Origin of the sequence: Microlunatus parietis (assembly GCF_013407955.1) — a bacterium.
GTDB lineage: Bacteria > Actinomycetota > Actinomycetes > Propionibacteriales > Propionibacteriaceae > Microlunatus > Microlunatus parietis.
Genome location: NZ_JACCBU010000001.1, coordinates 7,060,314 through 7,117,984, shown reverse-complemented (window position 1 = coordinate 7,117,984; position 57,671 = coordinate 7,060,314). Strand labels below are relative to the sequence as shown.

Sequence of the window (57,671 nt, the reverse complement as noted above, 5' to 3'; positions counted from 1 at the left end):
CCACCGAAGCGGATCGCCGCGGAGTGGCCTGCGCCGAGCTGCTGGACCGGGACCCGGCGACCGGCCTCGGCCGGAGGTGGCGGCTGCACCTGCTCGACCCGCGAACCGGCGAGCCGCGGATCAGCCGGGAGGTGGCCGGCTGGTTCAGCGCCCTGCACCGCTCCGGCGACACCCTGGTGGTGCTGGAGCAACGCGAGCCGGCCCCGCACGCCGTGCTGCACGGCTTCGATCTCGCGACCCTCAAGCCGCGCTGGGAGCTGGACCTCAACAAGCAGCCCGGTCACGGGCAGCTGTTCAGCGAGAACCGCATCATCGCGCGCAAGGACCCGGACCGGGAAGGCGTGGTGATGGACCGGCCGCGCTTCCGCGACGTCGGGTACGGCCCGAAGGCGGAGCAGACCGGAGACGGCGGCCTGGTGGCGTTGTGGGCCGGCCAGCGGACCGCGTTCGTCCAGCCGCGCACCGGGAAGTTGATCATGATGCCGCGGTGCTCCCGGCTGGTCGACGACGGCAGCCGGCTCTGGTGCAACGAGCCGGACGGTGCGAGGGCGTATTCGTACGCCGGCCAGGAATTGCTCAAGGTCACCGGGCCGCGGCTCGCCTTCCCGGGCGACGACGGCGTCGGGGTCGACCGGAACCGGCCGATCTTCATCAACGAGGTCGGCGCGCCGGTCGCCGTCGATCCCGAGACCGGCAAGGTCGGCCGGCCGTACAGCGTCCCGGGCTCGGGATCGGCGTTCGGCCAGACCACGATGCCGGGCGCCGAGACCGTCGGCGAGCACACCCTGCTAGTCGGCGAGGGCGGGGCGATGCTGGTCGACCCGAAGCAGGACAAGATCACCTGGATCAACGAGCACATCACCCACACCGACACCCCGATCCTGATCAAGGACGAACTGCTCCTCGGCGCCTACCGGGCCGATGTCGTCGACCTGGCCACCGGGGAGCGGCGGGCCACGGCCAAGCTCGAGGGGCTCTACACGGTCAACGTCGGAGAGCGGATCGCCGGAGTCGGGCCCGACCTGCTCTGCGTGCAGCAGTTCGGTTGAGTCGTGCTCTACCTTCGGACGGGGGCCGCAGAATCTTCGCCGGGTGAAAGGTAGGACATGGGCGAGCCAGGTACCGCCGAGCGTGTCGTGGGATCCGAGACCGGTCTGACGGCCGCCGAGGTGGCCGAACGGGTCGCTGCCGGGGCCGTCAACCACGCGCGGCGCCGCACCTCGCGCCCGTTCTCGCAGATCCTGCGGGCGAACTTGATCACTCCGCTGAACGGGGTGATCGGCGTGCTGGCGGTGATCGCCGTGTCGTTCGGCGGGTGGAAGCAAGGTCTGTTCGCGCTGGTGATCGTGGCCAACATCCTGATCGGCACCCTGCAGGAGGTACGAGCGAAGCGGACCCTGGACAAGCTGTCGCTGCTGAACGCCGCCCCGGCCAAGGTGCGCCGCGACGGGCAGGTCGCCGAGGTCGCACCGGACCAGCTGGTCCGTGATGATCTTGTGCTGGTTGAACCCGGTGATCGCGTCATGGTGGACGGGCCGGTGATCGAGTCCCGCAACCTGGAGATCGACGAATCGCTGCTGACCGGCGAGGCGGACCCGGTGCCGAAGGCCGTCGGCGACGGTGTCCGGTCCGGGTCGTTCGTGGTCGCCGGTTCCGGCGTGTTCCGGGCCGAGCAGATCGGTGCCGAGGCGTACGCCGCCAAGCTGGTCGAGGAGGCGAGCCGGTTCGCGCTGGCCCGCTCCGACCTCCGCGAGGGCATCAACCGGTTCATCAAGTTGATCACCTGGCTGATCGTCCCGATCGCCGTCCTGCTCGTGATCAGTCAGCTCGCGTACACGGCCGACTGGCGCGCGATCATCGTGTCGACCGTCGCCGGGATCGTGCCGATGATTCCGGAAGGGCTGGTGCTGCTGACCTCCGTCGCGTTCGCGGTCGGCGTGGTCCGGCTCGGCGCCCGCCGCTGCCTGGTCCAGGAACTGCCCGCGATCGAAGGGCTGGCCCGGACCGACGTGTTGTGCCTGGACAAGACCGGCACCCTCACCGAGGGCGGCATGGACGTCGACGAGCTACGGCCGGTCGGCGACACGGACGAGCGCACCATCGGCGAGGCGTTGGCCGCGCTGGTGGCCGCGGACGACACCCCCAACCCGACCGTGCGGGCGGTCGCCACGCACCTGACCACCTCCGGCGTCGCGGCTCCCGGGTGGCCGGCCGACGAGGTGCTGCCGTTCTCGTCGGCGCGCAAGTGGAGCGGCGCAACGTTCGCCGGTCAGGGCACCTGGCTGCTCGGCGCTCCGGAGGTGCTGCTGGACCCCGACGATCCGGCCGGCGTCGAGGCGGACCGGGTGGCGTCCCAGGGATTGCGGGTGCTGGTGCTGGTGACCGCCGAGTCGGCGACCACCGCCGGCGGGGCGATCGGCGTCGTCCCGCGGGCGCTGGTGATCTTGCGGCAACGGCTGCGCTCGACCGCCGCCGAGACGCTGGCGTACTTCAAGGAACAGGGCGTCGCGGTCAAGATCATCTCCGGCGACGCCGCGGTCTCGGTCGGTGCGGTGGCCCGTCGGCTCGGCGTCGACGGTGCCGCCGAACCGGTGGATGCCCGGCAGCTGCCGACCGACCCCGACGAGTTGGCCGACCTGCTGGAGCGGGCCACCGTCTTCGGCCGGGTCCAGCCGCATCAGAAGCAGGCCTTCGTCAAGGCGCTGCAGTCCCGCCGCCACACGGTGGCGATGACCGGCGACGGGGTGAACGACGTGCTGGCCCTCAAGGACGCCGACCTCGGCATCGCGATGGGCTCCGGTTCGGCGGCGTCCCGTTCGGTGGCCCAGGTGGTGCTGCTCGACGACGAGTTCGCCACCCTGCCGCACGTGGTCGGCGAGGGCCGCCGGGTGATCGGCAACATCGGCCGGGTCGCGGACCTGTTCCTCACCAAGACGACGTACGCGATCGGGTTGGCCCTGTTCATCGCGCTCGGCGCGACGTTCGCCTGGATCACCGGCCGGCCGCCGCTGCCGTACCCGTTCCTGCCGATCCACCAGTCCTTGATCAACGCGTTCACGATCGGGATCCCGGCGTTCCTGCTGGCGCTGGCGCCGACCTTCGAGCGGGCCGAGCCGGACTTCGTCAAGCACGTGCTCCGGTTCGCCGTGCCGGCCGGGATCTGCTGCGCGGTGCCGACCGGGATCGTCTATCTGGTCGCGCTGAACCACCACGGGCCGGGCACCGTGCTGCCCCAGGTGACCGCCACGATCACGTTGTTCGGCCTCGCCGTCGGCGCGCTGGCGTTGGCGGCGAGGCCGTACGTGTGGTGGAAGATGATCTTGGTCGGGGCCTGCGCGACCGCGCTCGCGGTGGTGCTGGCGACACCGCCGCTGGCGGACTTCTTCGATCTCGAGGGCCCGACCCCGTGGAACCTCGCCGCCGCCGCGATCGCGATCGGGGCCGGCGTTGCCGGTTACGCGGGCTACCGGTGGGTGAAGCGCCTCCGGGAGTGAATTTCCGCCGGTTGTTCGCGGCGGAAATCCACCGAAGTACCTCGTCCGGCCTCAGCCGGCGATCTTCCTGGTGAGCTCGGCCACGGTGAGGACCTCGGCGAACAGGAAGCCGAGCGTGGCCAGGGTCGCCTTCTGCAGTTCGGCCGCCGTCGCACCGGGCATGTCCGCGGTCGCGGTGCCGTCGCTGAGGAAGAGGACCCGGAAGTCCCGCGCCACCGCTTCCCGTGCCGTGGTCTCGCAGCAGACGCTGGTCGCGAAGCCACTGATGATCACCGTGTCGACCCCGCGCGCGTGCAGGATCAGATCGAGGTCGGTGCTCTGGAACGCGCCGTGCCTCGGCTTCTCCAGCAGGACGTCGCGGTCGTCGATGACGAGGTCGGGGTGCAGCGCGGCCGACTCGCTTCCCTCGGTCAGCATGCCCAGGACCAGAGGATTGATCTCGCCGAGCACCCCGACGTTGGACCCGTCCCGCCGCAGCACGTGGCTGGTGTGGACGACGAGGATGCCGGCGGCGCGGCAGACCTCGGCCAGGCCGTTGACCCGGGCCAGCGTCGCCGGGCCGTCGGGCGCGGAGCTCGGGTAGCCCTCGACGAAACAGTTCTGCATGTCCACGTTGATCAACGCGGTGCGATCCGGGACCACCGTGAAATCGGCCATCGACCGATCCTCGCGCGTCCGCCGCCGCCTGACCAGTGTCGAATGACACCGGTCAGGCGGCGGCCGAGCTTCGCTCAGCCGCGCAGCGAGCGGAGGACGTACTGCATGATGCCGCCGTTGCGGTAGTAGTCCGCCTCGCCCGGGGTGTCGATCCGGACCACCGCGTCAAAGCTGACCGGGTCGCCGGAGCCGGTCGCGGTGACCTTGACCGTCTTCGGCGTGCGGCCCTCGTTGAGCTCGGTGATGCCGGTGATCTCGAACGTCTCCTCGCCGGTCAGCCCGAGCGATTCCGCGTTCTGGCCCTCCGGGAACTGCAGCGGCAGCACGCCCATGCCGATCAGGTTGGACCGGTGGATCCGCTCGTACGACTCCGCGATCACGGCCCGGGCGCCGAGCAGGGCGGTGCCCTTCGCGGCCCAGTCCCGGGAGGAGCCGGAGCCGTACTCCTTGCCGGCCAGGATCACCAGCGGCGTCCCGGCGGCCAGGTAGTGCTGCGACGCCTCGTAGACCGTGGTCACCGGGCCGTCGGCGACGGTGAAGTCGCGGGTGAAGCCGCCCTCGGTGCCCGGCGCCAGCTGGTTGCGCAGCCGGATGTTGGCGAACGTGCCCCGGATCATCACCTCATGGTTGCCGCGCCGGGAACCGTAGGAGTTGAAGTCCCGCCGCTCGATGCCGTTCTCGGTCAAGTAAGCACCCGCGGGGCTGTCCGCCTTGATCGAACCGGCCGGCGAGATGTGGTCGGTGGTGATCGAATCGCCCAGCTTGAGCAGCACCCGGGCGCCGGCGATGTCGGTCACCGGCTCCGGCTCGGCCGGCATCCCGTCGAAGTACGGCGGCTTCCGGACGTAGGTGGATTCGGCGTCCCACTCGAAGGTCTGGCCCTCCGGCGTCGGCAGCGACTGCCACTGTTGATCACCGGCGAACACGTCCGAGTACGACTCGGTGAACATCTCGGCGCCGATCGAGCTCGCGACGATCTCGTCGATCTCCGCCTCGGTGGGCCAGATGTCCTTCAGGTACACGGGATTCCCGGCCTCGTCGGTGCCGAGCGCGTCGTTCTGCAGGTCGAGGTCCATCGTGCCGGCGAGGGCGTACGCGACGACCAGCGGCGGCGAGGCGAGGTAGTTCATCTTGACGTCCGGGTTGATCCGGCCCTCGAAGTTCCGGTTGCCCGACAGCACCGACACCACGGCAAGATCATTCTCGTTCACCGCGTCGCTGACCTCGGGGATCAGCGGGCCGGAGTTGCCGATGCAGGTGGTGCAGCCGTAGCCGACCAGGTTGAAGCCCAGCTTGTCCAGGTACGGGGTGAGTCCGGACCGGTCGTAGTAGTCGCTGACCACCTTCGACCCCGGTGCCAGCGTCGTCTTCACCCACGGCTTGCGGGTCAGGCCCTTCTCGACCGCCTTCTTGGCCACCAGCGCGGCGCCGATCATGACGCTCGGGTTGGACGTGTTGGTGCAGGACGTGATCGCGGCGATCACCACGGCACCATGATCAAGTTCGAAGCTCGACCCGTCGGCCAGGGTGACCGGCACCTTCTTGCTCGGCCGCCCGCCGTCACCGTGCTCGCCGTACTCCTTCGGAGCGGCGGCGCCGTTGCCGGTGCCGCGGGACGGGGTGTCGGAGGCCGGGAAGGACTCGGCGACGGCCTCGTCGTAACCCTGCTCGTCCTCGCTCACGTACTCCCGCAGCGCCTCCCGGAAGCCCTGCTTGGCATGGGAGAGCGAGACCCGGTCCTGCGGCCGCTTCGGCCCGGCGATGCTCGGCACCACGCTGCCGAGATCGAGTTCCAGGTACTCGGAGTAGGCAGCCTCGCGCTCGTCGTCGTGCCAGATGCCCTGCTCCTTGGCGTACGCCTCGACCAGCGCGAGTTGATCTTGGTCGCGGCCGGTCAGCTTCAGGTATTCGATCGTCTTGTCGTCGATCGGGAAGACCGCGATCGTCGAGCCGTACTCTGGGCTCATGTTGCCGATCGTGGCCCGGTTGGCCAGCGGCACCTCGGAGACGCCCGGCCCGTAGAACTCGACGAACTTGCCGACCACGCCGTGCTTGCGCAGCATCTCGGTGATCGTCAGCACCAGGTCGGTCGCGGTGGCGCCCTCGGGCAGCTTGCCGGCCAGCTTGAAGCCGACCACCCGCGGGATCAGCATCGACACCGGCTGGCCCAGCATGGCCGCCTCGGCCTCGATGCCGCCGACGCCCCAGCCCACGACGCCCAGGCCGTTGACCATCGTGGTGTGCGAATCCGTACCCACACAGGTGTCCGGGTAGGCATACGTTGTGCCGTCGATCTCGCGGGGGAAGATCACCCGGGCCAGGTGCTCGATATTGACCTGGTGCACGATGCCGGTGCCGGGCGGCACGACCTTGAAGTCGTCGAACGCGGTCTGGCCCCAGCGCAGGAACTGGTAGCGCTCCTTGTTGCGGCCGTACTCGATCTCGACGTTGCGCGCGAACGCGTCCGCGGTGCCGAACACGTCGGCGATCACCGAGTGGTCGATCACCAACTCGGCCGGTGCCAGCGGATTGATCTTGGTCGGGTCGCCGCCGAGGTCGGCCATGGCCTCCCGCATGGTGGCCAGGTCGACGATCGCCGGGACGCCGGTGAAGTCCTGCATCACGACGCGGGCCGGGGAGAACTGGATCTCCTTGCTCGGCTCCGCGTTCGGGTCCCAGCCGGCCAGCGCCCGGATGTCGTCGGCGGTGATGTTCGCGCCGTCCTCGGTCCGCAGCAGGTTCTCCAGCAGGATCTTCAGGCTGTACGGCAGCTTGTCGGCACCGTCGACGGCGGACAACCGGAAGATCTGGTACGAGCGGTCGCCGACCTCGAGGTCGCCGAGGGCCCCGAAACTGTCGACGGGACGGAAACTGTTGACGCTCATGAATTCTCCGTGGGGGTCTCGTTGTCTTGACGTCAAGATATCACTCTTGTCGGGGTCTCACCCGGAGGGGTGAGGGCGGTCCCGCTCCGGAGGGGATCCGCTCGGTCGTCGGCCGGGCGAGGCTGGGGTCATGACAGCATTGCATGCCGAATCGCGCGACGGCAGCCGTACCCGGCTGGCCCTGATCGTGACCGGAGTCTGGGCCATCGCCTCGATCGCGGTGGCCTCGACCTGGCTGGTGGGCATGACCTACACGTTCCCACTCCTCGCCGACGACGGCACGCCCAGGTTCGGGCCGGCCGCCACCCAACTCCTCGCCGCCGTGATCATCGCCACCTCGGCCGCCGGAGCCGGAGCCGTCTTCTCCGGTTTCGGGCTGCGGTCCCGGCTCCGGCCCCGGCCGCTCGCCCTGACCGGGCTGATCCTCGGCGCCACGGCCGCGCTGCTGCAGGCCGCACCGCTGCCGCTGAGTGTGCTCGGTCTGATCATCACCGGCCGGGTCGCGGCGCCGTTCGGCCTGCTCTGGCAGGCGGCGACCGCGGTCGCCCTGATCGGCTTCGTCCGGCTGACCATGATCGAATGGCGCCGGTTCCGGGGCAGTTGCCTGCACTGCGGTGGGCACCACCGGTCGGCGGCCCGGCCCGAGCTCGAACGTCCGGCACCGACGATGGCTCCGGCGGCCGTCTGTGTCGCCTCGGCGATCTCCCTGATCGCGGTGTTCCCGTGGGCCGTCGTCAAGCTCGGCTGGGGACTCGGCGAGACACTGCTCGGCGTCACCGGCGACGAGTGGCGGAGTTCGGCGGACGGGACGGCGATGTCACCGCTGGCCCGGACGCTGGCCGACCTCGGCGTCGACGTCACCGTGCTGGCGGCCGGGGTCGGGATGATCCTGGCCGTGCTGCTGCTCGCCCGGCTGCCGCGCTGGCTGCCGGCTCCGCTGCTACTGGTCCCGGCGGGCCTGGCCGCGGTTCCGTTGATCGCGTACGGCTACCCGCTGCTGATCGGCGGGCTGCTGGGGTTGACCGGCCTGATGCCCCTGCCGCCGCCGCCGGCCGTGCCGGGCCTCGACCTGCCGCTGATCCTGATCTTCGGCGGGTTGGCGTTCGGCGGGATCGGCACCGCCCTCGGCGTCGGCGCGGTGTCGCTGTTGCGGCGCAGCCGGGCGGTCTGCCGCCCGGGCACGTACGATCCGCCGACCCGGGTCGCGGTGATCGGTGGTGGATTCGCCGGTCTGGCCGCGGTCAAGGAGCTGGCGAAGTCCGGCACCGACGTGACCCTGATCGACCAGCGCACGTACGCGACGTTCCAGCCGTTGCTCTACCAGGTGGCGACCGGCGGGCTGAACGCCGGTGACATCACCTACCCGATCCGCAACGCGCTGGCCGGCCGTCCCGGCCTCCGGTTCGTCTGCGACCGGGTCACCGAGATCGATCACGACGCGACCATGATCACGACCGCCGGCGGCGAGCGGATCGGCTACGACTACCTGGTCGTCGCCGGTGGCGCGGTGGCCAACGACTTCGGGATCCCGGGGGTCGCCGAGCACGCGATCGGGATCTACACCCGGCCGGACGCACTGACCGTCCGGGACCGGCTGTTCGGGATCCTGGAGGACGCCGCCCGGGCCGGCGACGGGATCGCCCGGTCGGTGGTCATCGTCGGCGGCGGGGCGACCGGGATCGAGCTGGCCGGCAACCTGGCCGAGCTGCGTGATCATGGTCTGGCGCGCAGCTATCCCGAGCTGGACGCCGACCAGGTCAAGATCATCCTGCTCGAGGCGGGACCGCGGCTGCTCGGGCCGTTCGCGCCCGGGCTGCAGGACTACACGCTGGTCCAGCTGCGCCGGCGCGGCGTCGACGTCCGGCTGAACACGCCGATCGTCGAGGTCGGGCCGGACGCCGTGCGGCTCGCCGACGGCGGCGAACTGGAGGCCTCCCTGGTGGTCTGGACGGCCGGGGTGCGCGGCGCCGCCGAGCCGACCTGGGGCCTGGACCGGAACCGGGCCGGGCGGGTGCTGCTGGACCGGAACCTCCGGGTGCCCGGGCGGCCGGAGGTGTTCGGCGCCGGCGACGCGGCCGTGATCCAGTCCTATCCCCTGCCGCAGCTGGCCCAGCCGGCGCTGCAGACCGGCAAGCACGCAGCCCGGCAGATCCTCCGGCTGGAACGCGATCAGCCGCTGCGCCCGTTCCGCTACTTCGACAAGGGCATCATGGCGACGATCGGCGAGGGGTCGGCGGTGGTGGAGCTGCCGATCGGGCCCAAGATCACCGGGCCGCTGGCCTGGCTGACCTGGCTGGCGATCCACATCGTGTACCTGCTCGGCGGCCGGAACCGGCTGGTCACGGCCGCGAACCTCGCGGTCCGCTACCTGCGGCCGGGCTCGTTCGGGGTGATCGTGGGCGATCCGGTCCGAGCCACGCCGGCAGCCGCCGCTCCGCGACAGCGGTCAGCAGTCCGGTGACGATCATGGCGACCGCGACGCCGGCGATGGCGATCGCGACCGGTCCGGCACCCCGGCTGCCGACATCGAGGAACGGGTACGGATACCAGCCGCTCACCGCGCCCTGGACCATGATCAGCACCACCCAGGCGACCGGCCAGATCAGCGCCAGCAGGCCGGTCCGCAGGTCGATCCGCGGCCGCGGGCCGAACGCGATCCAGCAGGCCAGTACGAGGATCGGCGCGACGACGTGGAGCAGTTTGTCCGTCGCGTACGACCAGCCCTCCAGGTCGAGCAGCGGCCGGAGGAAGAACCAGTGCACCAGCCCGGTGATGATCATCCCGATCACGGCGGCCAGCCGGAGCACCCGCCAGAACGCGCCGTCCCGGTCGGGCTTGATCACCAACGAGACCGCGGCAACAGCGGCGAGCAGATTGCTCTGGATCGTGAAATAGAGGACGAACCGGCGCAACCGTTCCGGCAGCGACGGCGGGTCGTCGGTGATCAACACCGAGGCGCCCTGGATCACCAGCACCAGCTGGGCGACCAGGGCGAAGATCCCGACGGCAGCGGTGATGCCGTGTCCGATCCGGGCGATCAGCACGCTCACTTCGTGATCACGGCCATCACGCCGGCCCGGCGCTGGAACCGGAAGCCGACCTCGCGCTGCTGCCAGGTGTGGCCCGCTGCGCGTACCGCCTCGGCAAGATCATCGAGGTACGGCACCGGGTCGCCGGCGCCGCGCCGGACCAGCGGGTAGAGCCGCACCTCGCCGCGGCTGACCCGGATCAGCTCGGCGATCGCGGCGGCGTGCCAGTCCTGATCGAGCGGTCCGTCCCAGGTGAACAGCAGATGTGAGCAGAGCACCAGATCGAAGCTGTCGTCGGGGAACGGGAGGTCGGGCAGCGACGCCGCGCGGTAGCGGTCCGGCCGGGCCGCCCGGTCGGACAGGAACCGTTCCGTGGCAGCGATCCGCATCCGGTCCCGCCGCTCCGGCGAGCCGTACCAGTCCCAGACGAACTCGTCCCCGTGGTCGGCGGCCATCTGGAAGCACTGCTCGCGGTCCGCGGACAGCACCGCGGCGAGTTCGCCCTGGGTCTGCGCGTACGCGGGATCGGTCGCGACCGCCTGCGCCGCCTCTCCCAGCTCGGCGACGAAGCTCGACCCGCCGGCGGCGCAGTCGAGGATCGTGCCCTTGAGGTCGTCGTCGGCGAGGTCGAACATCGCCCGGTACTCCGCCAGCGAACGGGTGGAGATCAACATGGACGAGACGCTATACCCCGGCGACCGTCAACGGTAGGAACGCGCCCGCGGTCAGACGCTCGGCGTGGCGGACGCCGAGTTCGATCACGGTGTCGTGATCACCGATCGCGTCTTCGCCGACTCCCCGGTCCGTGCCGCGGCGATCAGGGTGAGCACGCCGACGACGAGCGGGATCCAGCCGCCGTCCAACGGGCGGAGCAGGACGATCACCAGACCGATCGCGATCAGGCCCCAGCCGGCCTCGGCCGGGACCCGGCCGGTCAGCCGGACCATCCGCCGGGTGACCAGGCCGAGACTGAGGAACGCCAGGCCGGCCACCATGAACCAGAGCGACGCCACCCGATCGATGCTCTGCACCGAGTTGATCACGCCGTCGGCCAGCACGCCGGGCCAGGGCGGGTCGAGCAGTCCGAGACCGATGTGCACGATCGAGCAGCCGATCATCACCCAGGGGATCCAACGATGCATGGGTTCTCACCTTCCGTACAGTTGTGTATGGACACCATACGCTAGTGTACGGAAGGTGGCGGAACGTGACGGCAAACCCCTGCTCAGCCGAGACGACTGGACCGGAGCCGCGCTGCAGGCGCTGGCCGACGGCGGCCCGAACGGAATCGCGGTGGACCGGCTGGCCAAGCAGCTCGGCGTCACCCGAGGCAGCTTCTACTGGCACTTCTCCGACCGGCAGGACCTGATCACCGCGACGCTGGACCGCTGGGAGCGGGAGAACACCACCGACCAGATCGGCACCGCGTTTGCCGTCGCCGACCCGGTCGAACGGCTCCGCCTGATCATCCGGCGCGTCTATCAGGGCCAGACCGATCCGATCGAACTCGCCCTGGCCGCCCTGGCCGGCGATCCGGTGGTCGCCGGCGCCGTCGCCCGGGTCACCGAGATCCGGCTCGACCTGCTCCGCTCCGTCTTCCGCGACCTCGGCCTCACCCCCGCCGTGGCCCGCGACCGGGCCTGGCTGGCGTACGGCTTCTATATCGGGCACCACCAGCTCAGCCAGAACGAAGCGATCAAGGAACGCCGCCCACCCCGCCTCGACTACCTGGTAGACCTCCTCACCGCCCCCCAACCCCGCTGACCAGTCACCAAAGCAGCGGTTTTGGCGGTGTGTCGCTGCAGAACTGACCGGTCGGCGAGCCGCGGGGCTCGGGGTTCGGCGATCAGTCGGTCGGCACTCCGGTGTCCCGCAGGAGGCCCTGGAGCTGTGACTCGTCGTACCGCGTGTTTTTGCGAGGGTTCGCCCGCAGCGCCTCGAAGAAGTCGTTCATGAACTCGATCACGGGGCGATACCGGACGACCGCCTCGACCAGCGCCGGGTGGGCCAGCCCGTCGAGGCGCTCCGCGTGCCGGACCAGGTTCCGCCGAAGAGTGGGCCCGGCGTCCGCATCGGCGTCGATCATGGCGCCGGCCTTCTCCTGGTCGCCCGGCGGGAGTGATCGGAACCAGAACTCGAGTTGCGCCCCAAAGGCGGTCAGGATCTCGCCGACGTCGAACAGCCGATGCCGGGCCAGGAACTCCCGTTCCCGCGCGGTCAGGTCGAACCGCGCGTCCAGCAGCAGGCCGAAGTCGGTGACGTAGCTGGTCTCGCCGTCCGTCATCAAGTTGCCCAGATGGGCGTCGAAGTGGGCGATTCCCTGCCCACGCAGGAATCCGGCGGTGTCGATCAACTGGCCGATCAGCCGCGGCGCGTCCTCCGGGCGGCGCGCCAGCCAGTCGGCCAGGGAGTGCGGCAGCAGCTCCAGGAAGATCATCGCCTCGTGGGTGCCGCCGGCTCGCTCGGTGACGTAGCGCTCGATGCTCCGGCTCGAATTCCAGTAACGGACGTAGTGATCGAGGTCCGGCAGGCCCGCGGTCCGCCCTGTCCGCCGCAGCACCCGAACGTGGTACGTGAGCGGGAATGCGGCCGAAGCCTCGCCGAGCACCCAGTTCGTCGTCGTCAGGTGGCCGACGATCTCACGCCAGGCGCCGAACCCGGCTGACCACACTCCGTACTGGTAGAACGACGGCAACCGGTAGTGATTACGGGTCGAATAGGAGCGGGACAGCTCCAGGTCGGTCAGCGGAATGATCTTGACGAAGACCTGCTCCCCTGCCACTTCGACGGTCCGGACGTCACCCCAACCCGGCGCTGTCGCTGGACCGCCCACCAGGCTCCGCAACGCGGCGTCGTCGAGGTGGGCGAGTTCGGTGCTGAGCTTCGCGTACCGGGCGCGCCGGCGGGCCGAATCCATGGCAGAACGGTAATCGCCTCGATCACCCCGCCGGGACTTGCCCGAATTCGCCGCGGCGATGGCGTTCCTGGGCGGCGCGGGCGGCGCGGGTCGGGATCGCGGGCTGCCGCAGGTCGGGTCCGTGGTCGGCCGCCGACTCGCCGCGCCGGAACGCGAACCTGGCTCCGGTGATCGGCGACCCGATCCGGCGTCCGGTACGGGTCACGACGACGGTCTGGCCCAGGCTCAGGGAGCGATCGTCGACCTCGATCGCGGCGACCTCGGCCCACGGGATCCGCACGGTGCGCATCCAGCCCCGCAGGACGATGCCGCCGGTCGAGACGACGAACGATTGCCCGCTGCCCCGCCAGATGATCACGAGCAAGATCACCAGCATCACCGCCGAGAAGATCGGAACCCAGTCCGGCCCGCGGTCGCTGACCAGCCAGGCCCGGATCGGCGCACCGAACCCCACGACCGCCACCACGGCCAGGGCGCCGGCCACCACCCGCAGCCAGCGGGCGTACGACGCCCGGTAGAGAACCGTCGCCGCGCCGTGCCGCTGGAGTGTCACGCTCCGGATCCTCCCACCCTGCGGCCCACCCGAATCCCGGCGATCAGGCCAGCAGGGCGAGCAGCGTGGTGATCATCGCGTCGACCGGCTGTGCCGCCGAGAGCCGGAGGTCGGGGTCGCGAGGTCGTTCGGCCAGGCCATGTCGGAAGGTCGCGGCGAGATGATCTTGCCGGTCCGCGACCTCCGTACCCCAGCGGCGATCCCGGTCGACCAGCCGACGGCACTGTTCCGCCGGCTCGAGCTCCAGCAGCACCAGCCGGTCACAGCGCGGATGCGGCCGCATGCCGTCCAGGACCGCCACCGGGCCGGGGCCGATCGGCAGTCCACCGTACGGGGCTCGCCGGCGCATCGCCGTGAAGTCGCAGTCCGGCGTGCTCCGTTCCGGGCCGGTGGCGGCCAGGGCGCGGTCGACGGCGGGCCAGTCGTACCCGAACGGCCGGGCCAGATAGTCCGCCATCGACTCAGTGGCCGGCCGAGGCACGAAGAAGTAGTCGACCGGCACCCGCGCGAACCGCTCCGGCCGGACCCGCTCCAGCTCCTTGGCGAGGGTCGACTTCCCCGACCCGGCCGGCCCCATCAGGCAGATGATCATGGACTCACTTCACCAGCCTGCCGGTCCCGGCGCACGCGATCTTCCCGCGTGTCGTCCAGGACCGCGGCAGCGCTGCCCCTGTCGATCGCCTCCTCTGCCTGCCTGATGCCTCCCTCGAGCCGAGTCTCGAAATCCGTCCTCGTCACGTCGCCGGCGACGATGACCGCGGCGGCGTTGAGGACGACCGCGTCGCGCAACGGCCCTCGGCGACCGCTGAGCACGGCCCGGGCACGCTCCGCGTTCTCGGCCGCGGTCGCCCCGCGCAGGTCGGTCGGTCCCGCGCGCGGAAGTCCGAGCGCGGTCGGGTCGAACACCAGCTGCTGCAGCGAGTCCTCCCGAACGATCCACACCTCGGACACGTCGGTCGTGGTCAGCTTGTCCAGGCCGTCGTGTCCGTGCACGACCAGCCCACGGCGGCCGAGACGCTGCAGGGTTTCCGCCAGCATCCGTACCCGACCGGCATCCGCGACGCCGATCACGGGATGCTCGGGGCGAGCCGGGTTGATCAATGGCGCGGCCAGGTTGAAGATCGTCGGGATCCCCAAGCCGCGCCGGGCGTCGACGGCATGCCGGAGGCCGGGATTGACCTCCGGGGCGAACAAATAGCGGAACCGTCCGGCGCCAGCGCCCCGGCACGGTTCGGCCGAGTTCGCCAACGGGAGGCCGAGCGCCTCGATCAGGTCCGCGGACCCTGCCGTCTGCGAGGACGCCGCGCGGCCGCCGTGCTTGACGACGGTGCAGCCCGCGCCGGCCGCGACGATGGCGGCCAGGGTCGAGAGGTTCATGGCTCCGGTGCCGTCACCTCCCGTACCGGCGATGTCATGGCACGGCCGATCCACCCGGACCGGGATCGCGGCAGCCAAGAGTGCCTCGACCACGCCGAACAGTTCCTCGACGGTCTCGCCCTTGACCCGCAGCGCAGCCAGAAAACCGGCCAGCGCCACGGCCGGCGCACGCCCCGCGACGGTCTCCCGGACGGCCCAGCCGGTCTCCTCGGTCGACAGGTCCCGCCGCTCGGCCAAGGCTGACAACAGCGAACGCCACGTGGTTTCCTCAACGACGGCCATGAACCCTCCAGGTCAGTCGCAACCCGTGCCTGGAGATCAACAGTCGGACGACGGCCGTCACCAGAGACGGCCCTCTCGCAGCATCGAACAGCGGCCCGCCTAACCGACGAACCACCACAAGATCAACTGCTGACTCTTCACCGGCCCGACGATAGCCGATCAGGATCGAGAGGTCACTTGTGCAGCGACACGCCGCAGAAACGCCTGCTTTTGTGACTAGTCGGCGGGTTGGAGGGTGGCTACGCACTCGATGTGGTGGGTCATCGGGAACAGGTCGAACGCTCGGAGGGAGTCGAGCCGGTAGCCCTCGGTGGCCAGGTAGCCGAGGTCGCGGGCGAGGGCGGCGGGATCGCAGGCGACGTACGCGATCGCGCGCGGGCGGCGGCGGACGAGGCCAGCGACCACCTTGCGGCCGGCGCCGGTGCGGGGCGGATCCAGGACGACCAGGTCGGTCCGGGCCGGCAGGCCGCCGCGACGTTCCGGGCGGTCCAGCACCCGGTCGACGGAGCCGGCGACGAAGCGGGCCCGGGAGCCGGCGTCGGCGAGGTTGCGCCGGGCCAGCCGCACGGCCGGCTTGTTGCCCTCGACTCCGATGACGGCGCAGCCGCGGTCCACGAGCGCCGCCGCGAACAGGCCGACCCCGCAATAGAGGTCGAACGCGGTCTCGCCCGGCTCCGGCGCCAGCCCGTCCAGCGCCGCGTCGGTCAGCAGCCGGGGCGCGGCCGGGTGCGCCTGCCAGAACCCGTCGACCGCGACGGCGAACTCGCGGCCGAGCGCCCGCTCCCGCACGGTCCCCGCCGGATGATCACCGGTCGCCCAGATCGCCTGCTCGCCGTCGGCGACGCCGACCAGTTCGTCCTCCGGCACCGCCGGCGGCACCCGCAGCGGCGGCGCGGCGATCCGGCAACCACCCGGCGGGAGTTCGATCACCCGCTCCGACCGGTGCGCGCGCAGCCCGGCCCGGCCCTGGCCGCTGTGTTGATCATGAACGCTGTGTTGATCATGAACGACGTGTTGATCATGAACGACGTGATAGCGCATCCGGGTCCGCCAGCCCAGCCCGTCGCCGTCCCCGGCCGGCTCCACGGTTCCGTCCCAGGAGATCCCGGCCAGCCGCTCCAGCTGTTCGGCGACGACCTGGCGCTTCAGCTCCCGCTGGGTGGCCAGGTCGGCATGCTGGAAGTCGCAGCCGCCACACAACCCCGGCCCGGCGATCGGGCAGGGCGGCGGCACCCGCCCGGCGGCCGGCTCGAGCACCTCGACCGCGTCACCGCGCCAGAACCGGTCGTGGCTCCGGTCGGTGATCTTGATCATGACCCGCTCCCCCGGCAGCGCATGCCGGACAAAGATCACCCGGCCCTCGTGCCGCGCCACACAGTGCCCGCCGTGCGCCACCGGCCCGACCAGCACCGGCCCGACCAACATCGGCCCGGCCAGGTCGTTCTCGCTCTCGGACACTAGCGCCGCCGGCGGGCGCCCTGCTGGTCCGACCGGGCGTACCGCCGTTCTGCGACGTCCGACGACGCCAGCAGGTACGGGACCGAGGTGACCATCACGCCCGGGGTGAACAGCAATCGCGCCTTCAGCCGGAGCGCGCTCTGGTTGTGCAGGATCTGCTCCCACCAGTGACCGACCACGTACTCGGGGATGAAGACGGTGACCACGTCGCGCGGGCTCTCCGACCTGATCGTCTTCACGTAGTCCAGGATCGGGTTGGTCACCTCCCGGTACGGCGAGGCGACCACCTTCAGCGGGATCTCGATCCCGGCCTCGTCCCACGCCTGGACCAACCGCTTCGTCTCGTCGGAGTCGACGTCGACGGTGATCGCCTCCAGGGTGCTCGGCCGGGACGCCTTGGCGAAGGCCAGCGCCCGGGCGGTCGGCTTGTGCAGCTTGCTGACCAGCACGATCGCGTGCACCCGGCTGGGCAGCGTCTTCGCCTCGCCGGGCACCAGCGCGGTCTCCCGGGCCACCGCGTCGTAGTGCCGCCTGATCAACTTCATCAGCACGAACAGCACCGCCATCGCGATGATCGCGATGTAGGCACCCTGCAGGAACTTCGACACCAGGACGATGATCAACACGGTGCCGGTCATGGTCAGGCCGATGCAGTTGATCACCCGGGACCGCTGCATCCGGCGCCGCACGTCCGGCCGGGTCTCCGACTTCAGTTCCCGGCTCCAGTGCCGCACCATGCCGGTCTGGCTGACCGTGAACGAGACGAACACACCGACCACGTACAACTGGATCAGCGAGGTGACGTCGGCGTCGAAGGCCAGGATCAGGATGATCGCCAGGGTCGCCAGCACGATGATCCCGTTGCTGTACGCCAGCCGGTCGCCGCGGGTGTGCAGCTGCCGCGGCAGATAGCCGTCCCGGGCCAGGATCGAGCCCAGCACCGGGAAGCCGTTGAAGGCGGTATTGGCGGCCAGGAACAGGATGATCATGGTCGCCGCGACGACGAAGTAGAAGCCGAACGGGAAGCCGGAGAAGATTGCCCGGGCCAGCTGCCCGATCGCGGTCTCCTCGATGATGTCGACCCGCTCCCCGTTCAGCGTGTAGAAGGAGTGCCCGGGATCGATCAACCGCAACCCGGTCAGATTGGCCAACGTGATCACGCCGAGCAGCATGCTGACCGCGATCACGCCGAGCAGCAGCAGCGTCGTCGCGGCGTTCTTGCTCTTCGGCTTGCGGAACGCGGGAACGCCGTTGGAGATCGCCTCGACGCCGGTCAGCGCCGCCGAGCCGGACGAGAAGGCACGGGCCAGCAACACCACCATCATCAGGCCGGTGAACGAGGTGAACGCGGGATCGCCCACCACCTCGTACTGGGCGCTGTGTGCGCGCACCGGCTCGCCCATGATCAGAATCCGGACCAGGCCGACCACGACCATGCCGATGATCCCGATCATGAAGCAGTAGGTCGGGATGGCGAACAGGGTGCCCGACTCCTTGACGCCGCGCAGGTTCATCGCCATCAGCAGGACCACCGCGCCGGCGGCGATCCAGCCCTCGTAGCCGTCGATGAACGGCAGCGCCGACTTCGCGTTCTGGACCCCGGAGCTGACCGACACCGCGACCGTCAGCACGTAGTCGACCAGCAGCGCGCTGGCCACCGTCGTACCGGCGTTGCGGCCCAGGTTGACGGTCGCGACTTCGTAGTCGCCGCCGCCGGACGGATAGGCGTGCACGTTCTGCCGGTACGAGGCGACCACGACGAGCATCACCACGGCGACCGCGATCGCGATCGGCCAGGAGAACGCGAAGCCCGCCATCCCGGCCAGGGACAGGGTCAGCAGGATCTCGTCGGGCGCATAGGCCACCGAGGACAGCGCGTCCGAGGCGAAGACGGGGAGGGCGATGCGCTTCGGCAGCAAGGTCTGGCCGAGTTGCGTGCTGCGTAACTTGCGCCCAACCAGGAGGCGCTTGCCGAGGTCGGACAAACTCACGTCCCGACACTCTAGACCTACTTCGGCGGTGGTCGTGTAGCGTCGTCGGCGTGCACATCGTGATCATGGGGTGCGGTCGCGTCGGCTCGACGCTGGCCCGGGCCCTGGAGCGTCGCGGCCACACGGTCGCGGTGATCGACATGCAACCGGACGCCTTCCGCCGGCTCGGACCGGACTTCACCGGCACCACGGTGAAGGGGGTCGGGTTCGACCGCGAGGTGCTCACCGAGGCGCGGATCGGCGAGGCGAGCGCGTTCGCGGCCGTGTCCAGCGGCGACAACTCCAACATCCTGGCCGCGCGGGTGGTCCGGGAGACGTTCGGGGTGGAGAACGTGGTCGCCCGGATCTACGATCCCGGCCGCGCCGAGGTGTACGAGCGGCTCGGCATCCCCACCGTCGCGACCGTGCGCTGGACCGCGGACCAGGTGATCCGGCGGCTGCTGCCGGCCGGCTCGGAACCGCAGTGGCGCGACCCGTCGGGCAGTGTGCGGCTGATGGAGGTGCACGTCGACTCGGCCTGGGTCGGTCGTACGATCAGCCAGCTCGAGCAGGCCAGCGGGTCCCGGATCCCGTTCCTGGCCCGGCTCGGCACCGGCCACATCCCGAAGCCGACCTCGGTGTTCCAGGATGGCGACCTGGTCTACGCCGCGGTCCAGGACTCCCGGTTGGCCGAGGTCGAAGCGATCTTCGGCGCGCCCCCGAAGGAGGACTGATCATGCGTGTTGCCATCGCCGGAGCCGGGAATGTCGGCCGCTCGATCGCCGGGGAGTTGATCGAGAACGGCCACCAGGTGCTGCTGATCGACCGGGACCCGCGCTCGATCAAGACCGAGACCGTGCCCGAGGCCGAGTGGCTGCTGGCCGACGCCTGCGAGTTGTCCTCGCTGGAGGAGGCGGAGATCGACAGTTGCGACGTCGCGATCGCCGCCACCGGCGACGACAAGGTGAACCTGGTCGTGTCGCTGCTGGCCAAGACCGAGTTCGGCGTGCCCCGTACCGTCGCCCGGGTCAATCACCCGAAGAACGAATGGCTTTTCAACGAGGTCTGGGGTGTCGACGTCGCCGTGTCGACGCCGCGGCTGATGAGTGCCCTGGTCGAGGAGGCGGTCAGCGTCGGCGACCTGGTCCGGCTGCTCACGTTCCACGAGGGCGAGGCCAACCTGGTCGAGATGACGCTGCCGGAGAGCAGCCCGCAGGTCGGGGTCCGGGTTGGCGACATCACCTGGCCGGGCGACGTCGTCCTGGTCGCGGTGATCCGGGACGGCCACGCCCGGCCGCCGGACCCGGACAGCACGCTCGAGACGGGCGACGAGTTGCTCTTCGTGACCGCCCAGGACTACGAGCGGGAACTGGCCGAGATGCTCTCCCCGCGCGGCGAGGTCCGCAACGTTCCCGGAACCGGAGCGGTCCGCAGTTGATCGTTCCCTGAGCCTGTCGAAGGGCTAGGCCAGACCGGGCTTGGCACTTCGACAGGCTCAGTGCGCGTTGTCTTCCTGCTTGCGCAGCGCGGCCTGGGCCAGCGGCGAGTCCTCGATCGGGGTACGGCCTCGAGACAGCAGCAGGCCGATCACGGCCAGTGCGGCGATCAGCAGCGGCCAGCCGAGGGCAACCTTGGCGATGCCGAGCAGCAGCACCTGGTCGGCCAGGTAGAGCGGCAGCTGGACCACCACCCGGATCGTGTACGAGGCCGCCATCACCGCGGTCAGCTTGGTCATCATCCGGACCAGGCCCTTGTCGCCGGCCCAGCTCAGCGCGTCGCCGAGCGCGGCGCCGATGATGAAGCCGAACAGCGGGCGGCGGACCGCGATCGTGATGATCGCCAGCGCCGCCAGGGCCGCGTTGTAGAGGATGCCGGGGACGAACGCGTCCTCCGCGCGCCCGGTCCGGGCGGCGACCACGACCGCGATCACGGTGGGCACCACCGCCTGGAGCACGTACCGGATCGGCTGGCGTTGGACCAACCGGGCCACGGCCAGCACGACGGCGGCCACGACAGCGGCGATGATCGCCCGCAGCAGGTCCTGCCCGATCACCCAGGAAACGGTGAACGCGACGAACGGCAGCGCGCCCTCCAGCATGCCGCGCGGGCCGCCGAGGGCCTGCCCGACCTCGTGCCGGACCCACTCCTCGACGTAGCGGAACTGCTTCGGACCCGTAGCGGCAGCGGCGGTGTCCGTCATCCGGCGTGGGTGCTCTGGATCAGTTCGTACCGCGGGTTGTACATGATCCGGCCCTCGCCGCCACAGCTGATCCGGCCGCTCACCCGCACCGACCGGCCGGCGTCGATGCCGGCGATCTGCCGCCGGCCGAGCCAGACCAGGGTGACCGCGCCGGACCCGTCGCGGAGTTCCGCCTCGAGGGCCGGGTGGCCGCCGCGCGGGTTGATCGTCACGGCCGCGATGGTGCCGGCCAGATCGACGACCTCGCGGTCCTTGCACTGCTTGATCGGCCGTGCTCCGGAGTCGCGGACGTTCTTCTGCAGCTCCGCCGACTCGAGGTCCTCATTGGAGGACGTCAGCCGCTGCAGCACCCGGGAGAACAGCTCGCCGGCCTTGCCCATGATCATCACTTCCGATGTGAGGCGTGTAGGACTCCATTATCCCGCACCTTCAACCTCCCCGGAACCTTCGTCGCCGGGTTGTTGTACCGATTCAGTACGGGGCAGCGTCAGGGGCAGCAGATCGCCCGGGGCCCGGGCCTCGTCGCCGCGGCGGACGACGGTGGACCGGAAGCAGTCCAGCAGCTCGGCGACCGGGGACTCCAGGCCGTCGACCAGCGCCGCCTGGCCGTAGACGATGCCGCGGAGCAGCCAGCGCGGCCCCTCGGCGACCCACATCCGGGACGGCTGGTAGCCCTGCTCGCCGTCCGGCGTCTGCACCGGCAGCAGCCGCCGCAGCTCGACCCCGAACGGACCCTCGACCACCGCCGCGGATCCGCCGGCGGCGCCGGCCGCCTCGATCAGCTCCTCCCGGAGCTCGGACCACAGTCCGCCGCTGCGCGGCGCCGCGAACGCTCCCAGCTCGAGTGCGGAGTCCTTGCTGATCAACATCGCCGAGACGATCTGCTGGGTCTCGTCGGCGACCTGGAGCCGCAGCTCGGCGCCCTCGAGGCCGGTGATGATCATGCTGCCCAGGTCGATCCGCGGACCGGTCTCGGCCTCGGCCTCGAGGTCGACCTCGGTCACGTCGTACGGGCCCTGGTCGCGCCACTCCCGACTGTCCAGGTCATCGACGTCGAGGTCCGTACCGCCGGCATCCTCGGTCGCTTCGGCATCCTCCGCGTCGGCGTCCTCGGAGTCGCGAGCCTCGGCGTCCTCGGCCGCGTCGTCGTCCGTAGCGTCGGAATCCGTACCGTCGGAATCCGTACCGTCGGAATCCGAGTCGGCGGAGTCGTCGTGATCCTTTGTCACTGCAACGGTTTCGGCTCGCCCGGAGTCGGCGTCGTCGGCATCGGGGGCTTCGTCGTCAGCGGGGGTTTCGGGGCCCTTGTCGGCCGTCGCCGCTTCCGGTTCCTGATCGCGGCGCTTCCTCCGTCGAAAGATCACCTGCCGCACCTTAGCGTTATCACGCCTGATCCGTATGCCCAGTGTCCACCAAGCTCGCATGGCCACCGGTCGAGCCGTACCCGCCGGCACCGCGGACCGACTCCGGAAGTGCTTCCACGGCAACGAATTCGGCCCGGCTGACCCGCTGCACGACCAGCTGGGCGATCCGGTCGCCCCGGTTGATCGTCACGGGTTCGGACCGGTCGGTGTTGATCAAGCAGACCTTGATCTCGCCGCGGTAGCCGGCGTCCACCGTGCCGGGCGCGTTGACGACCGTGATCCCGTGCCGGGCCGCCAGGCCGGACCGCGGATGGACGAACGCGGCGTACCCCTCCGGCAAGGCGATCGCGACGCCGGTGCCGAACACCCGCCGCTCCCCCGGTTCCAGCGTCGCAGTCTCGCTGGACCGCAGGTCGGCGCCGGCGTCGCCGGGACGGGCGTAGTCGGGCGGTTCCAGGCCCGGATCGAGCCGGAGCAGTTCGACCCGAACCGTCTCGGTGGCGGGGATCACCTGGGCACGCGCGGCATGATCAAGCTGAGGCACCGGGTCAGGTTAGCCGCGCGGGGTCGTCCGCGCCGCAGCGTCGCGCAGCGCGTCGGCAAGGCGTTCGGGATGCCGGGACGACACCAGCCAGTACGGCACCGGGTCGGCCGGGTCGTCCAGCGCGATCTCCACCGCTTCCTTGAGGTACGGACGCAGCACCAGATAGGCCCGGGCGTCGGCGGTCGGCCCGCGCCGCGACCTGGTCTGCTCCGCGTCCAGCGGCCGGACCTCGGCCAGGTAGCGGTGTTCGATCCAGGCCCGGCCGACCCGCAGCCCGTCGGCGTCGACGGTGATCATGACCGAACCGGCCAGCAGCATCGCGCCGATCACCGCGAACACGGCCGCGGCGACGGCGAGCCCCCACCAGAACCCGACGGCGATGCCGATCACCGGCCACAGCACGGCCGCGCCGAGCAGGGTGATCAACCACCACGACAGCGGCGGCAGCAGACGCTCCGAATACCCCACGTCGGTCACCCTATAGAGCGGCGACTTGGTACTAGGGTGGCGGTGTGGAGCAGAAGCTGCTGTGGAAGGTGTACATCGGCGTGGTCGGCGCCGTCACGACGATCGCTGCGCAGAAGATCGTCACAACCGCCTGGAAGGTGGCCACCGGCGACGCGCCACCCAGCCCGACCAATCCGGACACGCCGGTGAAGGTCGCGGTCAGCTGGGCCATCGCCAGTGGTGTCGGGGTCGGCGTCACGCAGTTGCTGGTGACCCGGCTCGCCGCCCGCCGCTGGTCCAACCAGACCGGCGCCGCGCCGAGCGGCATCCCCGGCATCAAACTCAAGATCTAGGTTTCCGTCGCGGACGTTTCTCGCGACAGACCGAGGCGCCGCATCCGATCCGGATGCGGCGCCTCGATTTCTTCTGTGATTCTTTGGTGAGCTGCTCTCGTTGAGTGAGTTGCCCCCTGTCGACCGATCGTTTCTGGCGAGGTGTCAGCCCGCGCAATCGAAGCAGTAGGCGTCCCCGTTCGCCTTCTGCTCCGCGATCTGGCTGCGGTGTCGGACCAGGAAACACCCGGCACAGGTGAATTCGTCGGACTGCCGAGGCAGCACCCGTACCGTCAGTTCCTCGTGCGACAGGTCCGCCCCCGGCAGCTCGAAGCTCTCGGCGGCCTCCGCCTCGTCTTCATCTACCGTCCCCGAGTTCTTGTCGTTACGGCGGGTCTTGAGCTCCTCGATGCTGTCTTCGCTGAGTTCTTCTTCGGTCTTACGTGGGGCGTCGTAATCGGTCGCCATCGTTCCCTTCCTGGGGTTGTTCGCCCAGCCTGACTGCTGAAGTCGTGCGCATACTTATCACATCGTTCAAGTCGGCGTTCCTTCCCAACCCACGTGTCGGGACCTTCAACGCATACGCCGCGGGAAAATTCCTGCTTCGCCGGCCTTGTTCCGACATCTCGGGTACGGGCGCTCGGGGTCCCCCCGCGCTGGTCACGATCTGGTGTACGCTCCCTGACCGTTCGCCGAAGGAGACTGTTCAACTAAGGAGGATTGGGTAGCCTATGCCCCCAACCGTCCCGGACGCGGTCAAGACCTATTGGCAGCGGAAGTCCCCGCCCGTGCTCCGGAACGCGGTTCGCACGGTACGCCAGGTGGTCCAAGATCGACCCAGCGCGCTGGTGACGGTGATCGTCCCCTTCTATCGCGTCGAACCGTACTTCGACGCGTGCCTGCGCTCGATCGAACGGCAGACCCACCATGATCTGCAGGTGCTCCTGATCGACGACGGCTCGCCGGACGGCTCGATCGACATCGCGAAGGCGTACGCCAGGAAGGACCGGCGGTTCCGGATCATCCGGCAGCACAACCAGGGCCTCGGCGCCGCCCGTAACACCGGGCTCCGGCACGCCCGCGGCGCCTTCCTCACCTTCGCCGACTCCGACGACGAGCTGCCACCGGACGCGATCGAGACCCTGGTCAAGGCGCTCCGGAAGAGCGGCTCCGACTTCGCGATCGGCACGCCACGCCGGATGACCGAGCAGCGCCGCTGGGTGCCGGACTGGGCCGGCCAGGTGCACGCCCGGGACCGGTACGGCGTCCGGGTCGGCGACTTCCCGGCGATCCTCAAGGACGTCTTCGTCTGCAACAAGCTGTTCCGGACCGAGTTCTTCCAACGGGTCGTGCAGCGGTTCCCGGTCGGCATTCGGTACGAGGACCAGGAGCCGACCGCCAAGGCTTTCACCGCCGGCACGTTCGACGTGCTGGCCGCGGTGACCTACGACTGGCGGGTCCGCGAGGACGGCTCCTCGATCACCCAGCAGAAGGCCAACCCGGACGACCTGGCCGACCGGCTGACCGTCAAGCACCGGGTCCGGCAGATCCTGCGCGAGCAGGCCGATCCGGCCACCTATGCCGCCTGGCTGGCGAAGGCGGTCGGGTTCGACCTGCGCTCGTACGTCGAGCAGGTGCCGCGGACCGACCTCGACTACTGGGCCACGCTGCAGCAGGCGACCGCGAGGCTGGCCGCCGATCTCGACACCGACGGCTGGAACCAGATCCCGATCATCGACCGGCTGGCCACGCTGGCCCTGGCGGCCGACCGGCGGGACACGGTGATCCGGCTGGTCACCCGGCGCAGCGAGTACGGCTGGCGGGTGCCGACCGTGGCGGACGCGGACGGGATCCGGCTCGACCCGAGCTACGACGAGGACCTGGCCGTGATCGCGCCGGACCCGGCCCGGCTCCAGCTCGCCGACACCGACCTCGGCTTCGTCACCCGGGTGGACCGGATCGACTGGTCCGGCCGCGTGCTCGAGGTGACCGGGCACGCCTACATCGCGGGCCTGCCGGGCGATCAGGTGACCGGGCTGCGACTGCAGCTGGTCGCTGCGGACCCGGGGCAGGCGGACCCGGGGCAGACGGAGCCGGCGACGCTGACCGTACCGCTGGAGCGGCGGACCGACGACACGATCGACCAGGAGTCCGGCGACGCCTGGAACAGTTATGCCTCGACCGGCTTCGTCGGGCGGATCGACGCCGACCTGCTGGACGAGTTCCGGCAGCGGCAGCCGGAGCAACGGGAATGGCACCTCCGGGTCGGCGTCGAGGCGCACGGCGAGCTCCGGGAGGGCCCGCTGAACCGGCGCGACCTGCGTGGCTCGGCGTCCCGGCTGCCGGTCTGCCCGCTGTCCGAGCAGGGGCGTTGGGTGATCGAGTTCGCCGGCGACGCCGGGCTGGTGCTCAAGCACGAAGAACCGCCGGCCGTCCTGCTCGAGTCGCTGGAATTGGACGACCTGACGGTACGGATCGCGGTCACCGGGGCGCCGGTCACGGCGCTGGAGCTGTCCGCGCCGTCGCTGAAGCAGACCCTGACCACGCCGGGCCGGCGCGACCCGGACCGGACGGACCGGACCACGTTCGAGATCACGCTGCCGGAGCTGGTCGACCGCCGGCAGCGCGCCGACGAGCACGTCTGGAACGTCCGGCTGATCCCGGGCGTGGACCGGAGGCTGCGGCTGATCTGGCCCGACGGCACCGACGAACTCGACCGGCTGTCGCCGACCCATCACCGGCTGCGCGCGATCTGCTCCCGGATCGGCACCGTCCGGCTGCTGCAGAACCACTGGTGGGCGGCCGTCGAGGACGTCGAGCTGGACGGCGACGACCTGGTCGTCCGCGGCTCGCTGTCCACGCCGACGGCACCGCAGTATCACCTGCGGATCGCGGGGTCGGCCGCGCCGACCACGCCGGTCGTGGCCGACGTCGATCCGGTCGGCGGGACGTTCAGCGGCCGGATCCCGCTGCTCAGTGAGTACGGCCGGCGGCTGTCCGGCGGCGGCTTCAGCCTGCGCCTGGCGGCCGTCTGGCCGGACGGCGGCCAGGTGGAGCGCTGGGTCCGGGTCGAGGAACGGCTGCAGGCCCGGTTCCCGCTTGACCTGCAGAGCCGGACCAGCGCGGTCCGGCTCAGCCGTACCCCGCGTGCCGCGGCGCTCTGGGTGAAACCGCGCAAGCCGTACCGGGCGGACGAGCGGGGCCGGCTGGCGCAACGCCGGCTGCACGCGATCTTCCTCGACGAGCGGCCGGTCGAGCCGCTGGCCGCGGTGCTCTTCGAGAGCTACAACGGGCGCTCGGTCGGCGACTCGGTGCTGGCGCTGCACCAGGAGCTGCACCGTCGTGATCTTGGTCTGCAGCTGTTCTGGTCGGTCGATGATCATGGAGTGCAGCCACCCGAGGGCGGCACGCCGCTGCTGATGCACTCGCGCGAGTGGATGGACGTGCTGGCCCGCGCCCGTTACCTGGTGAACAACAACAACTTCCCGTTCTACTTCCGGAAGCGGCCGCACCAGACCTATCTGCAGACCTGGCACGGGACGCCGCTTAAGCGGATCGGCAACGACGTCCCGGCGCAGAACCTCTCGCTCTCCTACCGCGGCCTGATGCAGCGCGAGGCCGAATACTGGGACCTTCTGCTGGCCCAGAACGAGTTCTCGGCCGAGGCCCTCCCCCGCGCCTTCGGCTACTCGGGTCCGGTGACCAACACCGGCTACCCGCGCAACGACGCCCTGCTCGGCGGGGCGGCGGACGAGCGGAGGCGGGCGGTCCGGCGGCTGTTCGCGATCGGCGAGTCCGAGACCGCGGTGCTCTACGCGCCGACCTGGCGGGACAACGTGACCAAGAACAACCGGTACGCGCTGGTCAGTCACCTCGACTTCGGCCGGCTCGGCGCCGCGTTGCCGCGGAGCACCACGTTCCTGCTCCGCGGGCACTCGAACACGGCCCAGTCCGAGATCACGGTGCCGAAGTCGGTGATCAACGTGACCAAGTATTCGGACCTGAACGACCTGATGCTCGCCGCGGACGTGTTGATCACCGACTACTCCTCGGTGATGTTCGACTTCGCCGTTACCGGCAAGCCGATCCTGCTGCTCGCGCCGGACCTGGCCACCTACCGGGACTCGACCCGCGGGTTCTACCTGGACTACGAGGCCACCGTGCCGGGGCCGGTCTGTCATGATCAGGACGCCGTGGTCCGCGAACTGCGCGCCCTGCCGACCTTCTTCGACCGGCACGGCGACCGCTACCGTACCTTCGTCGAACGGTTCGCGCCACACGACGACGGTCACGCCGCGGCGCGGGTGGTCGACGAGATCTGGGGCCGGGAGCCGGCCACCGCGCAGCGTTCGCTGGCCGCGGAGGGGTCTCATTAGGGCCGTCCGATGATCATGCTGCCGCGAGCGGACCTGTCCCGGCTGCGCGGACTGTTCGGCGCGGCACAGCTCGGCTTCGTCGTCGACTCGATGGCGGCGGGTCAGGCCGAGTTCGAGGCTTGGACCGATGATCTTGACTGCTGTGGGACCGGCAGCACACCGTCGCCCTGACCGGCGCGGCCTGGATCGGCTGCGGCACCTGGAGAACGGTGACGCCGTGCTCACCGACATCGCTTCCTGCTGGCCGTCCGTTCAGCGGTTCCGTGACTTCGGCTTCGGGTACCTGGCGCGCGAACGCCGGCCGCGTTCGTGGCCTGGTGCACTGCGGAGTGCGTCAGCGAGCGCCGAACGGATCGGCATGATCAGGATCGCCGGCTATTCGATCTTCACCGGTGTCTTCGACTAAAGCGCGCTGCCCGTGTTGTAGGCGTCATTGAAGTGATCGTAGAAGGCGTCGTACATCGGCTGGCTGTCGGTGACCTTGATCAACAACTCGTCGTTGTGCCGCAGCGCGGACAGGGACAGGTTGTGCGAGCCGGTGAGGACGACGGTCCGATCGGCGGTCGTGTCGCCGTACTTGCCGTAGATCAGGAACATCTTGTCGTGGATCGGTGACTTCCGGACCGGGATGCCGGCACCCTTGAGCGCGGCCAGCGCCTGCGGCTGGATGTTCCCGACGCCGACCCAGACCTTGCAGCCGCCCTGCTTCAACTCGATCAGCTTGTTGATCACCGCGATCCGGGTGTCGTTGATCGACGCCTGCATGACCCGGATCCGGCAGGCCGAGTCCGGCGTGAGGTAGCCGAGCCGATTCACCACCAGGTCGGTGGTCTGCTCCGGCGACGCGTACACGGTGGTGTTGGAGTCCGCCGAGCCGAAGTAACCGCGCGGCGCCGAGGCGACGTAGAAGTCGTTGTTCGGGTAGGTCTGCTCGTTCCACTGCGGCGTCCAGATCTCGTTCACGAAGCCGTCGTGGAGCGTCTTGTCGCCGTAGAAGGTGAACGTGTTGTTGAACAGCTTGGCGCCCGACGCGTACGTCATGTTGGCCGAGCTGACCCAGGTCACCCAGTCGCGGGTGGTGCCGGACGCGTCCTTGGTGCGGGAGAACAGGATGTACTTCATGTGCATCAGGCCGGTGTCGCTGTTGGACAGACAGCCGCCGCCGTACGCCAGCGTCGCACTGCCGTGATCACACCAGCGATGCCGCGAGCCGAGCAGGTTCGCCAGCGCGTCGGGTGAGTCGTCGGTCGATTTCTGATCTTCGCCGTTGTGCACCGCGTAGACGTTCACGCCGCGGTCGACGGCCCGCTTGATCGCATCACCGACGATGTTGGCGGTGATGCTGTAGAGCCCGATCCGGATCGTGGAGCCGGCCGGGGCGCCGTCGAACAGGCTGATGATCTTGTTCAGCTGGGCGCGGTCCTCGCCGCTGTTGGCCACCGGGTCGTTGAACACGAGGTCAACCCTGGTCTTGTCGATCGTCACCGTCACCTGACTCGCCCGCGCCGTGCCCGGCAGGCCGGCCAGCCCGACCGAGACCAGGGCCAACAGAGCAGCCCAGAGAAGGAACCGTCGGGGAACCTGCCGCAGCGTCACCATGTGAGAATTGTTCACGCGAGACCGGGATCTAGGCAAGACCTTGCCCACGACTCGCCGGGAACTCAGGTCGGCGTGACGCACAGCGAGCGCACCACGCCCAACCGGGCCATCACTCTGACCAAGGCGCCGAGTGTGAGCTTTCGTACCGTCGAAATCGATTTCAGGTGGTCGTATCGTCACACTCGATGAGGTGCCGCCCCGGGAAGGCGGCACGGACGAGGGGCGGCCGCCCGCGGTGTGCCGCGGACCCCTGACAGTGCCGACATCGGGGGCACAGTCCGATCCGACCCTCGTAGTCAAGACCGGCCCCACCTTCGCAGCCAAGACCGGCGCGGCTCGCAGTCCAAACCGGCGCGGCTCGCAGTCCTGGCCGGCTCCACCCTCGAAGCCAGACCTGGTCCCATAACCTTCCAGCCACGGCGCCCAGCCGCCCCGACCCCCGCACCGCGAACTTCACACCCACGACTCCCGCGCCCCGGGCCGCACCACGACCTTCGCGCCCCGGTTCCCGCCTCGCGGCCCGCTGCCGCGACCTCCGCACCGCCAGCACTGGCATCGCGACTCCGCTCGGCGACTCCCGTACCGCGCCCGCACCCGGGTTCTGCACCCCCGCTACCGCACCCCGACTCCCGCACCCCGACTCCCGCACCCGGCTTCCGCACCCCGCTATCGCGGCCCGGCTCCCCGCAACACGACCTCCGCGCCCCGGCTCCCGCCTCGCGGCCGCTGCCCCGACTTCCGCACCGCCAGCACTGGCATCGCGACTCCGCTCGGCGACTCCCGTACCGCGCCCGCACCCGGGTTCCGCACCCCCGACTCCCGCACCCCGACTCCCGCACCCCGACTCCCTCACCCCGACTCCCGCACCCCGACTCCCGCACCCGGCTTCCGCACCCCGCTATCGCGGCCCGGCTCCCCGCAACACGACCTCCGCGCCCGGCTCCCGCCTCGCGGCCGCTGCCCCGACTTCCGCACCGCCAGCACTGGCATCGCGACTCCGCTCGGCGACTCCCGTACCGCGCCGCACCCGGGTTCCGCGGCCCGACTCCCGCACCCCGCTTCCGCGGCCCGACTCCCGCACCCCACTTCCGCGGGGCGACTCCCGCACCCCACTTCCGCGGCCCGACTCCCGCACCCCACTTCCGCGGCTCGGCCTCCGCCCGCGACTCTCGTGCCCCGGCTTCCCACACCACGACCTCCGCGCCCCGGCTCCCGCCCTCACGTCCACTGGCCCGACTTCCTCCGCACCGTCAGCCCCGGCACCGCGACTCCCGCAACCACGACCCCGCTCGGCGACTCCCGTACTGCGCCCGCACCGGCACCCTCGCCATCACGACACTCCTGCATCTCGACCCCTCGGGCACCGGGTTCTCGCACCCTCCCCCAACCCGATCGACCGGTCAGTTCTGCAGCGACACGCCGCCAAAACCCCTGCTTTACTGACCGGTCGGCGGTTGGTGGGGGAGGTGGTGGGCGATCTGGGTGGCGGCTTCGGCGGGGGTTTGGGTGCCGGTGTCCACTTCGAGGTCGTAGCGGACGTTGCGGTGGACCAGGTCGGCCTGTTGGCGGGCCATGCCGACGGTGCGGTCGCCGCGGGCACGCTCCCTCGCCTCGGCGATGTCGGGGGCGCAGCGGACGCCGACCCAGAGCACGCCGACGCCGGTCAGGGCGGTCCGCCAGCGGCCTTGGGAGTGATCACCGCCGAGGAACACGTCGTCGATGATGATCTTGGCTCCGGCCCGGGCCATCGCGCCGATCCCCTTCATCCACAGGGTTTCCTGCTCCATGAATGCGGCGCCGATGTCGACACCGCCGTTGGCGCCGAAGGTGATTCCGTCGCCGTCGCCGGTGAGCCGGCGGGGCAGCGCGTCGATGAAGTCGTCGACGCCGAAGGTCAGCCAGGGGTCGGGTAGCAGGTCCTGCAGGGCACGGGCGAGCGAGCTCTTGCCGGAACTGGAGCCGCCGTTCAGGACGACCGCGTTGATGATCATGGTTCCTCCGCCACCGGGGTCAGCAGGGTCAGCACCGGCGCCAACCGTTCGGCCAGCGCGGGATCCACCTCGGCCGCCTCCGCGGCCAGGCAGCGCAGCAGGGCCGTGGCCGAGCGGCGCAACTCGGCGGCATCCACCGAACGGGCCCGGGCGTCGGCCAGCGCCGCCAGGGTCGGGGCGGGCAGCCGATCGGCGCCACGGCCCTGGTCGGCCGGCAGTGCGGACCGCCGACAGGCCAGTTGGATCACCTGGTCCCGCAGCTGGTCCAGCATGATCACCGCCTGCCAGGTCCGGCCGCGACCGATCGCCGACCTTACGTGCAGCGCGTAGAGCCAGCCGAGCCCGATCAGCCGCTCCGGTTCCGGCGGCGCCGGAGCCTCGCCCGGCAACGCCTCGCCGAAGATCAACCGGAACGTCGGACCGTGCGGCCGGAACGCGCCCGCCGGCCAGAAGGACAGGTCGACCTGTAGCGACGAGGCGAGCAGGAACACCCGGTAGAGCGCGCCGGCGGCGTGCACGTCCAGCCGGTCCACCGCTCTGTGCTCGGTGATCATCGCCGCCGTCCAGCGCTCGCTGACCTGATCATGATCGGCCTCCGGGCGGAGCCGCAGCGCGAGGTCGAGGTCGGACCAGCGGTCCTCGGCGCCGAGCGCACCGGAACCCAGCACGGCGGCGGCGATCACGTCGGGGTCCGCGCGCGCCCGTTCGATCAGCGCCGCCTTCAGCGCGTCCCGCTCCGCGGGCGTGAACACCGGCTCAGAGTTCCGCGAGGAGTTTCTCGACCTCGGCCCGGTTGTGGTCGAAGTCGAACTCCCAGCTGGAGTAGTAGGCTTCCTCCGACCAGCCGCCCGGAGGGTGCGCGACGTCGGACTTGCTCCAGAAGTAGTGCACGTCGCAGTCCAGCAGGGCGGAGATCAGGTGCTCGTTGCGCGCCGTGTACGACTCGTGGTTGAGAATGATCAACGTCTCCAGTTTCTCCGCATGGATCGCGTTGAACAGCGCCGAACCACCGAACCCCGCGATCACCCGGGCACCCGCGAAGATGCCGGCCTGCTCACCCAGATCGAGCGTCTCCGGATAGATGATCGTGAAGCCGTGATCGGCGAACCAACGCTCCACCTCGCGGGCGTTGCGGCAGACCCGGTTGGACAACGTGTCCTGGCGGGAGATGAAGATCTGATCATGGGTCTCGACGGACCGGTTGATCAACTTCTCGCCGATCCGGCGCCAGGTGTCGATCAGGCCGGGATGGACGTAGTGCGGGCGCTGGTTGTGGAACTGTGGCGTGGCGGCGACCAGCGACTCGACGTACACCGGGTGGTCGGCCCAGACGATGTCGTCCTCGTCGATCCCGTACGCCGTGAACAGGCGGCGTTCCAGCGCGGGGTCGCGCTCGTGCGGGAACCTGATCCGGAACAGTGCCTTCAGGTCCGGGATCTCGGCCTTGGCCGCGTCCCAGCCCCAGAGCCGGGAGATCACCTCGGTCATCAGGTGGCCGAAGTGGCCGGGGTTCTCGCAGTCGAGCTGGTAGTAGTGGCCGGGCAGCGCGTCCTTCGGCCGGAGGTCCTGCCGGATCCGCCCCCACGCGGCCGAGATGCTGTTCACCCGGACGTTCCGCGGCGACGCCTCCAAGTGATGCCGGAACGAGTCCGGCAGGATCGTCGATTCCCCGTGCACCAAGGCATTCGAGACGTACGCGATCTTGCCGGTGTAGTGCCGCAGATGCAGTTCCGGGTACGTCAGCGTGGTGTTCAGGTCCGGGATCGGCACCGTCGACTCGTGGCTGATGATCTTGGAACCGATGATCAGCTCGCCGCCCTTCACCCCGGCCAACTCGCGCATCCGGAGGTTCGGCTCCCGGCTCTCCAGCACCCGGTTCGTCTCGGCGTCGCGCAGCTTGAGGAAGTGCCAACGCCGCTTCTTGATCACCAGCAGGTCGCGGCTGATGCTCACCTGCGCCGTCGACGCGCCCAGCTCGAGATCCCGCGCGTTGGCTCCGACGTCCTCGGTGCCGCCGGCCGCGACCATGGTCTGCACCCAGGACGCGAACGCCGCGGTGAAGGCCGACTGGCCCTGGCCGCGACGGTCCACCAGCCAGAGCCCGCCCGGCCGCAGGTGCAGGAACAGCCGCTGCCAGGTCAGCAGGTGGGTGGCGTCGTCCACCGGCAGCAGGTCGATCAGCACGTCGACCGGGCCGATCGGCTTCAGCAGCCAGTGATATTGATCAAGGGTCTCGGCGCGATGATGCGTGGCGCCGTGACCGTCCAGGTCCCACTCCGGGTCGGCGTCGAGCGAGATCACGTGCAGCCGGTCGCCGGCGAACTCGGACAGCCACTCCACCACCGGCGTCCGGGTGTCGCCCTGGGTCAGGATGATCACCGACCGGTCGGCCCGGGCGGGTGGCTCGAGGCCGGCGTCGGCCAGCAGTCCCGGCCCGACCTCGTCGGCGGCTCCGTCGGCGGGCGGGGTCTCACCGCGACGCCGCAGCGACCGCAGGCCCGCCCGTACCTTGTTCGTCAATGCTCGCTCAGCCATGGAGTGCGTCACGCTACCTCACCTCCCGCAGGCACCGGTCGGAAGATCTCGTCGTCGGCGGCCGGGCGCCGACTGGCCCGGACCGCCTCGATCACCCGTTCGCAGCAGCCGCCGTCCCGGTGCGGGAACGCGGCTCGCATCCGGTCCAGGTACTCCGGCTCGGCGGCGAAGCCCCGCGCCGCGGTCGCCCGGACCGCGGCGAGTACGTCGGCAGCGGTGTCCAGGACCGGACCGAACCGCAGCGCCTCCGGCAGCTGGCCACCGGACCGGCCCAGGTGCTCGCCGCCGTAGAAGGCCTCCCGGTCGAACTGGTAATACAGCACCGGCCGCTCCAGGTAGGCCGCCTCGGCCGAGATCGACGAGTAGTCGGTGATCAACAGCGCGGCCCGCGCGATCACGTCCTGCAGGTCGTGGCCGGCGTAGTCGTACACCTGGACCCGGTCCGGCCACGGCACCACACCGGTGAAGTACCGGCGCAGGTTCGGATGCGGTACGAAGACGAGGGGCGCACCCGCCGCTCGGGCGGTCTCGGCGAGCCCCGGATCGGTCACCAGTTCGGTCCAGCGGCGGGCGTACTCGCTGTCCCAGAAGCCTGGCACGGAAGGGCGATCGTTGCCGTCCTCGGTGTCCGGGCCGAGCAGCCAGCGGCGCCAGGTCGGCATGATCACCAGCGCCGGTCGGTCGGTGCTCCGCGCGGCCTTGGCGAGCAGGGCGTCGTGGCGCGGCATCCCGGTCAGCCGCACCTCCTTGGTGGTGAAGTTCCACGCCGTGCCGTCGCCGGTGATCGCGGCGAACTCGGGCCGCGCGGAGGTGACGAAGGTCTGGATCGGCTTGCTGTTCAGCCACCGGGACAGGTCGTCCTGCATCACGCCGTGCTGCAGGAACGTGAACCGCCAGCGCGGCTTGCCGTAGACCGCGGTGTCCAGCGGCCGGGAGATGTAGTGGTCGGCCTGCGAGGACAGCAGGTGCCGGCAGTTCAGCAGCGCGACCGTGTGCTCGTCGGAGCCGAAGTCGATCAGCCGGAAACCGTCGGCCTGGAGCCGAGCCCAGTCCGGGCTGTCGGCACGCAACACGAACCAGGCGTTGATCTCCGGACGCTCGTGACGAACGTATCGATACAGGTGTTCCGCATTGTCCTGCGCCTGCACGTCGCGGTCCACGAACAGCCAGCACTCGCCGTACGTCGCGACGGCTTCCTCGGACGCCGCCCGCCACTTCAGCTCGCCCACCGTGTCGATGTCCGTGTCCTGAGCCTGTCGAAGGACCAGGCCGGTTCGGGCCTTGCCCTTCGACAAGCTCAGGGAACGTTCGGGCTTGCCCTTCGACAGGCTCAGGGAACGTAGGGCCAGCCGGGCCAGCGCCTTGGCGTGCTTGATCGCCTCCCCCGGCCGGCCCTCGGGCTCCGGCGGCGGGGCGGCGATCGGGGCGGGCTGGGTGGCCTTGGCGATCCGTTTTCGGAGCAGGTCCGGGTCGGTGGCATAGCGGTTCCGATCCGGCGGGCCGAGCCGGATCGGCCGGGGCCGGCCGTCCAGGCCGAGCTCGAGTTCGCCGAGCAGCGGCACCCAGATCAGCCGCTCCCGGAGCAGGGTCCGGTCGAGGTAGCGGACGGCGCGTGTCTTGGCGTGCCGCGGCTCGATCGGCCGGCCGTCGTAGCGGAGCTCCTCGGCCGGCTCGGGGCCGGTGAAGTAGTAGCGGATCAGGCCCATCCGGCGCTCGGCGTCCAGCCGGTGCAGCCGTACCTCGTCCGGCCGGTACGGCTCCGCGCGGTAGCCGTGCAGCAGCGCCTGGCGCATCCGGTCCGAGGTCCAGGTGAGATCGTACCCGTCGATCAGCCAGTCGTCCAGATACGGCCGGAGCCGGCCGACCAGCGTGTGGAAGCGCTCGGTGGTCGCGGCGTCCAGCCGCCCGCTGGCCGCGTGCGGCCGTTCGTCCTCGCGGAACGTGAAGAAGAGGTCGTAGAGCACCTGCAGCTGAGCCCACCGCGGCACCGCGCCGTGGCGCGCCGCGAGTTCCCGGGCGACGGTCAGGTAGCCGTACTCGATCACGTCGGTGTAGCGCCCGGTCTGTCGCCAGGACGTCTGGACCAGCGAGCTGCCGTCGGCCCGGCGCCGGTAGCGGTATTCGACGCCCGGCAGGAACGCGATCACCGGGTCGGTCTCCGTCCACAGGTAACGCGCGGTGAGCTGGCCGTCCTCGTAGTTCGGCTGGACCCGGCCGTCGAACTCCAGCCCGGCGGAGCGCAGCCGGTCCAGCCGGTAGCAGGCCGACGCGGCCTGCAGGTGGATCCGGTCCGGCCGTTCCCGGGCCGACACCAGCTCGGGCTCCGGACCGTCGCCGAACCGGTACCGCAGCGGGTGCGTGTCGGTCAGCTCACCGGTCGCGTCGTCCAAGATCACGACCCGGGCGCAGACCAGGGCGACGCCGTCGGCCGCCGCCGACCGGAGGAAGCCGAGCAGCCGGGTCAGATAGTCCTCCCCCAGCACGTCGTCCGGATCGGGAAAGGTCACCCAGCTGCCGCGGGCCACGGCGAGACCGGCGTTCCGAGCCGCCGCGAGGCCCCCGTTGGGCTGCCGGAGCAGCCGCGCCGGGACGTCGGAATGATCATCGATCCAGTCCCTGATCAACACCGATCCGTCGTCCGTCGACCCGTCGTCGACGAAGATCAACTCCGTCGCACGGTCGCGGAAATCCTGCTCTGACAGGGACTTGAGGAACTCCGGCAGATAGTCCGCGACGTTGTAACACGGAATGATCAACGAGACGTCCGCGCGCTCGACCATCCGCCTGAGTGTAGAGCAGCGGGGTCCCGCGCCGCCCGTGGGTGGCGACACGCCGGGTTGACCAGCAAGGATCCGACCGTGAACTCCGGGTGACGACAGGTTGTCGAGTCCGCGACCATCGGTCACAATTCTCCAGCGACGATCACAAGGGAGAGCTGGAGTGAGGAAGCGTCTGACAGCCCGAGTGCGACGGACGTCCTCGCGGCTGCTCGGCAAGCTGACCGCCCGTGGCGCCGCGCACCGTACGCCGGAGCCGGCCGGCGACCTGGACCGGTTCGTCGCGGCCAATCCCATCGCCCGGCACCCGCCCGCCGGGGTCCGCGTGGTCCAGGTCCGCGGCGGCTGGCAGCTGGTCCAGGACGTGCCCGACCTGGACACCCGGGACGCCTACCGGCGCAACCGGGACCTGGTCGTTGAGCTCTGCGAGCGGGCCGGGATCGCCTACTTCGCGTTGATCGACCCGGCCGAGGCGTCCGGCCGGATCGCGGTCGCCGACGCCGACTGGGCCCGGTTCGCCGATGCGGTCGCCGAGGCCGGCCTCCGGGCGCCGCTCTACCTCGAGTCGTGGGCGGGCGACGCTCGCCGTACCCCGGCGGCGACGAGTGCCGACCCGGACGCCCGGGCCGCGCTGCTGGCCGCGCACCGGGTGCTCGTCTTCGTCCAGTACGCGCTGCCGGATTCGACGATCCGCCTCGGCCGGCCGTACGGCTGCGTGATCGAGCGCTGGACCCTCGACGCGGACGGCGTGCTGCGGGCGCCGATCGCCAACCGGATCACCCAGGCGATCGGCCCGGCCGGCCGCGCCCCGGTGGTGGTCGAGGACCGCGGCCGAACGGTGACGACACTGCCCGCCTTCGCCGAGCCCAACGCGCTGACGATCGACTTCCCGATCGACGTCGTGGTGCCGTGGATCGACGACACCGACCCGGCCTGGCTGGCCCGCCGGGCCCGGCACCTTGCCGGCGCCGACTCCGGTGCGGACCCGGTCCCGCGGGACGCACTGGTCCCGGCGCCGATCGGCGATCCCTCGCTACTGCGCTACACGTTGCGGTCGGTGGCGCACCACCTGCCCTGGGTCCGTACCGTCCACCTGGTCACCGACGGACAGTTCCCGGCGTGGCTGGACCCGTCGGCCGCCGGGGTCCGGGTCACCGAGGTGACGGCCCTGCTGGAGCCACGGGGCGCGCTGCCCACGTTCAACCCGGAGGCCGTCCGGTCCTCACTGCACCATCTGGACGGGCTGGCCGACCACTACCTGATCATCGACCCCGGCACGATGATCAACCGGCCGCTGCCGCCGGACCTGTTCTTCCACGCCAACGGCCTGCTCAAGCTCGGCTTCGACCGCGCCACGCTGCCCCTGGTCGACGCGGCCGCCGCACCGATCGACGTGGCGGTCCGCCGCAACGTCGCCGACCTGCTCGAGCAGGCCTTCGGCCGCCGCCCGTCCCAGGCGTTCGCCCCGGGCCCGATCCCGCAGCGCCGCGACCTGCTGCTGGAACTGCAGGGCCGGTTTCCCGAGCTGTTCAAGCACAACTGGTGCAGCCAGGTCCGGACCGCCGCGGGCTATGAGATCACCAGCTGGCTGCACCACTACTACGCCCACTTCACCGGCCGCGCCGCGCCGGGCCGGATCCGCGCCGAGTTCGTCGAGCCGACCCGGGACAACGTCCGGGCGCGACTGCGGAACGTGCTCCGCGACCGTGCCGTGGCCGTCACCACGCTCGGCAACGGCGCGTACGGCGACCCGGCGGCCGCGGCCGCCGTCCGCACCACCCTGTCCCGCTGGCTGCCGGCGCCGGCCCGGCACGAGCTGTACGCCGAGCAGCCGGTGACACCGGGAAGGACCTGGAACTGATGACGACCCGGACCGGCGACGACGCCTACCTCCCCGCCCTGCCGCGGCCGTCCCTCGCCGGCGCGGTACGGAAGCGGTCGCGGCTCGCCTTCCGTACCGTGGATCGGCTGGAGCGGGAGAACTACCGGCGGTTGCACCCGGCCGTGGCCGCGGCGACCGGCGGGGCCACGGGCGTCCGGCTGGAGCGGCGGCAGGGCCGGCTGTACCTGGTCCGGACCGTGCCCGGGGTCGGGCCGACGGACGCCGACCGGCTCAACCGCGATCTGGTGCTGGACGTCTGCGAGGAGCTCGATCTGGATCATTTCGCGATCCCGGAACCGGCCGGGTCCCGGCACCGGGTCGGCATCGCGGAGCAGCACTGGCACCGGTTCGTCGACCGGATCATCGAGCGCGGCGCGGCCGAGCCGATCTACATCGGGGTCCGGGCGGTGGCCGGCGGCGGCGAGCAGCGCCGATGGTCCGAACTCACCTCCGATCCGCGGATCCGGCGCGCCCTCCGCGAGCAGCCGTGGGTCGAGGTCTTCGTCCCGCTGGCCGCCGGCCGGTCCGCGACGCCGTGGCTGCGCGCGCACGGCTGCGTCGTCGAACGCTGGACCCGGGACGCCGACCGCGGGCTCAGCGGGCCGAACCAGAACCACGCGGCGGACTACCTGGGGGCGGAGGCGCAGCGCGTCGTCCGGGTCGACTCCGGCGATCGACAGGTCCGCAGCTACGCGCCGCTGTCGACCGGACACCTGTTCGATCCGGCCTTCCCGATCGACGCGGTCTACCTGTGGGTGGACGGCTCCGACCCCGCGTGGCAGGAACGCAAGCTGCGGGCCCGGCAGCCGGACCCGGGCGCACCGGCCGAGGACCCGGCGGAGGCCGCTGCCCGGTTCAGCGACAACGGCGAACTGCGCTACTCGTTCCGCTCACTGGAGCTGTTCGCGCCGTGGATCCGGCACGTCTACCTGGTCACCGACGCCCAGGTGCCGGCCTGGCTGGACCAAGATCATCCGCGGGTCACCGTGGTCGACCACCGCGACATCTTCCCGGCCGGCTCCCGGCTGCCGACGTTCAACTCGCACGCCATCGGCGCCAATCTGCACCACATCGACGGCCTGAGCGAGCACTACCTCTATCTCAACGACGACCTCTTCTTCGGCCGGCTGACCTCGCCGGGGCTCTTCTTCCTCGCCAACGGCGTCACCCAGTTCCATCTCTCCAAATCGACGCTGCCGAGCGGAATGGATCTGTCCGGACTCGCCCACGAAGGGGCCCGCCGGAATTCCGCGGAACTGCTTCGTTCCGCATTCGGCCGGATGGCGACCAGGGCGTTCTATCACGTGCCGAACGCGCAACGCCGCAGTCTGCTGTACGAACTTGAGGAGCGCTTCCCGGACGCCTTCCGGCAGAATTCTGAGAGCCCGTTCCGGTCGGCCGACGATTTCGAGGTCAATTCCTGGCTCTATCACTATTACGCGTTCTTCACCGAACGCGCGGTGCCCGGCTCGATCCGGTACGCCTACTTCGACGTTTCCCGCCCGGACACCGAGGGACGGATGGACCAACTGCTGCGGCAACGCGACGCCGACACCTTCTGCATCAACGACACGGTCGAGACGAGCGCCGAGCGGCGGCAGTGGATTCCGCGTTGGCTGCAACGGTATTTCCCGCAGCGGTCGTCGTTCGAGAAGGACGGTTCATGATCGGCGAAGTGGCCTACGCCGACGGCCGGGCCGCCGCCGTGGGTACGCCGGTGGAGATCATCCGGCGGCTGCCGCACCGGCCGTTCGAGCTGCCGCGGCTGTTCGGCCGGGCCGAATTCCCGCCCGCCGACACCGACCTTCCGACCGCGAATGCGTACCCGGATCTCAGGGTGGACGAACTCGACGACGTGGTGCTATTGCCTCGGCACGTCATTCTCGACGGTACCTGTCGCCAGGTGTTGTCGCAGTCGTTCAAGAAGACGCCGCGACAACGCCATTTCGGCCTCAATCTGGTGGGCGACCGCATTTATCAGCCGCGCGGAAGATTCCATCAGCGCGACGAGCGCCGGATCGACGGTTCGGTTTTCTATCTCGATTGCGAATTCCCCGACATCTACGGCCACCACCTGCTCGAGGTCTGGCTGCAGACCTGGGCGCTGGACCTGCTGGACCGCGACGACCTGCGGTTCGCGACGTCGATCCAGTTGCGTCCGTACGTGCTCGAGGTGCTGGCCCGGCTCGGCGTACCGGAGCATCGCATCATCCCGATCACCGGGCCGCTGCGGTGCGCCCGGCTGTTCGTCGCCTCCCCCGCAGTGCTGGCCCGCCGCTACGTGCATCCGGTCGCCGGGCGGGTGATCGACCGGATCGCCGGGCTCCGCGCGGACTCCCGGCCGGACCTGCCCGGGCCGCGGGTGTACGTGTCGCGGAGCCGGATCACCGAGCGGCCCCTGGTCAACGAGCCCGAGCTCGAGAAGATCGCGACCGAGGCGGGCTTCGACGTGTTCCACGCGCAGGAGCACTCGATCGCCGATCAGCTGGCGGTCTTCCACCGGGCCACCCACGTGGTCGGGCCCGGCGGTTCCGGGATGCACAACGCGGTCTTCGCCCGGCCTGGGGCGAACGTGCTGATCCTCGGCTCGACGGGCTGGTTCACCGTGATCGACATCCTGCTCGCGCAGGGCCGCTACCACCTCGGGTACGTCTTCGGGGATCCGGTCGACCCGGCCGAACACGGCCGGCGGACCAAGGCGCCCTGGTCGCTCGACCCGGAACACTTCCGCCAGGCACTCGGCGACCCGTGGTTCAAGCAGTAAAGGGATTCCGCCCGTGAAGGACCCGCATCGATGAAAGGACAGGCAACGATGCCCCACCCCATGATCAGCTTGATCGTCCCGGTCAAGGACCCGGGCGACGCGATCAACCGGCTGGTCGACTCGGCCGACGAGCAGACACTGCCGGCGGCCGCCTTCGAACTGGTGCTGGTCGACCATGGTTCGGACCGGCCGACCCTGGACCGGCTGGAGCACCTCCGGCGGCGCCGGCCCAACGTCACGGTGGCCGTACTGCCCGCCGGCAGCACCGTGGCCGACGCGGTCAACCACGGGATCGACCTCGCCGCGGGCACCTTCGTGCTGCCGGTCGGCCAGGGCGAGCTGCTCTTCCCCGCCGGGCTGGAGAAGCTCACCGCGTTCGCGGCCGAGCACGGCTGCGACCTGGCCGTCGGCCGCGGGGTCGGGCCGGCCCGGCCGTCGATCGACCAGACGCTGACCACCGCCGACGCGCCGCGGCTGGCCCCGCACCTCCGGCTGGCCGCGACCAGTCACCCGTTCGTCGCGTACCGGCGAGAGTTCCTGAACCAGCACGGACTCCGCTACCGGACCGGCCGCGCGCTGCTGGACCGGACCTTCCACGCCGAGTGCCTGGCCCACACCGCTGCCGTCGGTGTCTTCGCCGGCTACCCGCTGGCCCGCGGCCACGGGCTCGCCGAGGCCTATCCGATCCGCGACTCCGAGTCGAGCCGGGCCCAGTGGTGGGAAGACGTCCAGGGCGCGCTGGACCGGACCGCCGACGCCGGGGCCCGCGCCGTCTTCCTCGCCGCCGAGGTCGCGGCGGCCGTGGTCTGGCTCGGCCTGCCGGCAGACACGAGGCTGCGGCCGATGGTCCAGGACGCCGTCCGCTGCGAGGTCGCGGCCGAGCTGGACCCGCTGCTCGCGCCGGTCCCCCGGCTGGTCGCCGACGATCTCCGGGAGGGACGCTGGGACGAGGCCGCGCGGGTGCTGGCCGGCTTCACCGGTCTGCGGGCGGTCGCCGAGTCGAGCGCGGCGCACTGGACCGACGGTGCGCTCCAGGTCGAGCTGACCGGCCGGATCGAGACACCGGCGTCGCTGGACCTGCGGAACCTCACGTACCAACGGATGTTCGCCGAGACCAAGATCATTCTCGGCGTCCGGAACCGGCTCACGGCACCCCTGCACTGCGTACCGACCGAGAGCTTCTGGTCGGTCGACACCGAGGCGGACCGGCCCGGCCTCCGGTTCACCGCGCGGGCCCGGCTCGACCCGGACCGGATCCACCACGGCGGGCCGCTGCCCGGCGGCACCTGGCAGGTGGCCTGCTACGTCCCCGGCCTCAGCCTCGACACCGCGCCGGTGCTGCCGGTGCCGCTGGCCGGCACCCCGACGACGATCCTGGACCACCGGCTGATCGCCGTCGTCGGCGGCACCGACGAGACGCTGCACTTCGACGTCGGCGGTACGACCTCCAGCGGCCTGTCCGGGCTGCGGCCGGAGCACACCGAACTGATCGAGACGCCGGCCGGCTCGCGCCTGACGATCACCCTGCCCGACGTGCGCGCGGACCGGCAGACCGTGCTGCAGGGCGCGATCCGGTTCGGCCGGCTCAGCTTCCCGGCCCGGCTGTCCGGCGGCCCGGACGGCTCCCGTGTCGAGTGCTTCGCCAGCGGACTCTCCGGCGACTACCCGATCTCGATGACGTTCGGCGACGGCCGCCCGACCCCGACCGGCCTGACCCTCCGGATCGAGCACGCCGGCGCCATGATCATCCTCCCCGCCTAACCCTCCGCCGACCAGTCACAAAAGCAGCGCTTTTGGCGGCGTGTCGCTGCGTAGTTGACCGGTCGATTCGGGAGGGAGAGGGGGCGGAAGGATTTCTGGGACCCGTGTCGGCCGCGGGTTTCGCCGGCCGCTCCCGACCCCGGGCCGTGCTCCCGACTCCGTCCGTGCTCCCGACCTGCTCGCCCTCCGACCCGCGCCATCCTTCCGGCCCTGCCCGTCTTCCGACCCCGCGCCGCGCTCCCCGACCCGCGCCGTGCTCCCGACCTGCTCGCCCTCCGACCCGCGCCATCCTTCCGGCCCTACCCGGCTCCGGACCCCGCGCCGCGCTCCCCGACCCCGGCCGTGCTCCCGACCTGCTCGCCTTCCGACCCGCGCCATCCTTCCGGCCCTGCCCGTCTTCCGACCCCGCGCCGTGCTCCTGACCCCGCGCGGTGCTCCCGAACCCGCGCTATCCGAGCCGCGGGAGGCGCCGAACGGAAAGGGCAGCGATTCCTGACGGTGACCAGCCCTTCGGGTCCGCTCGGCGACACCGCTCTGCGTGCAGGGTCCGGCCGTGGCGGTTCGATCCGGGGTTGCGTGCGCCAGGCCCGTCGGTCGGTGCGGGCGGGAGGATTCCCGGGGGACGCCTGCCCGACGCGCTTCGCCGGGAAAGTCCCGGTAGCCCGTCCGTGTCGACCAGCTCCCTCACTCGGCGTGCTCCCGGCCCTCCCGATGCTCGGCGGGCTTCAACCACTCAGCGCGTGGCGTGCTCTCGGTGCTGCGCCGCTCCCGTTGAGATCTCGAGCTGCGCCGAGCGGACGGAAACGGCGCGGAATCTTGACGCGGATCAGCCCATGGGGTCCACTCGGCGGGGTCAGCGAGGCGGCTCGGTGGGTCGGGGGGCGTTGGGTCAGGGGGCGGTCGCGGTTTCGCGGGCGAATTGGATTCCCCAGTCCTGGCGGACCCGGTCGGCCAGCACTCGGCGTACGTCAGCGGCAGCGAGGGACCGGTCGATGCCGGCCAGCAGGTCGAGCACGTCGGATTCCAGGACCCGGTGCGGCGGGAAGACGCCGAAGCGGTCCATCAGTTCCTGCGGCACCGGCTGCGGGTCGGGCTTCCGGTACTCGGCGAGGATCTCGTCGTAATGATCATGAAGCGTGGTGTCGGCCGGGTCCAGGCCGAACACCAGCAACAGGCCGGTCGGGCGGGTCGCCACGGGGACCACGATCAGGTCGGGCCGGTAGCGTTCCAGGACGGCCAGGATCGGGTAGACGTCGCCGGTCCAGGAGCCGCGCTGCAGGTTCCGGGAGGCGGCCTCCGGCGTCTTCGGCAAGATGTCGTCCAGCACGATCAGCGAGTGTGGCGTCGAGTGCCGCTCCACGTTCATGAAGTCGCGCAGCGCGAACTCGAACAGGTGCAGCCCGTCGATGAAGGCCAGGTCGATCCGCTGCCCGCCGGTCGGCCGCAGCGGGTCGGGGCGGGCGAAGTAGTCGTCGCTCGACGTACGGAACAGCGCGACCGAGTGATCAAGTTCGGCGGTGATCGCATAGTCGGGGTCGATCCCGACCGCGCGACATCGGGCCAGCGCCAGGCTGGTCCCGCTGCGGACCCCGATCTCCAGGTAGGTCTCCGGGTGCAGCCGCTGGTGCAGTTCAGCCAGGAACGACAGGTAGTGCATGGGCGGAGTTCTCCTTGATCAGCTTCATCGCTCGAAGGAAGACGGGGTCGGGAAATAGCTCTCCAGGAAGCCGCCGACCAGCTGGTCGACCTCCTCCTCGCGCTCGTCGGTGACGCCGACATCGTTGATGCAGAACGTCTGGTAGCGGCGGGTCCGCAGCACCCCGGCGAGCTGGGCGGCGATCTGCGGCTTCCACAGCGCCAGGTAGCGGTTGCCGATCACGGCCGGCATGGCGCGGCCGGTGGCGAAGCCGTAATGGTGGCCGAAGAACGCGATCGGGCGCAGGTCCTGCCGGGACCGGAACCGGCTGGCGGCGCAGGCGGCGAACTGCTCGCCGTACTTCTCCTCCAGCTCATACAGTACGGAGCGCCGCGCTGGGTGCGGTGTGTGCATCATCCCCTGGTGCACGGTCTTGCCGAACTCGGCCTCGAGCAGCCGGATCGCGTTGCGGTCGGCGATCAGGTACTCCTCGGCCTGATCATGGATCAGGTTGGCCGAGATGGCGTGGTTGGCCGGGAAGAACTTGGTCGCGCCGCCGGCCCAGAAGAAGTCCCGCCAGGAGCAGGGCCGGCCCAGGAACACGTCGTCGTTGAAGTACACGAAGTGTTCGGCCAGCCCGTCGATGTGGTGCAGCTGGGTCTCGATCGAGCTCGAGTTGAACGTCGGCAGTACGTCCCGGTCGGCGTAGATGTCGGAGTGCGACACGACCTTCAACTGCGGATGATCAAGGTTCAGCCAGGCCGGCGTCTGATCCATGGTGACCAGGTAGACGTTGCGGACGAACGGTGCGAACATCTCGATCGACCGGAGTGAATAGCGCAGTTCGTCCCGGTTCCGGAACCGTTCGGCATGATCGGCCCGACCCTCGCCGACGGTGATCTTGGAACCGTCCGGCAGGTGCTGGTTCTTGATCATCCGCCAGGCCGGGTCCTGATCATCGACCCAGGTGTAGACGATGTCGATCGGGAAGTCGCGGGCGTGCAGGTCCGGCAGCGGGTCGACATCGACAAGATCGGGGGCCCGGGTCGCCGGGTCGGTCACCCCGAGCACCTGGTCCAGTTCGCGCCACCGCATCGAGGTCGCCACCTCGTTGGGCCGCGGCGCCACCGCGTACGGCTCCGAACGGAAAGACCGCTCCGGCGAACCCCAGAAGTCGATCTCGATCACCGTGAACAGCCCCTCGGGCCGCTTTGCTGCTGCGGCACCGGTCGGCTGCTCCAGCAGCCACAGGTCGAACCGGTTGAACCGGCGCCGCCGGAAGATCTTCGTGATCATGGTCAGCGGCAGGTGCGGCTGATGGCCCTCCTGGAACAGCACCGGCATGTCCGGCGTGGTCTGCTCGAGCAGCGCCAGCAGTGCGTCCGCGTCCTGCTCCCGCAGGTGCAGCCGGTGCCGCCATTCGCGGTCGCTCGCCCCGCTGGTGTACGGAATCCGGCGCTCGGCCAGCCGGTCCAGCAGAGCCGCCCAGAACGCGTCCCGGCGCGGCCCGGACACCACCTCGATCTCGGCCGGCGTCGCCCGCGGCGCCGTGAACAGTTCGCCGTCCATCACGCGGCGGTGCAGCTTCCGTACCGCACGGTAGGCGGTCGGGTACACCCGCTGCGTCCGCACCTCGGCCAGCAGCCGACTCAGCTGGGACACCGGTCGCCGCTCCTTCCGCACCGTTCACGCACCCGTCATCGCCTGGTCATCGCAGTGTCGCCCGCGATCCGCGCGCCATGATAGTGCCGAACCGATCCCGCCGCCGGGACCACGGCTCTGAACGCGCACTGAGCCTGTCGAAGTGCCAAGTCCGATCGGGCCTTGCCCCCTTCGACAGGCTCAGGACATGCTTCGACAGGCTCAGGGAACGTCGTTCACCGCGACCGAACGGCCGGTCCGGGCGGCTTCCAGGACGGCCTCGGCGGCGGCGACCACCCGAGCTCCCTCGGCCAGGGTCACCACGTCAGAACCCTCGCCCGCGACGGCACTCCGGAACGCCTCCAACTCGACCGCCAGCGGCTCCTGCCGGTCGGTCTCCAGCACGGTCCGTTCGCCGCCGTCGCCGTGCCGCGTCAGTTCGCCGGTCAGCGTGTTCGCGACGTAGGCGCCCCCGGTTCCGGTGACCACGGTGCAGCGCTCCTTGAGCGGCGACAGCCAGCTGACCAGGTGGCTGGTGACGGTGCCGTCGGCGAGCCTGCCGGTGATCGTGACCAGATCCTCGTGCTCGCGGCCGCCCGGTCGGGCCGACCGCGCGCTCAGCTCGGCGAACGGCTGCCCGGTCAGCCACGCGGTCAGGTGCAGGTCGTGGGTGGCCAGGTCCAGCACCACGCCGACGTCGGAGATCCGGTTCGGGAACGGACCGATCCGCCGGCTCGCCACCGAATACACGTCGCCCAGCTCGCCGTCGGCGATCCGCCGCCGGAGCGCCCGGGTCGCCGGGTTGTAGCGCTCGATGTGCCCGACGCAGCCCAGCAGGCCGCGGGACTCGAACGTGTCGGCCAACTCCCGTGCCTCGGCCGCCGACCCGGCCAGCGGCTTCTCGATCAGGGCCGGTACGCCCGCGTCGGCGAGCTCACGGCCGATGGCGAGGTGCGTGCTGGTCGGCGCGGCGACCACCGCCAGTTCGATGCCGTACGCGAGCGCCTCCGAAACAGTCCCTACCACCGGCGCGGGCGCCGATCCGGGATCGCCGGACGGGCGCACGATCGCGACCAGGTCGACGCCGGACAGGCCGGCCAGCACCCGGGCGTGGTTGCGCCCCATCGAGCCGTACCCGATCACGGCGGCCCGCAGCGCGGCCGTCACGCCCGCTCCTGACACAGCGCCGGCCGCCCGGGTTCCCGCAGGTTGCGGCAGCAGTCCACCGGGCACTCGTACCAGCCGGGGTGTCCGGCGGCGACCGGCCGGTCGGGATCCTCGCCCCGGGCCGCGGCGGCCCGTTCCACCATCAGATCGACCAGCCCGGCCACGAACGCGGCATGCACACCGGCCGTCGCGGCGCGGGCGAAGCCCAGGCCGAGCTTCTCGGCGGTCGCGGCGGCCTCGGTGTCCAGGTCGTAGATCACCTCCATGTGATCGGAGATGAACCCGATCGGCACCGCGACCACGGAGGTCACGCCCTGGCCGGCCAACTCGGTCAGCCGGTCGTTGATGTCGGGCTCCAGCCACGGCTGGCTCGGCGGCCCGGACCGGGAGCAGTACGTCAGCTCGGCGGTGAACGAGCGGCCGGTCCGCTGCTCCACCCGCCGGGTCACCTCGGCCAGCACGGTGCGGTGCCACTCCTCGTACCCGCCGTCGCCGCTGGCCTCGGCCATCGCGGTCGGGATCGAGTGGGTGACGAAGATCAACTGTGGGTCCGCGGTCTCGTCGAGTCGGCCCAAGGCCTCGATCACGGCATCCACCGAGGCCTCGACGAAGCCCGGATGGTTGGCGTAATGACGCAGCCGATCGATCGTGATCTTGGTGCCGGCGGCGTCGTACAGGTTCTCCCGGTACTGCCGGCAGGACGAATAGGACGGGTAGGCGCTGGTGATCACCGCCAGCACGCGCCGGTGGCCGGCCGCCTCGAGCTCGGCGACCGCATCGGTGAGGTACGGATCCCAGTTGCGGTTGCCCCAGGCGAGGGGCAGGCTGATCCCGCGCCGGTCGAACTCGGCCGACAGCGCGGCGAGCAAGGCCCGGCACTGATCATTGATCGGGCTGCGACCGCCGAACAGGGAGTAGTGCTCGCCGACCTCGGCCAGCCGTTCATCGGGAATGCCCCGGCCACGGGTCACGTTCCGCAGGAACGGTACGACGTCGGCGGCGGCTTCCGGCCCGCCGAACGACACCAGCAGGACGGCGTCGTACGGACTCAGGTCGGGGACTGCGGCAGAACCACTCACCTGCTGATCTTTGCAAACCGGCAGCAGGCCGGGCGAGGGAGGGACGTGTGACGTCGGCGACGACTGGACCGGACGCACCGGTGCGGACCGGCTTCGGCGGCTACCGGAGACTGCTGTCGGACCGGGCCGCGCTCGGCTTCACCCTGGCCGGGTTCGTCGCCCGGCTGCCGGTGTCGATGACCGGGCTCAGCATCGTGCTGCTGATCTCGCTGCTGACCGGCTCGTACGGGCAGGCCGGCATCGTGACCGCCTGCGCCACCCTGGTCGGTGCCGTCGCCGCGCCGTGGTGGGGCCGCCGGATCGATCGGATCGGGCAGGGCCGGTCGCTCGTGATCGCCGCCTTGATCTGCAACCTCAGCCTGGCCCTGCTGTTGATCACCGTCATGCTCCGGCTGCCGCTGTGGGTCACCTGTCTGGCCGCGGTCGGGGTCGGCCTCGGCTTTCCGTCGGCCGGCTCGGCGGTCCGGGCGCGCTGGACGTACCGGCTGCGGAACTCGCCACTGCTGAGCACCGCGTTCGCGTTCGAGGCGGTGGTCGACGAGGTGGTGTTCATCGTCGGACCGGTGCTGGCGACGTTCCTGGCCACCGCTGTGCATCCGGCGCTCGGCCTGACCGCCTGCGTCGTGCTCGGCCTGGCCGGCGCGATCACCCTGGCGGCGCAGCGCGGCACCGAACCGCCGGCCGCTGATCCGTCGGACCAGGTCGGTCCGCGGCCGCGGTTGTCGGCGGCTCGGCTGGTGCCGATCGTGCTCGGCTGCGCGGCGCTCGGCATGTTGTTCGGCGGCATGGAGGTCCTGATCGTCGCGTTCGCGGAGTCGGCCGGCGTGCTGGCGTTCGCCGGGTTGATCATGATGGCCTGGTCGTCCGGGTCACTGATCTCCGGCGTGATCACCGGGACGATCGTCTGGCGGGTCAGCCCGGCGCGCCGGTTCCGGGTCGGCGCCGTCCTGCTCGCCGCTTCGATGGTCCCGCTGATCTTCGTCCAGCAGCCGCTGGTCGTCGCGCTGCTGCTGGTGCTGAGCGGCCTGGCCATCGCACCGACCTTGATCGCCACGGTCGCCGTCACCCAGGAGGCGGTGCCGGCGACCCGGCTCACCGAGGCACTCGGCTGGACCTCGACCGGGATGGCCGCGGGCGTCGCGGCGGGCGCCGCGGGCCTGGGGCAGCTGATCGACCATTTCGGGGCATCGGCCGGTTTCTGGGGCGCCGTCGGGATCGGCGTCCTGCTGGTCCTCGCGGCGCTCTTCGTCCGGGACGCCCCGGCGGTGATCAACTCGAGCATGATCAACGAGACCAGCGCAGTTCCGGATCCCAGCGCAGCTGCACCCCGGCCTGACTCAGCCGGCGCTGCAGATCGGTGATCCGGGCCGGGTCGTCGACGACCTGGTGCGGCTCGAGTTTCTCGTCCAGGCAGTACGCGATCGTCTCGCCGGCCGCCTCGCCGACGCTCCACTCGACCGGGTGCAGCCGGTAGCAGCCGTTGGTGATCTGGGTGGTGCCGAGGTTCTTCGCCGCTGCCAGCAGGTTGCGCACCCGGCGCGGCACCAGGGCGCCGAGCGGGATCTCGAACGGCTGCGGCAGCCCGCCGGGATAGTGGTGGCCGCCGGTGGTCGGATGCCGGTCGATCCAGAAGTAGTGGCCGACGCCGACCGAGTCCGGGTAGTTCGCCGCGCCGCGATCGCCGCGCAACGCCACCGAGACGTCCTGCTCGACGATCGTGATGCGGGCCAGCAGCCGCCGTGATTCCCGGATGTACGGATACATGGCGAAGCCATCCTCGGTGCCGGCGACGTCCGGCCGCAGCCGCAGCCCCGGGAACCCGGTGCCGCCGTCCTCCCGCGGCGCCTCCGTCTGCAGCCAGTAGAGCAACGATCGGCTGAGTTCCTTGCAATCCCGCCAGTGATCATCGGCGTCCGGCACCCCGAACAGCGGACCGCCGGTGTAGTCGTTCGCCGGCCAGTTCACGACCACCAGGTCACTGGCCAGGAAGCCCGGCCGGAACTGGTTCCGGGCGGCGATCCGCCGATAGGTCCACAGTTCCGGCGTCGGCGGCATGTTGCGATGATCAAGATCGACTTCGGCCGGATCGTCGTCCGGGTTGGGAATCAGGCGGTTGGTCGGGCGGGGCCGGCCGTTCCGGTCGAGTTTCCGGGCGAAGGTGAGCATCGGTTGTCCCCCGCCGGAATGATCTTGCAGCGCCTTCATCCGGTCGTAGCCGACGGGCCGGTCGATCGTATGGTCCTCGCCGGCCCGATGATCAAGGATGAAGCACCAGGTGGCGCCCTGCATGTCGGTCGGATCGGCCGTCTCAGCAGCACCCGGCTCGCCGGTCTGGGCCCGCGACTCGCGGCCGGACACGTGCTCCACCCCGCCCAGAGCGAGCAGATCGCCGAGCTCGGTCGCGTCGAGGACGTACGGAGCGGTCAGATCGAGCCGGCGATCGCCGGCCACCTCGCGGACGGTGACGCCGTCGATCCGGTCGCCGGTGCTGCTGACCGCGACCGGCTCGTACCCGATCAGGACGGTCAGCCGGCCCGCCGTCCGGTACGGCTGCAGCAGCGAGTCGATCACCGCGACCGCGACCCGCGGCTCCACGCTGACCGGGGACACCCAGGCGGCGCCGGGGTTGAGGTAGGGGTCGGCCCGGGCCCGCTCGGTCAGCGGGTAGTGCCGCCGGTAGTAGTCCCGCAGCCCGTCCCGGAGTTCGCGGTAGCTGCGGTTCGCCCCCGTACGCTCGATGAACAGGTGCTCGTCCAGGGGCACCAGCTGGCTGGTCAGCTGCCCGCCGAGCCAGCGGGTCGGTTCGGTCAGGATCACCCGCAGGCCGCGCCGCAGCGCCGCCAGGGCCGCGGACACGCCGCCGAGGCCGCCTCCGATGATCAACAGGTCAACGCCGGCCTCGCCCATGACTCCCCCTTCGGAGATCTCCGAAACTCCACTCAGAACTTTCGGCGATAGTATCGGGAACGCTAATTGTCCCAGCAAGGAGGTCAGGATGACCAAGCCGACCAAACGGCGCCGCGGACCGTCCCTGGCCGAGGTCGCCGAGCTCGCCGGCGTCTCCATCTCCACGGTCTCCAAGGTCGCCAACAACAGCCCGGACGTGGCCGAGCAGACCCGGACCAAGGTGGCCGGGATCCTGTCCGAGCAGCGCTACGTCGCCCCTCGGCAGCGCCGCGCCGGCGGCCCGCGGATCGGCCTGCTGGTCCGCTCGATGCGGCTGCCCAACACCATCGAACCGCTGCGCGGCGCGATGGAGCGGGCCGCCGTCGCCGGAATGCCGCTGGAGGTGCTGCTCTACCGTCCGAGGCCGGGCTGGATCGACGACCTGCAGGCGCACGGCATCCGGGGTCTCGTCGCGATCAGTTCGGTGCTCGACGCCGAGGAGCGGGAGCAGCTCGCCGAGGCCGGCATCGCGCTGGTCGTGGTGAACCCGCTCGGGCCGCCGCACGTCGGCCACCACAGCGTCGGCGCGACCGACTGGGCCGGCGGCTACGCAGCCGCGGATCACCTGCTGGGCTTGGGACATCGCCGGTTCGGTGTGCTGCGCGGCGACGACCGCTCGATGGTGTCGCAGTCTCGCGCCTCCGGCAATCTGGCCGCCCTGACCGCGGCCGACATCGAGCCGGAGTCGATCATGACCGAACCCGGCGACTTCACCTTCGAGGCCGGCCTGGACGCCGCGCTCAGGCTGCTCGCCCGGCCGGACCGGCCGACCGCGATCTGCGCCGCCAGCGACTTCCAGGCCCTGGGGGTGATCGAGGCGGCCCGCCAGCTCGGCCTGCGGGTGCCGGACGACGTCAGCGCGGTCGGCTTCGACGATCTGGTCCTGGCGTCGATGAGCAGTCCCCCACTGACCACGGTCCGGCAGCCGCTGGACCAGCTCGGCGCGGTCGCGGTCGGCATGCTGACCGACCTGATCGCCGGCGTTGAACCCGAGTCGCACCACCTCGAGCTGGCCACCTCGCTGGTGGTCCGGTCCTCGACGGCCGCACCGTCCAAGGTTCGAAAACGTATCTAGAATTCTCTGGACATTCCCGAGAATCAAAGCCTAGGCTCGATCCTGCGGGCGGGCGATGTCGCCCCACTTCCTCCCCGCTTCTTCGAACCTGGAGATGCGATGAAGCGCGCAATGATGCGGAACCTGCTCGCGGCCGGTGCCCTGGCGACCTTCGCCCTGGCCACCGCCTGCAGCGGCCCGCAGCCCGAACCGTCCGGCCCGGTCCAGCTGCGGATGGCCATCTGGAGCGCCAACGAGGGCCACCTGGACCTGTTCGAGTCGATCGCCGCCGACTACGTCGCCGAGCACGGCGGCCAGGTCTCCGGCGTCACGTTCGAGACTCTCACCGGCACCAGCTACATCAGCGCCCTGACCACCCAGATCGCCGGCGGCAACTCGCCGGACCTGGCCTGGGTGCAGGAGACCAACGCGGGCGAGTTCGTCGGCGGCGGCGTCCTGCACGACCTCGCCCCGACGCTGGCGGAGACGCCCGACTACGACCTGCCGGATGTGCTGCCGGCGGCGCTCGACCTGTGGCGAAAGGGCGACGCGGTCTACGCCTATCCCTTCTCCAACAGCCCGTTCGGGATGTACGCCAACCTCGACCTGCTGCAGGCGGCCGGCCAGCCGACCCCGGACGAGTTGATCAAGTCCGGCGACTGGAACTGGGACAAGGTCGCCGAGATCGCGGCCGCGACGGCGCAGCAGACCGGCAAGGGCGGGCTGACCGTGCCGTGGGAGACCTGGGACCAGCTCGCGCCCTGGTGGGCCGGCTGGGGCGCCGCCGGCTGGAGCGCGGACGGCGCGACCTGCACCTTCACATCGCCGGAGATGAAGGAGTTCTTCGGCTGGCTGCACCGCGGCACCTACCAGACCGGCGCCATGATCAAACCCGGCGACAGCCTCCCGTTCGCCGGCGGCGAGGCCGCCTTCTCGGTCGGCCAGCTCAGCATGTCCGGCAGCCTGGACGGGTTCGCGTGGGACTTCGTCCCGTTGCCGGCCGGGCCGAAGGCGACCGTCAACATGGTCGGCCAGGCCGGGGTCGGCGTGATCGCCCGCGGACCGAACCCGGACCGGGCGGCCGACTTCCTGGCCTACTTCACCGACAAGACCCAGGGCGCCCAGCTCGCCACCTTCTTCCCGCCGCCGCGGACCTCGCTGCTCACCGTCGACACCTTCAAGAAGGCGGCGCCCAAGCTGTCCGAGCAGCAGATCCAGCGGACCATCCTGGACGTGGTGCCGAAGGCCACGACGAAGCCCGGCCACCCGCGGTTCAGCCAGTTCACCGACCTGGTGAAGAAGGATCTCGACGTCGCGTTCGCCCCCGACGGCGACATCGGCGCGGCGCTGGATCAGGTCTGCACCGATCTCCAGCCGCTGCTGCAGACCAACTGAGATGAGAGACCGGGCCGATCGGGTGATCGGTTTGATCTTCGTCGCGCCGCCGGTTCTCGGCGCGATGATCTTGGGCTTCGTCCCGTTCGGGCTGGTGCTCTGGTACAGCCTGCACGAGTGGAGCCCGCTGATCGGGACCTTCGACTTCGTCGGCCCGGCCAACTTCGTCCGGCTGGCTCAGGACCGGGTGATCATGAGTGCGCTCGGCGTCACCGCGGCGTTCGCGGGGATGCTGCTGGTGCTCAACGTGACGATCGCGCTGACCCTGGCCAACCTGCTGAACACGAAACTTGCCGGGATCGTCGTCTTCCGCACCCTCTACTTCTCCCCGGTGGTCGTCTCGATCGTGGCCTGGACGATCGTCTGGCAGTTCCTGCTCGCCGGCAACGGCGGCATCAACGGCGTCCTGGCGATGATCGGGATCGAAGGGCCGAACTGGCTCCGGCACCCGGTGCTGGCGCTGGTCTCGGTCGTCGTCGTGCAGGTCTTCAAGGGGGTCGGGATGAACATGATCTTGTTCCTGGCCGCCCTGCAGAACGTGCCGTCCGAGCTCAAGGAGGCGGCCCGGCTCGACGGGGCCGGCCGCTGGCGGGTGTTCCGCCACGTGACGCTGCCGCTGCTCACGCCGACCCTGCTGATGGTCGGCATCATCACGATGACCGGCGCCCTGGACGTGTTCGCGCCGATCCAGATTCTCACCGACGGCGGTCCCGGCACGTCGACGACGGTGATCTCCTACTACGTCTACCAGGTGGCCTTCGGCCGGCAGCAGTTCGGCTACGCCAGCGCGATCGGCATCGTGCTGTTCCTGATCACGCTCGGCCTGACCGCGCTGCAGTGGACCAGCCGGAAGCGATGGGTCGTCGATGAGATCTGAGCTTCGTCGTCGGCGGCTGACCAGGCGGATCCTGATCCATGCCGTCCTGTACGGGCTGCTGGCGCTGCTCGCCGTTCCGTTCGTCTACCCCACCCTGTGGATGCTCTTCTCGGCGTTCAAACCGGCCGCGGAGATCTTCGCCTATCCGCCGCGGCTGCTGCCTCAGACCTGGACCCTGGACGGTGTCGGCAAGATCTTCACCGCCAACCCGTTCGCCCGGCAGTACCTCAACTCGCTCTACCTGTCGACGGTGATCACGATCAGTACGGTGATCATCGGCTCGGCCGCCGGCTACGCGTTTGCCCGGATCCGGTTCCCGTTCGCCGGACCGCTCTTCCTGATCTTGATCGCGACGATCTTCCTGCCCGGCGAAGTGACGATCATCCCGATCTTCCGGTGGGTCAACCAGCTCGGGTTGATGGACCACCACCTGCCGTTGATCATCCTGTCGGTCTTCGGCTCCGGCAGTGTGCTGGCCACGTTCATCTTCCGGCAGTTCTTCCTCAGCCTCCCGGTCGAGTTGGAGGAGGCCGGCCGGCTGGACGGGCTGGGCCGGATCGGCCTCTACCGGCTGATCGCGCTGCCGCTGGCCGGCCCGGCGATCGCCGCGGTGTCGATCATGACCTTCCTGAACTCGTTCAACATGTACTTCGTTCCGTTGATCTTCCTCCGCACGCCGGAGCTGTTCCCGGTCGGGCTCGGCCTGACCCGCTACCAGGACGGCTACGGCGAGCCGCTCTACAACACCCAGCTCGGCGCCACCACGCTCGCCGTCCTGCCGGTGCTGATCGTCTTCCTGTTCGCCCAACGGCAGTTCGTCGAGGGCCTCTCCCGGACCGCGCTGAAGGGCTGACCGCACGTATCCCGTACCCCTGTAAGGAGTCGACGATGACCAATCCCCCGCTACCTCCACTGACCCGGCGCGTTCTGCTCGGCGCCGGCGCGCTCGCCGCCGGTGGGCTCGCGCTCGGGCCGCTGCCCGCTTTCGCCACCTCCGGCGGGACCGTGCTGCCGCTGGTCGACCCGCTGCCGGCCGGGGCACCGGATCGGAGCACGTTCGCACCGGACGAGCAGATCATGGGCACCTATCTGGTGCTGGTCGCGCCGCTGGCCAACAGCATCGTCGACGACGACCCGGACCGGTACGGCTGGATGGAGGACGGCTGGTGGCGGACGCCGGTGCAGCCGTTCAACGCCCGGATCATGGAGCACGTCGCCACCCTGGCCTGGTTCTACGCGACCGAGCGGCCGTGGAATCCGTACCGCGGCGACGCGAAGCTGCTGGCCCGGCTGGACGCGGCGCTCGGCTTCTACCTCGACCTGCAGCACGACGACGGCGCCTGGCCCGAGTACTCCTGGACTGAGCGAGGGCTGGCCCCGACCGGGTTCGGCACCGTTGCCCTCAGCGCCACCCTGCGCGACCTCCGCAGCGCCGACGCGCTGCCCGAGCGGCAGGCCGAGCTCGAGACCGCGCTGCGGAAGGCGGCCGCCTGGCTGGTCGACCTGACCCGGCCGCACTGGCGGACGCCGACGCCGTACACCAACCAGGTGATCGCCGGGCTGGCCGGAGTCTCGGACGCGGCGGTCGTGCTGGACGACCCAGCCGTCGCCGAAACACTCGACGAACGGCTCGAACGGCTGTGGCAGCACAGCCACGCCCCGGCCGGGCACACGCTGGAACCGCTCGGCTACGACTTCGGCTACTCGTTCACCGTCGCCCTGCCCGACTTCGCGGACGTCTCCCTGAAGACCGACTCGACCGTGCCGTTGCGGTTCGCCGAGGCGCTGGCCGACTTCTACCAGTACGCGGTCGTCTGGGAACCGGACGGCTCCGGCGGCCTGCACTACTCCGGCCTGAGCGTCCGCAACGGCGCCGCCGACCAGCGGCCGACCGTGGTCGACACCGCCGACCGATCGTCGCTGGGCCGGATCTTCCTGGACCGGGTGCCGGCGCTGGCCGCCTTCCATCCGACCGACGCCGAGAAGGACGCGGAGCGGGCCGCCTGGGCCGCTTCGGCCGAGCCGGTTCCGGTGCCGGCGAAGGGCAACACGTCGCCGCGGACCTGGCTGCACGTGCCGCGCTCGCCGAAGGGTCCGACGGACAAGCAGCGGGCGGCGGCGATCGCCCGTTGGCGTACCGTCGCCGAGGACGCGTTCACCGAGCTGCGATTCGGCGAGCCGTCGCTGGGCCAGCACTATCTCTTCGTCCGACGGCCCGGCTACTACCTCGGCGCCTTGCACGGCAATCGAGTGAACGGCTACTCGCGGCAGCGGTTCGGCAACGGCCTGCTCTGGCATCCGACGGCCGGCACACTGCTCTGGTCGGTGAACGACTGGACCAAGGCCTCCTGGACCTCCCGGCTGACCGCGGCACCGGACCAGCCAGCCTCGCATTCCGCGTACGGCAGCCTGCCCGCCACCTACCACGACGGTACGGATCCGGCCGCGCCCGCGATCCCGGCCGAGCAGCTGACCGGGCGCGCCGGCGTGTTCACCGCGGCCGCCGCCGCGACCAGCGCCGCCGGCGACCCGGGCTTCCGGAGCGCCACCACGTTCTGGCCCGACGGGATCGTGCAGCAGCTCAGCGCCGGCGGCGAGGCCGAGCAGGCGGTCCCGTTGGTGCTCCGGCCGGACGACGAGCTCAGCTTCGCCGACGGCATCCCGTACGTCTTCGGCAGCTCG

The 57,671-nt window shown here is 70.5% G+C and carries 46 protein-coding genes and 1 pseudogene (2 of these 47 cut by a window edge); 20 read left to right on the top strand and 27 right to left on the bottom strand.

Translation table 11 applies throughout. The annotated features are described in order from the left end of the window. Together BKA15_RS34065 and BKA15_RS34060 are read left to right on the top strand one after the other, a co-directional pair. Positions 1–1,049, top strand: partial view of a PQQ-binding-like beta-propeller repeat protein gene (locus BKA15_RS34065; RefSeq protein ID WP_179758045.1) — the 3' portion only. 493 nt of this gene lie to the left of the window's left edge; only the last 1,049 of its 1,542 coding nucleotides appear in the window; its start codon lies off the left edge, out of view; its stop codon occupies positions 1,047–1,049. 57 nt (positions 1,050–1,106) lie between these two features. Beyond that, the gene (locus BKA15_RS34060) at positions 1,107–3,494 is read left to right on the top strand and encodes an HAD-IC family P-type ATPase (RefSeq protein WP_179758044.1); all 2,388 of its coding nucleotides are present in this window, start codon (positions 1,107–1,109) and stop codon (positions 3,492–3,494) included. A gap of 51 nt (positions 3,495–3,545) precedes the next feature. Here BKA15_RS34060 and BKA15_RS34055 read toward each other — a convergent pair whose 3' ends face one another. Then, a complete protein-coding gene (locus BKA15_RS34055; protein WP_179758043.1) occupies positions 3,546–4,151 on the bottom strand; it encodes a cysteine hydrolase family protein in 606 nt (201 codons plus the stop codon). 74 nt (positions 4,152–4,225) lie between these two features. Continuing rightward, a complete protein-coding gene (gene acnA, locus BKA15_RS34050; RefSeq protein ID WP_179758042.1) occupies positions 4,226–7,036 on the bottom strand; it encodes an aconitate hydratase AcnA in 2,811 nt (936 codons plus the stop codon). Between the two features lie 130 nt (positions 7,037–7,166). Here acnA and BKA15_RS36155 point away from each other — a divergent pair. Then, positions 7,167–9,155 (top strand): annotated as a pseudogene (locus BKA15_RS36155) (NAD(P)/FAD-dependent oxidoreductase); the annotation flags it as partial. 220 nt (positions 9,156–9,375) lie between these two features. Here the strand turns inward: BKA15_RS36155 and BKA15_RS37150 are convergent. The 3 genes from BKA15_RS37150 to BKA15_RS34035 all read right to left on the bottom strand — a co-directional run bounded on the left by BKA15_RS37150 (position 9,376) and on the right by BKA15_RS34035 (position 11,207). Beyond that, positions 9,376–10,086 (bottom strand): Pr6Pr family membrane protein, encoded by a 711-nt coding sequence (locus BKA15_RS37150; RefSeq protein ID WP_312879643.1) that lies wholly within the window; start codon positions 10,084–10,086, stop codon positions 9,376–9,378. Then, entirely contained in the window at positions 10,083–10,739 is a 657-nt protein-coding gene (locus BKA15_RS34040) for a methyltransferase domain-containing protein (protein WP_179758041.1), read from the bottom strand. The genes BKA15_RS37150 and BKA15_RS34040 overlap by 4 nt, the downstream gene beginning before the upstream one ends. An 84-nt stretch (positions 10,740–10,823) precedes the next feature. Further along, the gene (locus BKA15_RS34035) at positions 10,824–11,207 is read right to left on the bottom strand and encodes a DUF6463 family protein (RefSeq protein ID WP_179758040.1); all 384 of its coding nucleotides are present in this window, start codon (positions 11,205–11,207) and stop codon (positions 10,824–10,826) included. A gap of 55 nt (positions 11,208–11,262) precedes the next feature. Here BKA15_RS34035 and BKA15_RS34030 point away from each other — a divergent pair, with 55 nt between their 5' ends. Continuing rightward, a complete protein-coding gene (locus tag BKA15_RS34030; protein WP_179758039.1) occupies positions 11,263–11,829 on the top strand; it encodes a TetR/AcrR family transcriptional regulator in 567 nt (188 codons plus the stop codon). An 82-nt stretch (positions 11,830–11,911) separates the two neighbouring features. Here the strand turns inward: BKA15_RS34030 and BKA15_RS34025 are convergent, their stop codons facing one another. The 6 genes from BKA15_RS34025 to BKA15_RS34000 form a co-directional block, all read right to left on the bottom strand. After that, positions 11,912–12,982 carry a protein kinase family protein gene (locus tag BKA15_RS34025; protein WP_179758038.1) on the bottom strand — a complete coding sequence of 357 codons (1,071 nt, stop codon included), beginning with the start codon at positions 12,980–12,982 and terminating at the stop codon, positions 11,912–11,914. 22 nt (positions 12,983–13,004) lie between these two features. Continuing rightward, complete coding sequence (locus BKA15_RS34020; protein ID WP_179758037.1) at positions 13,005–13,535, bottom strand: hypothetical protein; 531 nt, start codon at positions 13,533–13,535, stop codon at positions 13,005–13,007. A gap of 43 nt (positions 13,536–13,578) precedes the next feature. After that, entirely contained in the window at positions 13,579–14,127 is a 549-nt protein-coding gene (locus tag BKA15_RS34015; RefSeq protein WP_179758036.1) for a hypothetical protein, read from the bottom strand. Then, on the bottom strand, positions 14,124–15,194 hold the full coding sequence (gene trpD, locus BKA15_RS34010; protein WP_179758035.1) for an anthranilate phosphoribosyltransferase: 1,071 nt from the start codon (positions 15,192–15,194) through the stop codon (positions 14,124–14,126). The genes BKA15_RS34015 and trpD overlap by 4 nt, the downstream gene beginning before the upstream one ends. 216 nt (positions 15,195–15,410) lie before the next feature. Beyond that, entirely contained in the window at positions 15,411–16,619 is a 1,209-nt protein-coding gene (locus BKA15_RS34005; protein ID WP_179758876.1) for a class I SAM-dependent RNA methyltransferase, read from the bottom strand. Positions 16,620–16,651: 32 nt separating this feature from the next. Then, positions 16,652–18,643 (bottom strand): APC family permease, encoded by a 1,992-nt coding sequence (locus BKA15_RS34000; RefSeq protein WP_179758034.1) that lies wholly within the window; start codon positions 18,641–18,643, stop codon positions 16,652–16,654. A 65-nt stretch (positions 18,644–18,708) separates the two neighbouring features. Here BKA15_RS34000 and BKA15_RS33995 point away from each other — a divergent pair, with 65 nt between their 5' ends. Continuing rightward, entirely contained in the window at positions 18,709–19,356 is a 648-nt protein-coding gene (locus tag BKA15_RS33995) for a potassium channel family protein (protein ID WP_218872669.1), read from the top strand. A gap of 2 nt (positions 19,357–19,358) precedes the next feature. Continuing rightward, positions 19,359–20,060 carry a potassium channel family protein gene (locus tag BKA15_RS33990; protein WP_179758032.1) on the top strand — a complete coding sequence of 234 codons (702 nt, stop codon included), beginning with the start codon at positions 19,359–19,361 and terminating at the stop codon, positions 20,058–20,060. Positions 20,061–20,117: 57 nt separating this feature from the next. Here the strand turns inward: BKA15_RS33990 and BKA15_RS33985 are convergent, their stop codons facing one another. From BKA15_RS33985 to BKA15_RS33965, 5 genes are all read right to left on the bottom strand, one after another. Continuing rightward, positions 20,118–20,822 carry a DUF3159 domain-containing protein gene (locus tag BKA15_RS33985; RefSeq protein WP_179758031.1) on the bottom strand — a complete coding sequence of 235 codons (705 nt, stop codon included), beginning with the start codon at positions 20,820–20,822 and terminating at the stop codon, positions 20,118–20,120. Further along, on the bottom strand, positions 20,819–21,202 hold the full coding sequence (locus BKA15_RS33980) for an OB-fold nucleic acid binding domain-containing protein (RefSeq protein WP_179758875.1): 384 nt from the start codon (positions 21,200–21,202) through the stop codon (positions 20,819–20,821). The genes BKA15_RS33985 and BKA15_RS33980 overlap by 4 nt, the downstream gene beginning before the upstream one ends. A gap of 36 nt (positions 21,203–21,238) precedes the next feature. Continuing rightward, the gene (locus tag BKA15_RS33975; protein WP_179758030.1) at positions 21,239–22,051 is read right to left on the bottom strand and encodes a DUF3710 domain-containing protein; all 813 of its coding nucleotides are present in this window, start codon (positions 22,049–22,051) and stop codon (positions 21,239–21,241) included. A 154-nt stretch (positions 22,052–22,205) separates the two neighbouring features. After that, the gene (gene dut / locus BKA15_RS33970) at positions 22,206–22,730 is read right to left on the bottom strand and encodes a dUTP diphosphatase (RefSeq protein WP_179758029.1); all 525 of its coding nucleotides are present in this window, start codon (positions 22,728–22,730) and stop codon (positions 22,206–22,208) included. 9 nt (positions 22,731–22,739) lie between these two features. Continuing rightward, positions 22,740–23,198 (bottom strand): DUF3093 domain-containing protein, encoded by a 459-nt coding sequence (locus BKA15_RS33965; protein ID WP_312879642.1) that lies wholly within the window; start codon positions 23,196–23,198, stop codon positions 22,740–22,742. A gap of 44 nt (positions 23,199–23,242) precedes the next feature. On the opposite strand from BKA15_RS33965, the gene BKA15_RS33960 reads away from it, so the two are divergent. Further along, positions 23,243–23,530 (top strand): DUF4235 domain-containing protein, encoded by a 288-nt coding sequence (locus BKA15_RS33960; RefSeq protein WP_179758027.1) that lies wholly within the window; start codon positions 23,243–23,245, stop codon positions 23,528–23,530. 144 nt (positions 23,531–23,674) lie between these two features. Here the strand turns inward: BKA15_RS33960 and BKA15_RS33955 are convergent, their stop codons facing one another. After that, positions 23,675–23,977, bottom strand: coding sequence for a DUF4193 domain-containing protein (locus tag BKA15_RS33955; RefSeq protein ID WP_152364081.1), 303 nt, complete (start codon positions 23,975–23,977; stop codon positions 23,675–23,677). 263 nt (positions 23,978–24,240) lie between these two features. Between BKA15_RS33955 and BKA15_RS33950 the strand changes: the two genes are divergently transcribed. The 3 genes from BKA15_RS33950 to BKA15_RS33940 are packed head-to-tail and all read left to right on the top strand — an operon-like array spanning position 24,241 to position 28,291. Further along, the gene (locus BKA15_RS33950; protein WP_179758026.1) at positions 24,241–27,885 is read left to right on the top strand and encodes a bifunctional glycosyltransferase/CDP-glycerol:glycerophosphate glycerophosphotransferase; all 3,645 of its coding nucleotides are present in this window, start codon (positions 24,241–24,243) and stop codon (positions 27,883–27,885) included. Between the two features lie 9 nt (positions 27,886–27,894). Continuing rightward, positions 27,895–28,056, top strand: a complete 162-nt coding sequence (locus BKA15_RS33945; RefSeq protein ID WP_179758025.1) for a hypothetical protein — start codon at positions 27,895–27,897, stop codon at positions 28,054–28,056. Continuing rightward, positions 28,013–28,291, top strand: coding sequence for a hypothetical protein (locus BKA15_RS33940; RefSeq protein WP_179758024.1), 279 nt, complete (start codon positions 28,013–28,015; stop codon positions 28,289–28,291). Before BKA15_RS33945 ends, BKA15_RS33940 begins: the two co-directional genes overlap by 44 nt. Here BKA15_RS33940 and BKA15_RS33935 read toward each other — a convergent pair. The 5 genes from BKA15_RS33935 to BKA15_RS33915 form a co-directional block, all read right to left on the bottom strand. After that, the gene (locus BKA15_RS33935) at positions 28,288–29,484 is read right to left on the bottom strand and encodes a phospholipase D-like domain-containing protein (protein ID WP_179758023.1); all 1,197 of its coding nucleotides are present in this window, start codon (positions 29,482–29,484) and stop codon (positions 28,288–28,290) included. The genes BKA15_RS33940 and BKA15_RS33935 overlap by 4 nt on opposite strands. Positions 29,485–30,920: 1,436 nt before the next feature. Further along, positions 30,921–31,475: a chloramphenicol phosphotransferase CPT gene (cpt, locus tag BKA15_RS33930; protein WP_179758022.1), complete on the bottom strand. Its 555-nt coding sequence runs from the start codon at positions 31,473–31,475 to the stop codon at positions 30,921–30,923. Continuing rightward, entirely contained in the window at positions 31,472–32,227 is a 756-nt protein-coding gene (locus BKA15_RS33925; RefSeq protein ID WP_179758021.1) for a nucleotidyltransferase domain-containing protein, read from the bottom strand. The genes cpt and BKA15_RS33925 overlap by 4 nt, the downstream gene beginning before the upstream one ends. Positions 32,228–32,231: 4 nt before the next feature. Continuing rightward, positions 32,232–34,010: a glycosyltransferase family 61 protein gene (locus BKA15_RS33920; protein ID WP_179758020.1), complete on the bottom strand. Its 1,779-nt coding sequence runs from the start codon at positions 34,008–34,010 to the stop codon at positions 32,232–32,234. An 8-nt stretch (positions 34,011–34,018) separates the two neighbouring features. After that, entirely contained in the window at positions 34,019–36,790 is a 2,772-nt protein-coding gene (locus BKA15_RS33915; RefSeq protein ID WP_179758019.1) for a bifunctional glycosyltransferase/CDP-glycerol:glycerophosphate glycerophosphotransferase, read from the bottom strand. 160 nt (positions 36,791–36,950) lie between these two features. On the opposite strand from BKA15_RS33915, the gene BKA15_RS36710 reads away from it, so the two are divergent. Genes BKA15_RS36710 through BKA15_RS33895 form a run of 4 tightly spaced genes read left to right on the top strand, consistent with a single transcriptional unit; the run spans position 36,951 to position 43,194 of the window. Then, positions 36,951–38,648, top strand: coding sequence for a stealth family protein (locus BKA15_RS36710; protein ID WP_179758018.1), 1,698 nt, complete (start codon positions 36,951–36,953; stop codon positions 38,646–38,648). Next, complete coding sequence (locus BKA15_RS33905) at positions 38,648–40,336, top strand: stealth family protein (protein ID WP_179758017.1); 1,689 nt, start codon at positions 38,648–38,650, stop codon at positions 40,334–40,336. Before BKA15_RS36710 ends, BKA15_RS33905 begins: the two co-directional genes overlap by 1 nt. Then, positions 40,333–41,433 carry a glycosyltransferase family 61 protein gene (locus BKA15_RS33900; RefSeq protein WP_179758016.1) on the top strand — a complete coding sequence of 367 codons (1,101 nt, stop codon included), beginning with the start codon at positions 40,333–40,335 and terminating at the stop codon, positions 41,431–41,433. The genes BKA15_RS33905 and BKA15_RS33900 overlap by 4 nt, the downstream gene beginning before the upstream one ends. Before the next feature lie 60 nt (positions 41,434–41,493). Continuing rightward, positions 41,494–43,194 (top strand): glycosyltransferase, encoded by a 1,701-nt coding sequence (locus BKA15_RS33895; RefSeq protein ID WP_179758015.1) that lies wholly within the window; start codon positions 41,494–41,496, stop codon positions 43,192–43,194. 889 nt (positions 43,195–44,083) lie between these two features. Here BKA15_RS33895 and BKA15_RS33890 read toward each other — a convergent pair. The 4 genes from BKA15_RS33890 to BKA15_RS33875 all read right to left on the bottom strand — a co-directional run bounded on the left by BKA15_RS33890 (position 44,084) and on the right by BKA15_RS33875 (position 48,717). Further along, positions 44,084–44,851: a class I SAM-dependent methyltransferase gene (locus BKA15_RS33890; RefSeq protein ID WP_179758014.1), complete on the bottom strand. Its 768-nt coding sequence runs from the start codon at positions 44,849–44,851 to the stop codon at positions 44,084–44,086. Between the two features lie 24 nt (positions 44,852–44,875). Beyond that, on the bottom strand, positions 44,876–46,492 hold the full coding sequence (locus BKA15_RS33885) for a stealth family protein (protein WP_179758013.1): 1,617 nt from the start codon (positions 46,490–46,492) through the stop codon (positions 44,876–44,878). A 201-nt stretch (positions 46,493–46,693) separates the two neighbouring features. Beyond that, positions 46,694–47,638 (bottom strand): Gfo/Idh/MocA family protein, encoded by a 945-nt coding sequence (locus tag BKA15_RS33880; RefSeq protein WP_179758012.1) that lies wholly within the window; start codon positions 47,636–47,638, stop codon positions 46,694–46,696. Then, entirely contained in the window at positions 47,635–48,717 is a 1,083-nt protein-coding gene (locus BKA15_RS33875) for a ferrochelatase (protein WP_312879640.1), read from the bottom strand. The genes BKA15_RS33880 and BKA15_RS33875 overlap by 4 nt, the downstream gene beginning before the upstream one ends. Before the next feature lie 47 nt (positions 48,718–48,764). Between BKA15_RS33875 and BKA15_RS33870 the strand changes: the two genes are divergently transcribed. Next, on the top strand, positions 48,765–50,078 hold the full coding sequence (locus BKA15_RS33870) for an MFS transporter (RefSeq protein WP_179758011.1): 1,314 nt from the start codon (positions 48,765–48,767) through the stop codon (positions 50,076–50,078). Here BKA15_RS33870 and BKA15_RS33865 read toward each other — a convergent pair. Further along, positions 50,002–51,624 carry an FAD-dependent oxidoreductase gene (locus BKA15_RS33865; RefSeq protein ID WP_179758010.1) on the bottom strand — a complete coding sequence of 541 codons (1,623 nt, stop codon included), beginning with the start codon at positions 51,622–51,624 and terminating at the stop codon, positions 50,002–50,004. The genes BKA15_RS33870 and BKA15_RS33865 overlap by 77 nt on opposite strands. Positions 51,625–51,712: 88 nt before the next feature. Between BKA15_RS33865 and BKA15_RS33860 the strand changes: the two genes are divergently transcribed. The 5 genes from BKA15_RS33860 to BKA15_RS33840 form a co-directional block, all read left to right on the top strand. After that, positions 51,713–52,738, top strand: a complete 1,026-nt coding sequence (locus BKA15_RS33860) for a LacI family DNA-binding transcriptional regulator (protein ID WP_179758009.1) — start codon at positions 51,713–51,715, stop codon at positions 52,736–52,738. Between the two features lie 99 nt (positions 52,739–52,837). Then, positions 52,838–54,112 carry an ABC transporter substrate-binding protein gene (locus BKA15_RS33855; RefSeq protein ID WP_179758008.1) on the top strand — a complete coding sequence of 425 codons (1,275 nt, stop codon included), beginning with the start codon at positions 52,838–52,840 and terminating at the stop codon, positions 54,110–54,112. A 1-nt stretch (position 54,113) separates the two neighbouring features. Then, positions 54,114–54,989, top strand: coding sequence for a carbohydrate ABC transporter permease (locus BKA15_RS33850; protein WP_179758007.1), 876 nt, complete (start codon positions 54,114–54,116; stop codon positions 54,987–54,989). Next, entirely contained in the window at positions 54,979–55,842 is an 864-nt protein-coding gene (locus BKA15_RS33845; RefSeq protein WP_179758006.1) for a carbohydrate ABC transporter permease, read from the top strand. Before BKA15_RS33850 ends, BKA15_RS33845 begins: the two co-directional genes overlap by 11 nt. A 35-nt stretch (positions 55,843–55,877) precedes the next feature. Then, on the top strand, positions 55,878–57,671 hold the 5' portion of the coding sequence (locus BKA15_RS33840; protein WP_179758005.1) for a hypothetical protein. It continues 456 nt past the right edge of the window; only the first 1,794 of its 2,250 coding nucleotides appear in the window; its start codon is at positions 55,878–55,880; the stop codon falls past the right edge of the window.

Coding starts and splice junctions, on each gene's coding strand:
- BKA15_RS33915 (WP_179758019.1), bottom strand. CDS start 36,790: ATGGTCGAGCGCGCGGACGTCTCGTTGATCATTCCGTGTTACAACGTC.
- BKA15_RS33985 (WP_179758031.1), bottom strand. CDS start 20,822: ATGACGGACACCGCCGCTGCCGCTACGGGTCCGAAGCAGTTCCGCTAC.
- BKA15_RS33945 (WP_179758025.1), top strand. CDS start 27,895: ATGATCATGCTGCCGCGAGCGGACCTGTCCCGGCTGCGCGGACTGTTC.
- BKA15_RS34060 (WP_179758044.1), top strand. CDS start 1,107: ATGGGCGAGCCAGGTACCGCCGAGCGTGTCGTGGGATCCGAGACCGGT.
- BKA15_RS33860 (WP_179758009.1), top strand. CDS start 51,713: ATGACCAAGCCGACCAAACGGCGCCGCGGACCGTCCCTGGCCGAGGTC.
- BKA15_RS33940 (WP_179758024.1), top strand. CDS start 28,013: ATGATCTTGACTGCTGTGGGACCGGCAGCACACCGTCGCCCTGACCGG.
- BKA15_RS34025 (WP_179758038.1), bottom strand. CDS start 12,982: ATGGATTCGGCCCGCCGGCGCGCCCGGTACGCGAAGCTCAGCACCGAA.
- BKA15_RS33950 (WP_179758026.1), top strand. CDS start 24,241: ATGCCCCCAACCGTCCCGGACGCGGTCAAGACCTATTGGCAGCGGAAG.
- BKA15_RS33845 (WP_179758006.1), top strand. CDS start 54,979: ATGAGATCTGAGCTTCGTCGTCGGCGGCTGACCAGGCGGATCCTGATC.
- BKA15_RS34055 (WP_179758043.1), bottom strand. CDS start 4,151: ATGGCCGATTTCACGGTGGTCCCGGATCGCACCGCGTTGATCAACGTG.
- BKA15_RS33920 (WP_179758020.1), bottom strand. CDS start 34,010: ATGGCTGAGCGAGCATTGACGAACAAGGTACGGGCGGGCCTGCGGTCG.
- BKA15_RS34040 (WP_179758041.1), bottom strand. CDS start 10,739: ATGTTGATCTCCACCCGTTCGCTGGCGGAGTACCGGGCGATGTTCGAC.
- acnA (WP_179758042.1), bottom strand. CDS start 7,036: ATGAGCGTCAACAGTTTCCGTCCCGTCGACAGTTTCGGGGCCCTCGGC.
- BKA15_RS33980 (WP_179758875.1), bottom strand. CDS start 21,202: ATGGGCAAGGCCGGCGAGCTGTTCTCCCGGGTGCTGCAGCGGCTGACG.
- BKA15_RS33855 (WP_179758008.1), top strand. CDS start 52,838: ATGAAGCGCGCAATGATGCGGAACCTGCTCGCGGCCGGTGCCCTGGCG.
- BKA15_RS33890 (WP_179758014.1), bottom strand. CDS start 44,851: ATGCACTACCTGTCGTTCCTGGCTGAACTGCACCAGCGGCTGCACCCG.
- BKA15_RS33895 (WP_179758015.1), top strand. CDS start 41,494: ATGATCAGCTTGATCGTCCCGGTCAAGGACCCGGGCGACGCGATCAAC.
- BKA15_RS33955 (WP_152364081.1), bottom strand. CDS start 23,977: ATGGCGACCGATTACGACGCCCCACGTAAGACCGAAGAAGAACTCAGC.
- trpD (WP_179758035.1), bottom strand. CDS start 15,194: ATGGCCGTCGTTGAGGAAACCACGTGGCGTTCGCTGTTGTCAGCCTTG.
- BKA15_RS33905 (WP_179758017.1), top strand. CDS start 38,648: ATGACGACCCGGACCGGCGACGACGCCTACCTCCCCGCCCTGCCGCGG.
- BKA15_RS33990 (WP_179758032.1), top strand. CDS start 19,359: ATGCGTGTTGCCATCGCCGGAGCCGGGAATGTCGGCCGCTCGATCGCC.
- BKA15_RS33995 (WP_218872669.1), top strand. CDS start 18,709: ATGGGGTGCGGTCGCGTCGGCTCGACGCTGGCCCGGGCCCTGGAGCGT.
- BKA15_RS33865 (WP_179758010.1), bottom strand. CDS start 51,624: ATGGGCGAGGCCGGCGTTGACCTGTTGATCATCGGAGGCGGCCTCGGC.
- BKA15_RS33900 (WP_179758016.1), top strand. CDS start 40,333: ATGATCGGCGAAGTGGCCTACGCCGACGGCCGGGCCGCCGCCGTGGGT.
- BKA15_RS34035 (WP_179758040.1), bottom strand. CDS start 11,207: ATGCATCGTTGGATCCCCTGGGTGATGATCGGCTGCTCGATCGTGCAC.
- cpt (WP_179758022.1), bottom strand. CDS start 31,475: ATGATCATCAACGCGGTCGTCCTGAACGGCGGCTCCAGTTCCGGCAAG.
- BKA15_RS34005 (WP_179758876.1), bottom strand. CDS start 16,619: ATGTTGGTCGGGCCGGTGCTGGTCGGGCCGGTGGCGCACGGCGGGCAC.
- BKA15_RS33935 (WP_179758023.1), bottom strand. CDS start 29,484: ATGGTGACGCTGCGGCAGGTTCCCCGACGGTTCCTTCTCTGGGCTGCT.
- BKA15_RS34015 (WP_179758036.1), bottom strand. CDS start 14,127: ATGATCATCTGCCTGATGGGGCCGGCCGGGTCGGGGAAGTCGACCCTC.
- BKA15_RS33850 (WP_179758007.1), top strand. CDS start 54,114: ATGAGAGACCGGGCCGATCGGGTGATCGGTTTGATCTTCGTCGCGCCG.